Genomic DNA, 57,671 nt, shown 5'->3' with positions numbered 1-57,671 from the left:
CAGCGATCAATGCGCCGTTGTCGACGCCCTTGAGTGCCGCAGCCTGCTCGCCGGTACGCCGTACGCCCAGGCCGCTGTCCAGTATCCGTTGAGCAAAAGCGATTCCGGCGGCGCGGGGATCACCGTCAAACAGCTCATCGACAATCTGATGTTCCCGGGCTTGAAGGGCATTGATGGGCTGGCCTGAGACAATCATCTCCAGCGCCTTGGCCACCCCCGCCAAACGAGGCAAGCGCTGCGTGCCACCCGCCCCCGGCAGCAACCCAAGCTTGACCTCCGGCAGGCCGACCTTGGCATCGCGGCGCGCGATTCGATAGTGACAACCCAGGGCCATTTCCAGACCGCCGCCCAGGGCCGTGCCATGGATCACCGCAACGCAGGGCTTGTCGCTTTGTTCGTAGGCGTTGACCACTTCCGGCAGGCTCGGCGCCTGAGGTGGTTTGCCGAACTCCTTGATATCCGCCCCGGCAATGAACGTGCGACCGCTGCACAGCAACACCAGCACCTTGGCCTGCGTGTCGATCTGGGCCTGGTGCAAGGCCCGCAGCAAGCCTTCACGCTGGGCCTGGCCAAGGGCGTTGACCGGCGGGTTGTTGAGGGTGATCAGTGCAACCTCGCCTTGACGCTCGTAGTTGACGCTGGAATTCATCTGAGCCTCGACACATTGTTTTTATTGGAATCATATTCCGCGCTGCGGAACACACGAATCGATATTATCAAAGAGACATGTTTTGGCAAACGGTTTATGGAAAGATCTCCGATTAAAAAAAAGCTGACACCTTGGAGGGTGTCAGCTTGGTCAGCGGGAGAACTTGAAGGCTCAGGCGTCAGCCGCTGGCACCTGCCGGCCAGGCACCACCACGGCAGGATCCTTGGGTGCCCAGCTTTTCAGGCGCTCCAGGCTCTCGCGGTAGGAGCGCAGGCCGGCCATCAAAATCACCACCGCCAGCACCAGGGAGATGCCGGTAACCACGGCCAACGAGTAACCCAGCGCCGAATCACTGCCAAACACGTAATCCGTACCCAAGGCTACGGCGGTCGGGCCGATACCCAGGCCGATCAGGGTCACGGCAAACTGATAGAGCGCCGATGCCTGCCCGCGCATCGGGCTGGGCACGACTTCCTGGACCGCCAGGGGGCCGACACCGAACGGCATGCTCACGGTAAACACGTGAAATGCCATCAGCACCAAGGCCAGGTTCTTGTCGTCAACCAGGTAGCCCAGGTTCGACGGCAATGTCAGCACTGCGGCAAGGATCGCGATGCGCAGTGGGGCGTCCCGATGACCGCGTTTGACCAGCCAGTCACACAGGCGCCCACCCAGCAGCAGGCCAAGGGAGCCGCAGATCGCCAGCATGCTGCCGTAAATCACCCCGACTTGCGGCACGCTCATATCGAATGAACGCACAAAGAAAGTCGGGATCCAGGCACTGCTGCCGTAGGCCGTGAAGGTCAGGCAGGCAAACCCGAGGTTGTGGCAGAGCATGGTCCGACGGTTTTTACGCAGGTAGTCGACAAACTCCGAGAACGGCAATTGCAGCCCCGCACCGACTCCTTGACGCACCGGCTCACGCAGCAACAGCAGGCACAATGAGAAGACCACGCCAATGGCGCCAAGAATCAAAAACACCATCTGCCACGGGCGCACGATGCCAATCAGCGGCAACGTCATATCGCCCTGGCTGGTTGCGAAATGCACCGCGACGCCGCCGAGCAACAGCGCCACGCCCGACCCCAGGTAAATCGCCGTCGAGTACACGCTGAAGGCCGTGCCGCGACGCTCGGGAGTGAAGCTGTCGGAAATCATCGAGTAGGCACAAGGCGCCAACGATGCCTCGCCCGCCGCCACACCGATGCGGCAAAAGAGAAACTGCCAGTAACCCTTGGCCATCCCGCACGCGGCGGTCATGCCACTCCACACTAGAATCCCGCACATCAGCAGATTGCGCCGGCTCTTGCTGTCGGCAATCCGCCCCAGGGGAATGCCACAGAAGGTATAAAAGATCGCAAACGACAGGCCCATCAGCAGGCTCATCTGGGTATCGCTGATGTCCATGTCCTGACGAATGGGCCCCACCAGCAGATTGAGAATCTGCCGGTCCACGAACGATAAAACGTAGGCCAGCATCAGCACACTGACGGTGAACCAGGCGCGTACACGTGATGGATAAAGTGTGTTCTTCATAGCCGCTACGACCTCATTGTTGTTATGGACCCGCCCGGAAGGCTGTCATCGACTCGACTACAGGAGTGGCAAGGTGTAACTGACGATCAGGCGGTTATCGTCCAGGTCACTGCCAAAGTGATTCATGCGCAGGGACGAGTTACGCCACTTCACCCCCAGGTTTTTCAACGTGCCGCTCTGGAATACGTAGGCGATATCGGTATCGCGCTCCCATTCCGAACCGGTCGGCTTGCCAGCACCCAGTTCAATCCCGCTGCCATAGATGTAGCGGGTCATGAAGGTCAGGCCCGGGATACCGATAGCGGTGAAGTTGAAGTCGTAGCGCGCCTGCCAGGACTGCTCGTCCCGATTGGCAAAGTCGTTATTGGAAACAAAGTTGGGCAGGAAGGCATCGGCGCCATGGATATAGGCGTAGCCGGTGTCGCCACTCATTTTCTGATAGGCCAGGCCAAAGGCATGACCGCCCAGGGTGTAGGTGAACATCGCCGCCAGGGCCGTGTTGTCGATATTGCTGTTGCCCTGGTTAGTCGACCTTGCGTAGCGCACGTCACTCTTGAGCGACTGCCCTTCGCCCAGTGGCAATAGATGCAACAGGCTGAAATTGTGCTGGCGATAAAAACTGTCGAGCTCACCGTAGAAGTAATTGCCGCTTAACTGGTTGCTCCACTTGTAACCGACACCGGCAAAGTTGAACTCATCGGTGGTCGCGCCCTTGGTCACACGAATGCCCTTGGCGTTGGCCACTGACGGCGTCAGGTCTTCCCGGTTGGTCGAATCGCGCTGGGTCACCTGGCGGATCTGGCCCGCATCGACGGTCACATTGGCGAACTCCTGGGAATTCAAATGCACACCCTCGAACGTTTGCGGCAACAAACGCGTGTCATTGAATTGCACCACCGGCAAACGCGGATGCAGCGTACCGATCCTGAGCAGGCTCTTGGACGCTCGCACCTTGGCAGTCAGGCCAAGGGCGCCACTTTCATCGACTGAACGGCCATCTCGTTGACGAGGCAACAAACCGGAACCGGCGCGATCATGGCTGGAGTCGAGCTTCAAACCGGCCAAACCGATCGCATCCAGCCCAAAGCCGACAGAGCCTGCAGTGAACCCTGATGCGTAGCGCAGCAAAAAGCCCTGAGCCCACTCTTCTTGCTTGGACTGAGTGGTGCTGGCCTGGCTGTAGTCGCGATTGATGTAGAAATTGCGCAGCTCAACGCTGGCCTTGCTGTCCTCGAAAAAACCAGCCTGCGCCGATGCTGACAGGCCAATTTGCCCAATGGAAAACAGCAGACACGTGGCAATAACGCGGGAATGGCGCTCCATGATGCAGCCCTATTTTTGTTGTTATGTGTGAAGCTCCTGCGGCGCCTTGCCAGGGGCAAAGGCACGCTACAGCTTTTATAATTCAATCGGTTTCGCTGTGCGAAATCCTATTTTGAATTAACAACAAAATATAAGCATTTCGCGAAATTGAAGTAAAGCGCTGCCAGGAAAACAAAATCGCTTAATGGGTAAGTGATTGTTTTATATTTATTATTTTTAATAAAAGCCTGGTCGTCATTTGATCGAGCATTTCGCCAGGCAAAACACTCACCGAAAATCATCAGAACACGGCAGCCAAACCTGGAAAGAAGGCTTTAGAAGATGGCGGCTGCCTTGGACGTCTTTCTAAGCGTCAAGTGGAGATCGTGCTTTGATTGATGGTCAGGTTTCGACTTTGGATGATGTCGGTGCCCCAAACTTTGTTGGGTTCTACGACATCGAACGGGCGTTTCAGCAGGCTGGGTAAGGTGACCGCTGGCTACCGCTGTACATTTCAGGGCGTCGTCGACACCCAGCAGACAGGCAATCTGCTCCTGAACCTCTTTAGTATCTGATGCGGCCACTCGATCATGGCATAATGATATCTATGGCGACTTGGAGTCGCCTGAAACCTGATAAAGCCCAGACCGATAAAGGACTTACGATGCACTCTCGCATTAAGATGTTTGTAGCTAGTATTGGCTTCGCTTTCCTCACCGGCTGCGCATCCGTGCCAATGGGCGCCCCTGATGCGGACGCCAAGCTCAAGACCTTCTCAGCCCCCCCACAGGACCAAGCCGGACTGTACATTTACCGGGATAGCTTCGCAGGACAGGGCTTGAAGAAGACTGTGACTGTGGATGGCAAGGCGATTGGAGAGACAGCTAACCGCGTTTACTTCTACCGACTTGTAAACGCTGGTAGTCATACGATTGGTACAGAATCAGAGTTCAGCGATAACCTGATCAACCTAGTCGCTGTAGGTGGAAAGAACTACTACATACGTCAGTCAATAAAGATGGGGGTGTTCGTAGGTGGTGCCAGCCTCACTGTCGTCCCTGAAGCTGTAGGTCAAGCACACCTGCAAAAATGCGAGCTGGCAGCTTCGCAGTAACGTCGCGAGATAATCCTGTGGGCACATTCGCAGAGCTCACAGGACGCCTTACCTCTGATTCACAGCCTGTATAGCTGATGCTTTCAAACTATGTCCCCATTGAATAGGTCGCCAGACAACTTGGCCATGACGATACGACGATGGTGAGAAAGCACTATGGGCAGTGGCCCCCCAATGATACGAAGATCATGGCGGGGATCATGTCGAACATGTTGGGATTTCGAAACTAGACTTCGCTGTGCAGCCACAATCTCTCTAATTCGTCATTTCATGAGAGCAACGACCCTGCTTCTTTACATGACGATACGCCCCCATTCCCAAAGAGTATTTCATGTCTCGCAACTTTGTTTCAGAAGCAGATGCTGCGATTGCGCTGGACCTTGCGCTACGCGTAGAAAGCGGTCACTTACGACGCGCCGCTGCATTCAATCTCCTAACGACTACGTACCAGTTCGCACCACACACCGCCAACGCTTACTTGAATTGCTACCCACATCTACGTCGCGGTACACCTTGGAAAGCAACGGTATCTGTGAACGCTGTCCGAGTGATGCTCGAAACTATCGCTACTGGTGGAGCAAATGATTTGCTCACTGCCCTTCAGTCCGTAAAAGGTCACTTGGAATACTTTGCTGGTCGTGGCAAAACACTTATCGCTCTACAAGCCCTACTCCAAGAGTTCCAGTTGCAGCTCGCACATACGGCTCAAGTTCTTCAGTCCGAACTTGATCTTGAGAGTCGAGTACGTGCATCGTCTTTGGATGATCCCGCACTTCGACGCCAGCGGTTGGCGCTCGCCACAAAAAAACCAAAACGTTCCGTACGTATCGTCCACGACTACTATCGCAACGCTGACGTCGTCGTAGAGGTTCTTGACCGAGCTCAAGGTGTTTGTGAAGACTGCGGTGAGCCAGCGCCCTTTCACCGGCGATCAAATGGCACCGCATACCTTGAGGTGCATCATTTAATTCGCTTGGCAGATAACGGTGATGACTCGGTAGAGAACGCAATGGCCCTCTGTCCGAACTGTCACAGGCGCATGCATTTTGGATGATCAGAACGTTGAGAGCGAACAGGTGTTTGATCGAAGTGCAGGGAGTATTTAATCGGCGCCTGCCCTAAAAATGCCCTAACTTGAACGCCAGAAACGAAAAAGCCCCCGTAATCAATAACAATTACGGGGGCTTTGTCTTGTTCAATAATGGCGGAGAGATAGGGACTTTCCGAATCGCCCCCTCAAGCCCTTTAAAATCAATGACCACAAGGATTTCAGGCCATTTTGCTACAAATTTTTGCTACAAATCCAGACCAAAACCAGCTACCTTTTCGCCATCAAACCTCACCCGGTCAGGGAAGAAAATGGCAAGCGAAAACCTCGTTTTACGGTCAGGCACTTGGCACGTCCGCCTAAGCGTTCCCAAGGACGTTCGGCACGTCTTGAACCAAAGCGAGTTCACCGAATCGCTCAAAACCGGCAGCAAGCCAGAAGCCCAGATGAAGAAATTGGCGTTTCTACACATGTGGAAGCAAGCCATCACTAACGCTCGGCAACTCGTTGCGGGACCACCCCCCGCTCAATTGCCCGAAACGTCGTACAGCATCTCCAAGATGATTGCGACGAACCAAGAACACGGGCTACTCAGCCTTGTCATGCCAAAAAACGCCAACGATGTTGACCCGAGGTTCAGTCAGAGCGTCTTGGACGAACTCGGAAGCTACATCATAGACATCATTTTACAGGGTCAAAAATGGACCAGTCCCAAAGAAGCACACGAAGCTAACTTTGACCTATACGGCCAAAGACCTTTCCGCGAATACCAAGCTTTCAAAGAAAAATGGTATGAATTGGGTGAAAATATCCCGCTCGAACGAAAGATTGAGCGATTTAATGACTACATCCGCCTACAAAAAACCGTAGAGCATTACGAGATTACCGCAGGGCAAACCATCAGCGTCACCAGCATCGAAGAAATTAGGTCAATTCTCGACAACCCAAGCAACTACAAAATAAAGTCACCTATCACGACTAACAGAATAGCCTCATTTGAAGCGTATCAGACTAACACCAAGGGCATTATACAAAAGACGATAGATACGCAGGCAAATCGCTTGAAATTGATGAATGCTTGGCTTGAGGCAGAGCAACGCGACCTCAACCACGAAAGCATTGCCAGCTATCTTGATACGCTCGACCTTTCCATTAAGACTAAAAAGCAATACCTATTCGCCGGGTCAAGTTTTTGGAAATGGGCTATTAAGCACGACGAAAATTTTAAAAAGTTGCACCGCGACCAGCAATCCCCCTTTGAAAAGCACGATTTCCCAGTCAACCGCAGCAAAAGGAACGATGGATCAATGGAAAGGAAGGCATTCACACCGGAAGACGTTACAAAGCTCTATGAAGCCGCACAAGCCACCAAAAACCGCGACACCCTCACCGACCTTATCCTATTAGGTGCATACACCGGGGCACGCATTGAAGAGCTTTGCCAGCTTCAAGCACAAGATATCGTGAGCGAAGAAGGGATTAAATGCTTCTACTTCTACGATGGAAAGACTGCCGCCAGCGAGCGACACACGCCAATACATCCGGCGATACAGGAAACCGTAGAAAGGTTGATCCGTAGTTCAAAAGACGGTTTCTTGATTAGCTCCCCTGCAGGAAATAAATACGGAAACCGCTCCGATGCACTCAGTAAACAGTTTGGCAGATTAAAAACCACTCTTGAATATAACGGCCAATACGTTTTCCATAGCTTCCGCAAGACCGTTATCACGCAATTACAACGTGCAGACGTGCCCGGAATACTCATTGCCTCAATCGTCGGACATGAGACAGGAACAGTCACATTTGACGTATACAGTGCAGGGCCAAGCCCAAAGCAAAAACACGACGCACTATCAAAACTAAAATACAAGCTAAAAATCTAAAACCAAAAGCGTTACACATTAAAATTCACAGCAACAATTAAAGGTTCCTAAGCTCTTACCTACCAGAAGAGCTTTTGACCTTTCTAAATGACCATCTTTTTTACAAATCGCCTCGCATAACGCACTCCCCTGCACCCGCCTCATGTATACGCACGAACACATACACAACTAACACACATCGACAAAAACAATCAACACTATCATGCTTGCTATACACAACTTATATGGTTCAATGTATGCATATAGTCCAGTTTTCCAAAGAGCCCCTTAGAAACATACCTGCTATGTTAACCATCCCACTTTTGCTACGCAAAAGATGTGACGGTTAACGCAGGTGCCTAGTCGGCAGGACAGAAGCAAAAGCCAAGAGCAAAAACAAACCCACCACTGAGGATAAAATGAATGACACCAATTTGCAGACAATCACACTGACCAAAAGAGACAGGAACTATTCCAACCTCAAGGGGCTGGACAGTTCGCTGAAACACTCGCTTAGACTGGACCAAAACGAGTATGACGACTTTGAATTCAACCCCAATCCAGACCACCCAAATATCGCCATTGTAGGTGGCGTTGAACAGGTATTAACAAGGGAATTGGCCGAGCAATTGCTGGCCGACTTCAACGACCAACTACAAACCAAACTCAAAGCAACAGAAGCGACTGACGAGATAGCAGCAGAGAAAGAAAAGCTCCGAAAACTAAAATCGAAGCTGGTCAAATTCATCAACGCAACCGAACCGACTGAGATAAAAGAATACGTCACATCGGTAATGGAAGGAGAAAGGCCGTTAGTAGTCCAAGACTACGCCGCCCTACTCAATCAGCACAAAATCAGCCGTATATCCCAGCGAATCGACCTCTTAGAGAACTACACCACAAAGAAACAAGAGATCGAGCAAAACGCACCAGAACGAGCCGTATCAAAGACGGTCAACAGGGTTAAAGAAATCATCCTTGTGATCCCCGAACCCAATAAATTGGCAATCACAAAGGGATACACAGACCTTTTGCAGAAAGCCATGCACCAGTTCTACCAAAAGAACTTCCCCAACAACGACATTCTATTTTCGTTCAGTCACTTGGACGAAACCACAAACCATGTCCACGCCTTCCTTGACCTTCAAAATACAAAAACTGGGAAATATGATTTTTCTGCCCAAGAATTTGAATTCGCATCACAATACTATGCGAGGAATAAAGCTCACCTTGACAAAATATCTGAGCCACCAATATTAGAAGACTTCAAACTTCCCAACCGTAGCGAAGAAAAGCAAAACCATAGGTTTATCCGAGAACGCGAGTCATGGAAGTCAAAAGTAATGCAGGCAGCCTTTTATGAACACTTTAACGGATTAGCCGCTGCATATGGATTACAAGCAAAATTCCTACCTAAAACCAAGGAAAAACAAGAATTTCTAAGCAAGATTGAGCAGGAAGCCAAGAAGCCCAAGAGCGAGCGAAGCCATAACTATTACACCAGACAAGTAGAAAAACTTGAGCAGGAGCTTACACAGAAGAAAGAAGAGCTGACCGAGCAAAAGACGACTGCCGTCAGACTTAATACCACGATAAGCAACCTTCAAAATACTATTTCAACATACCAGAATACAATCCAAAATTTAGAGATGCACGCCACGGAGCAGCAGAAAGAAAATGCGAAGCTCGACCACGATAGGCAAATACTGTCCGAGGACATAACCAAGAAGACAAACAAAACCGAAGAGCTTAGGGTAAATTTCAAAACCGCCAAAGAAAAAATGACCAAGGAACTACGCGAGCTAAGGAAGAAAATAGAAGAGGATACCGAAAGAAAATCAGTGTTAGAAAGAGCAATTAAGGTCTACGAGGTAGAGTTAGAACCATTAATCAAGAAATTTGACATTCTCGTTGACAGAATACTTGAAGCTAAGAGGCTCGATGAAAATCCAGAGCAATATTACCAAAGGCTTAGAGAAAACACCTATAAAATGGCAAGCCGGTTGGGTTCCGAGAAGCGAAAGGATTACCTATTTAATGTCGGAGAACAACTAAAAGAGCAAGGATTAGACCATGTTAAAGTGGAGCTTGGATTGACAGAAAAAGTAAAACTTTGGGCATCCGACACCTTCACAAAAAAACAAGTGGTTGAATTTGATAAAGAGGAAGCCCTGCAGGCAAAAGAAGCCAGAAGGCGAAGATTGCTAAAGCTCAAACCGCCAAGCCCATTCCAAGACCCTTACGACCCCTATCAATAGCCGCAATATAGCGGCTTTATAGCCTCTATCCCCTTCAACGCCATTCTTGGATTGATGGCATCTCAATGGTAGAATGCCAGCATTGAACGCAACGGATATGCCAATGAAAATCCGCACCCATTACGATAACTTAAAAGTTTCACGGGACGCCCCTCCAGAGGTTATACGTGCAGCTTACAAGTCGTTAACACAGAAATACCACCCTGATCGTAACCCCGATCCGCAAGCAGCTAAAATTATGCTGCATCTCAATGAAGCATATGAGGTTCTCTCTGATCCAGAAAAACGAGATAACCATGATAAATGGATAAGATTTGAAGAATGGAAAGCTGCTCATAGAGTTGATCCAAAAAAAGAACAGCCACAGCCACAGCCACAGCCACAGCCACAGCCACAGCCACAGCCACAGCCACAAGCATCGGCCTCTTCAGATAAATGGCGGGAAAAAAAGCCGGTAGAACCCATCAGTTCAAAAAAAAAACCGTTTCAATGGTCAAGGACAATACTACCTTTATTGATACTTCTAGGTTGGGGGTACACGCTTACTCCAACAGATATGAAAAATAAGATTGCCGGATACTGGGATCACTTTTTAGATTATAACAATTCTAAAGCAACAACAGAAAATAGTGAAACTACGAAAACATCGCCATTTCAGCAAGCATATAATTTAACACCGGAAGAAAGTAAAAAGCTTTTAACACAAACTAATATCAAACCAACGGGCACTACAGGCACTCAAGCACCGACTGTTAAAGCTCCTACAAAGCCAACAGTTCCTACCATGTGCTCTCCTGAAATGACAAAAGCCCCTAATGGACAGGCTTGGCCCGCTCGTGCTGCCTATGTAGGGCCGATTACTAGAGCCAATGGTTATTCGACTATTACGATTGACAATGGTAAGGGCAACTCAAACATTTACATTAAGCTTGCTCGCCCTACTGATGGAAAATCTTCTGGAATCCGAGAGGCGTACATTCCAGCAGGGAGCACATTCAAAATGAATAAAATTGAACCGGGCAACTATGTAATTAAATACAAAGACATTAAGAATGGGTGCAATTCAAAGTCAGACCCTTTTGACGTTGAGCAAATCCAAACAGCTCAAGGCATTCAATATAGCGATATATCCCTGACAATCTACACAATGCTCAACGGAAATATGGACTTCGAGAGGCTACCAGAAAATGCGTTTTGAGTTCTCAAATACCAGTTTGAGAAATGCTATTATATTCACTCTAACGATTTTTATCTTGGCAATCTCCTACAACCTATTCATAACTCCGAGAAATTTTGAGGATTGTGTTTTATATAACGCAAAAAATGGAGGCAGCAAATTTCACGCCCAAATAGCCTACAACATGTGCAAAAGAAAATTCCTCAAAGAATAAAATAGAAAAGCCCGCAAGCAAGCGGGCTTTTTTACCAACCAAGTTTGACAAACCTTGAAAGTGTGGCAACTTGAAGGAAGCAGAAAAAGAAAACCACCCTGCAAGGTGGCGAAGGATACTACAATAAAATTTTAAAAAACCTCAATCAACACAACCATTTAATCATCATAAAAATTATTGTCAAGTTATCTCCCAAGGTTTTCTTTTTCTAATTAAATAACTAGAAGAGGATAACAATGGGATGCATAAAACTATTTGAGGACTACTTACCAAAGAGGCCTTACCACACCGATGATTTAACCAGCGGTTTAAAAATAAACAAAAAAGAAAAAGCAAAGCTTGCAAGACTTGTTCAGCCCAATGGGCCTACGCATAGATATTGGATGGTTTTTGACTTAGACCGTACCGATGCTGGTATGCACTGGGATAACGTAGGGGCACCAGCTCCAAATCTAATCGCTCGAAATCCGGCCAATGGGCACGCTCATTTGCTCTACCTGCTACAAACCCCTGTAAGGACTGCTATGGACGGCAAAACAGCCCCTTTACGCTACGCTGCGGCCATCGAGGCGGGATTGCGTAACCGTCTAGGAGCAGACAGAGGCTATTCCGGGTTGATCTGCAAGAACCCGATCAATTCCCACTGGATTGTTACCCAATGGAAGGCCGATCCATACACGTTGGACTACTTGGCCGACTACGTTGATTTAACGCCGGAAAAGGCTAAACAGACCGTTGTAGAGGAATACGGGTTGGGCCGTAACTGTATGCTTTTCGATGAACTCAGGGCGTGGGCCTACAAGGCAATCCGTCAGGGCTGGCCTGACTACAACCAATGGCTAAACGCTTGCCTAGACCGTGCCACTGGCTACAACGTTAATTTTACTACGCCATTGGACATTTCCGAAGTAAAACACACGGCCAAAAGCGTAGCGAAGTGGACGCATAGAAACTTTACCCGTGGAACCTTTGACGATTATGTCGCCCGAACTCACACAAGCAGAATACAGGCAATAAGAGGTAAGAAAGGCGGAAAAGCAAAAGGTAAAACCAAGAGAGAACGAGGCATTATCTTGCTTGAAGCCGGGGCGTCTATTCAGCAAGTCATGAAGGAGTTAAATGTAAGCAGAGCGACAGCATACAACTGGAGAGAGACTCCGTAACATTATAATCTGTCTAAATAGCCTATATCAGATAATAGCACCCGGCGAGGGTGTTTCTTCGTCCTTTCCCGCCCAACCCCTCCCTTCCTCCCCGCATCCCCCACATATACATACACCGCACCACCGATAGAGATATAACGCACGGAATTGGTCAAAATCGGCCTTCTTCCACTCCGTTGATACAACGACACCAAGCCACCCCACTACACGCCTAAAATAGCCGAATGCGTTACACCTCACAAAGTGCAAAAGCCTATATCAAAACTAGACCCAAATAGCGTTAACCACCCACCCCCTCACTTCCATAGGTTTGGAGATATATCCCCCAACCTATATGTATGTATACATACATATCAAATTCAAAATTCCATCCTGACGATAAGTTCACACTTTTTCAAATTCATCGAAAACGGTGAAAACCATTCACTCGGCTGATGAACGTAAATATCCCGAAAGCGATTTGGGGCAGTAACCGAAAATCGACTTTATACAAAAACTAATTTCTTGAAAAAACGACCATGAAAATTAAACATTTTTATCGGAATTTTTAGATATTTGATTTTTCCAACCACTGAATTATGTCTTATTTATGGCAAAAAAATCCTGTCAATAGCAAAACGAAAATAAATATAAGGTCGAACCTTAACGAGTGAATAGGGTTCAACTATAATCAAATTACTTAGTTGGTTTTTGCAACAAAGCACATCAAAAAATCACCCTCATAAAATCTAAAAATCGCTCCCAGTTTTATTTCACAAAAAAACATGGGTATTGGTCACGTTAAATTTTCAAAAAAACGAAAGTAGCCAATTTCCTACAAGATATATCCCCGAAGCAAAACCTGAAATAGCTGAAGGTTTGGAGATATAACCTTGAAGCATTGACATATCTAAACCCTATGGTATTGGTATTGTATCAACATAGGAATCCTAATTATGAACAAGATGGAATACGCAGGAAAAATAGGCGGTATGATTGGAGGTTTTAAAAGACGTGAGCGTCAAAAGTTTTTAATTATGTTTGTGAAGATAATAGAGATGGACGAGCTTAATGAAGTCCGAATGACCTCCAACCTAGCCAAAAAGCTAATAGTGGCTCTTTCAGGCTACCAATCAATATCTAACGATGCTCTTATCAAAGAGTTTGCTAGAAGCGGGAACAGTGTCAAACAACAGAACCTTGACATGATTGTCCATTCACTAGTAAGACGATGGGAAGATTTTTATAAAGAACAATGGAGAGAAGCAAAAGTAAAAATAGACATTGAAGCAGATGAATACAAGCAATCCATTGTCGAAAAGCTGGACATTAAACTATAAAAACATATAAAACCCCACCTTACATACTTATACCCGTGAAGCTATTTTATTGCTTTGCGGACATAATCATTCCTACACGGTAGGAATTTCCAACCGATATGTATCCTGCCACGATACATACTTATATTTTTGAACCAAAAAATCACCTTCAGGGACATATACCCTACTCCCACAGAGTAAAAAAATCCGCCTGCCATATCACTCAATCTAAAAATCATAACCTTCAAGGAGATATCCCCAAACCTTTAGTCATCACCGGTGATATACTTTAAGCTCGCTTACGGAATTTTTACTTTACCAGAGGTATTTTGGGGCATGAACCTAGCCATGTTATCAGTTCAGGATTTACTCAAGCTCCAAGCAGCCGCTATAGGTGAGCTTAAAGACAGAGGAATTCTTAGAACGCGAAATAACCCCGTTGGCGACTACGCAGAATGGTTAGTTTCTTCAGCCTTAAATTTGAAACTCGCTAGAAATTCAGCAGCAGGTCATGACGCAGAATCCGATGCAGGTCGAAAAATTCAAATAAAAGCCCGACGAGTATCTGCCGATAATAAATCTAGGCAGTTAGGCGTAATACGTAATCTAGAAAAAATGGATTTTCACGAACTTGTAGCTGTGATTTTTAATGAAGCTTATGAGGTCGTTGAAGCCATATCAATTCCTCACTCTGTAATCGCGGAATACAGTACATATAAGCCGCATGTAAATGGCCACATCCTGCATATTCGCGGACCACTACTGTCCGACAAACGTATTCAAAACATCCGTACAGAGTTACAGGCTTCTAACAACAATTACCTCCAAACTAAACAACCATAGGTTTGGAGATATATCTTTAAACCTTTGCTAGCTAACCGTTTCGCTCTCGCAAAATTGACTTTGCTATATCTTGCTCTTCCGTCGTCGCAGAGAAGCTACTTTTTACGATCCTTTGAAGTTCATGGTCATCTTTATCTTCGAATCGCTCCCGTATTTCCTCCCTACGGATCTGCCCTTTTTCTATAATATCGGGCAGTTCTTTAATAAATGCTACGCCTAACCTTCCTGCATAAAGCCCAGTATTGAAGAGTGTTTTCCCTAAAAGTTTTGCTGTCGCGGCTACTTTGTCTTGACCCGACCCCGATGAGAAATCCGACTTCACTTCGTTCCAAGCTTCATCAAGATCATAATACCTTTCGGTATCTGGCTTTTCTTCATCCTCGACCATATTACATATCCTTATGACTAATTACTTCTGCAAAAAATAAAAAGCCACCAAAGTGGCTTAAGCACAAATCAAGACTACCAGAGCGTTAGCCTTTCTTAGCTTGGTTCTCTTTCATTTTCTCAATTGTTTCAGGCAGCTTTTGGACAAATTTAACCCCCAAAAATAAAGCCCCCTTTCCAAGCAATTTTGCTGTCGAGGCGGTTTTATCCAGCGTGCTGCCATGGGAAAAGTCGCCTTTTACTTCTACCCAAGCATCACCCATCATTTTATTCAAGGCAGAATTAAAAGTTGGCTTTGATCCGTTGCTCATAATTTTAGTCCTTCCCAGTGCCGTCACAGGAGGGGCACGGAGCTAGCTTCTGGGAACCCCCACAGGAAGGACAGCTATCAGGGTGACGCCCACCATATTCCAGTGGACACGAAGCTACCCCCTTGCCTTCACACATGTAGCATTGATCTTCCTCGTCATCATCATATCGAGCCATAACAGTTTCCTTCTGCATGCGGTCAGTGATGGCAAAAAAATATCACTTGCCTACCCCGGATGTAAACTCAAAGCACAGGCCGCCAATCAGGAGGATGCGAAGCCTCCACCCGCTTGGCGACCTCGATCAACGTGAAGCAGGAAAACAGATCAGCCCCGCTATCAGGCGTATTTTGCACCACACCCACGACACGCATTATTAAAGACTTTCAGCTCACTGCAGTTTGAGCATTTACGACCCCGACCACCTTTGCCACCGTTTGCAGGTAATGTCATTGTGTGGTGACACTTTGTACATTCCCGACCAGTTGAGGTTTCAAAAAAGGTCTGCTCTTCACAGTTAGGGCATTTTTTACCTGCCATTTCAAGCTCCGCATGTATGTATATATATGTGTGTGTATGTGCTTCGAAGATATCCACATTGGTGGCGATAAGCAACTATATTGCCACTACACCTCCGCAGAGATCTTTTTGCCCCCGCACCTTTGGCGACCCTGATCCAGAACCAAGCAAGGAAGCAGCTCAGAGCCTCATAGAGCCCCCAGAACGTCAGCGATAGGCAAAGGTAGCAGCGGAGGCAAAAACGCTCAGAACGAGCAAGGTAGGCTCAAACGACAGACGAAAAAAATGACGATCTGCAGGTTAGGTTTTTGCTACAAAACCCTGCTACAAATCGTCATTTCTTGATCCTTTTAAATCGTTGATTTATAAGGACTTTTTAATAATGGCGGAGAGATAGGGATTCGAACCCTAGGTACCGGTGAAGGTACAACGGATTTCGAATCCGTCCCATTCGGCCACTCTGGCATCTCTCCAACGGCGCGCATCATAACAGCCTGTTTCGTGGAAGCAAAGCGCCGAAGCAATTTTTTTCCGTGCTATCAGATGCTTGCGTCGATTACAGCGGTACGCCGAGACGGTTGGCGACTTCTTCGTAGGCTTCGATAACGTCACCGAGGCCCTGGCGGAAGCGGTCTTTGTCCATCTTCTTGCGGGTGTCTTTGTCCCACAGGCGGCAGCCGTCCGGGCTGAATTCGTCGCCCAGGACGATGGAGCCGTCGTGGAATACGCCGAATTCCAGTTTGAAGTCCACCAGCAGCAAGCCGGCGTCGTCGAACAGTTTGCTCAGGACGTCGTTGACCTTGAGCGACAGTTCTTTCATGCGTGCCAGTTGCTCAGCGGTGCCCCAGCCGAATGCCACGACGTGGGATTCGTTGATGAACGGGTCGCCCTTGGCGTCGTCCTTGAGGAACAGTTCGAACGTGTAAGGGTTGAGCTTGAGGCCCTCTTCCACGCCCAGGCGCTTGACCAGGCTGCCGGCGGCGTAGTTACGCACGACGCACTCGACCGGGATCATGTCGAGTTTTTTCACCAGGCATTCGTTGTCGCCCAGCAGTTTGTCGAATTGGGTCGGGATGCCGGCCGCTTCGAGTTTCTGCATGATGAAGGCGTTGAACTTGTTGTTCACCATGCCCTTGCGGTCGAGTTGTTCGATGCGCTTGCCGTCGAACGCCGAGGTGTCGTTGCGAAACAGCAGGATCAAGCGGTTGGCGTCGTCGGTCTTGTACACCGACTTGGCTTTGCCGCGGTAGAGTTCTTCACGTTTTTCCATGATGGGCTCCGCTTGGTAAGTAGATGGGCTAGGCGATATGTCGCCAGTCGAGCCCTGAATCTTGATCGGCCAGTTGCAGCCAGTCCGGGTCGCACCCGAGGGTGTCGACAAAACATTGCCGGGCAAGCTGCGGCAGGTTGTTCTTGCTGCTCAGGTGGGCCAGGACCAGGTGTTGCAGGTCTTGCCAGCCCAACTCATACACCAGGTACGCCGCCTGGTGGTTGTTCAAATGTCCCAGTTCGCCGCCGACCCGCTGCTTGAGAAAGTACGGGTAGTGACCGCGCGCCAGCAGGTCACGGCAATGGTTGGACTCGATCATCAACGCATCGAGGTCACGATAGCCTTCGAGCACCTTGGCGCAGTAGGAACCCAGGTCGGTAAGCAGGCCAAAGCGGCGCTCGCCATCACTGAATACATATTGCGTGGGCTCGTGGGCATCATGCGCCACGGCAATCACGTCGATGCTCAAGGCTACGATCTGCAGTTGCTCGCCACCGGCCAGGAAACCTGCGGGTTCAATGGGTTTGCGCATCCCGCGCAAGGTACCGCGACTCAGGTACACCGGAAGATTGTAGCGCCGAGACAGCAAACCCACGCCATGCACGTGGTCGGCATGTTCGTGGGTCACTAGAATCGCGCTCAACTGCGCGGGGTGAACCCCCAGGCGCAGCAGGCGTCGCTCGGTTTCCCGCAGGGAGAAACCACAATCCACCAGGACGTACGTATCGTCGTGGGCTACAAGCGTGCCGTTCCCTTGGCTACCGCTGCCGAGAACAGCAAAACGCATCGGGTCAGCCCAGGTTGTCCTGAATCACGCCCAACACTTTGCGCGCCGTTTCTGCTGGCGCCACGGTGTTGATGTTTTTCTCGACGGTGACTTGCACGTTGTCGCCGACCTTGCTCAAGCGCACTTGATAACGCTCGGCGCGGGTCTCGATCTCTTCCTTGGTCGGCTCGCTGCCGAACAACTTGCTGAAGAAACCACGCTCGTCGTCTTTCTTCTCGGCCTTTTCAGCCACGTTGATGTAGTACAGGCCCAGGCTGCGGTTGATGTCTTCGACACGCCATGGCCCTTGCTCCAGGGCGCGGCCGACGCTGGCCCAGGCACGGTCCAGGTCTTCACCCAGGTTGAGCACAACGTTGCCGCTGCCGTCTTCGGTGAGGCTGACACGGCTAGGGGTGTCGTAGTCACGGGCGGCGAGCAGGGAAACGGAACCGCCCTTCTCGGAGATGCGGCTCATGCTGGCAAGCATCTCGTCGACCAGCGCAGCATCAACACCGCTGTTGACCGAGCGATTGGTGAACTCAACGTTGGCGGTGCTGCCGGCAGGACGCTCGGCGCTGACCACGTAGACTTCACTGGTATTGCGCTGCACGCCTGGCTCGATGCGCACACGGATGCGGCTTTCGCTACCGGCGGCGACACCACCGGACTGCAGGCGCTTGGCCATGTTGGCCGACAATTCGTTCGGCTGCTGCCACGCAGTGGTGAACTCACCGGTCTGCGGACGTTGCTCGTCGATACGGAAGCCATTGTCCTGGAAGAACTGCACCGCCACCGGCCAGACTTCGGCTGGTGGGCGCTGGGCCATGATCCAGCGCGAATCGCCGCTTTTCTGCAGGCTGTAGTCGCTGGCATCGGCCAGGGCCGAAATCGGCTGTGGACGCGGCACTTCGTACTCGCCCTTGACGGTGTCGTCAGCCACGTTGCGCGGGATCGGCAGCAGCGGGTCAAGGCGCTTGGCGACGTTGACGTCCGGCGGCAACTGCATCGGTGCGGTTTGTTGTGCTTCCAGGTAATCGCTGCCGCGGTCACGGAAGTAGCCTTCCGGGCCCCAGATCCAACCGCAGCCACTGGTGCTGGAGATAATCAAGGCAAGTGCGGAAAGTCCGGCCAATCGCTTCATGCGTAATGCTTCCTCAATTAAACCAGGACGCCGGACTGGCGCAGGGCCTGTCGCAGCGGTTCGTGACAGGCTGGGCTGAGCTGGGTGAGCGGCAGACGGATACCGTCCGGCATCAGGCCCATTTCATGCAGCGCCCATTTCACGGGAATAGGGTTGGATTCGATAAACAGGGTCTTGTTGAGCGGCATCAGCTTCTCGTGAATCGCGCGAGCGGTCACGGCGTCACCGGCGATGGCGGCGGCGCACAGCTCGCTCATGGCACGCGGGGCCACATTGGCGGTCACCGAGATATTGCCCTTGCCACCCAGCAGGATCAGCTCCACCGCCGTGGCGTCGTCGCCGGAGTACAGCAGGAAGTCGCTGCTCACGCCGGCCAGGATGTCCTTGGCGCGCTGCAGGTCGCCCGTGGCTTCCTTGATACCGATGATGTTCGGCACGGTTGACAGGCGGATCACAGTCGCGGCCTGCATGTCGCACGCCGTGCGACCTGGCACGTTGTAGAGGATCTGCGGGATGTCGACGGCTTCGGCGATGGTCTTGAAGTGCAGGTACAAGCCTTCCTGGGTCGGCTTGTTGTAGTACGGCGTCACCAGCAGGCAGGCATCGGCACCGGCTTTCTTGGCGTTCTTGGTCAGCTCGATCGCTTCGCGCGTCGAGTTGGCGCCCGTACCGGCAATGACCGCGATACGCCCTGCAACGCGCTTGACCACAAACTCGATCACCTCGATGTGTTCTTCCACATCAAGCGTGGCCGATTCACCCGTGGTGCCGACGGCCACAATGGCGTTGGTGCCTTCTTGCAGGTGAAAGTCCACCAGTTTGCCCAGGCTGTCCCAGTCGAGATTACCTTGTGCATCCATGGGTGTGACCAGTGCCACCATACTGCCCGCAATCATGCAACCGCTCCTGCCGGAAAAAGAGAGCCGTAATGGTACTGGCGCCAAGATGCTTGCACAAGCGAAGTACCCTCTGAGGATGCGTTCTGGATCAACTTAGTTGCCGACAATGCCATCATTGGGCCAAAGCACGGCCAACGGCCACTGAATATGCAATGAAAACGCCACGTCCTAGCCCTTGGCGGCGCTTTTCGCTACCCTTGATCCTTTGATCGGTACCGCACGTTCGTATCGACCGCTCATCGCTTTAGGAATGCTGCATGTCCACCCCCACAGTCCGCGAACAATTCCTTGTTATCAGTGCCCTTGGCGCCAACCCCATGGAGCTGACTAACGTCCTGTGCCGCGCCAGCCATGAGAATCGCTGCGCCGTCGTGACCTCACGCCTGACTCGCCATGGCGAGTGCAGTGCGCTGGTCCTGCAGATTTCCGGCAGCTGGGACGCCCTGGCGCGCCTGGAAGCCGGTTTGCCGACCCTGGCCAAGAAGCACGACTTCACCGTCAATGTGGTGCGCAGTGCGGCCCTGGAGAACCGTCCCCAGGCGCTGCCGTACGTGGCCTATGTCAGTTCGGCCTACCGCTCGGACATCGTCAATGAACTGTGCCAGTTCTTTATCGACCATAACGTCGAGCTGGAAAACCTGACCTGCGATACCTACCAGGCGCCACAGACCGGCGGCACCATGCTCAATGCCACCTTTACCGTGACGTTGCCGGCCGGTGTGCAGATCAGTTGGTTGCGTGACCAGTTCCTGGATTTCGCCGATGCGCTGAACCTGGACGCACTGATTGAACCGTGGCGCCCACAGAACCCAATGTAAGGAAGTTTTCATGGCTGTAGCCATCGACACACCGATCGCCGACTTCGAAGCCCAGGCGACCAGCGGGCAGACATTCAGCCTCGCGGGACTCAAGGGCAAGCAAGTGGTGATCTACTTCTACCCCAAAGACAGCACGCCAGGCTGCACCACTGAAGGCCAGGGTTTTCGTGACCAGTACGCAGCCTTCCAGGCGGCCAACACCGAGGTGTTTGGTGTTTCTCGGGACGGCGTGAAGTCCCATGAGAACTTCAAGGCCAAGCAGGCCTTCCCCTTCGAGCTGATCAGCGACAAGGATGAGGCAGTTTGCCAGCTGTTTGATGTGATCAAGCTGAAAAAACTGTACGGCAAGGAATACCTGGGGGTGGATCGCAGCACCTTCCTGATCGACAAGCATGGCGTGCTGCGCCAGGAATGGCGCGGCGTGAAGGTGCCGGGGCATGTTGATGCTGTTTTAGCGGCAGCGCAGGCCCTGGACAAGGCCTAAATAGCTATCGCAGGCAAGCCAGCTCCCACATTGGATCGGTGCTCGGCAAGACAACCCGGTCAATGTGGGAGCCGGGCTTGCCCGCGATGGGCCCCTTGGCAACCCCCACAATCAAAGCAAACAGCACCCTCCTCCAAGCCTGCTCAGGCCTTGCGCAACCAGTAACGATACACGCCGTTATCGGCCTCTTCGTGCAACAGCGCATGCCCCGCCAACTTGGCAAACGTGCGGAAGTCGCGCTGGGAACCCGCATCCGTGGCGATCACCTTGAGCACCGCACCGCTGGCCAGTCGATTGAGCTCCATCTTGGCCTTGAGCAGTGGCAACGGGCAGTTGAGGCCGCTGGCATCAAGCTCGGCGTCGTGGTTTACAGCATCGGTCATGGTTTTGCTCCAGGCGGCTTCAGAGGGTGCTTAGAATATCTGGTCCCAGGCTCAGTGTCCGGCTACAGTAAGGTCTTTGTCGAAAGGCTTTGTGCATGACTTTTTTGCGCCCTACCCTGCTGACGCTAGCTTGCCTGCTTGCCTCTCCAGGCTTCGCCGACGATCTGCCGTCACTTGGCGACGCCAGTTCTGCCATTGTCTCGCCACAACAGGAACACCAACTGGGCCGGGCCTGGCTGGCGTTCCTGCGCGGCCAGGTCTCGGTTCTCAATGACCCGCAACTCAAGGATTACGTCGAGACCAGCGTCTACAAGCTGGTGGAGACCAGCCAGGTCAACGACCGGCGCCTGGAGTTCATCCTGATCAACAGCCCGCAACTCAACGCGTTTGCCGCGCCAGGCGGGATTGTCGGGGTCAACGGCGGCCTGTTCCTCAATGCCCAGACCGAAGGCGAATACGCCTCGGTCATGGCCCACGAATTGGCGCACCTGTCGCAACGCCACTTCGCCCGTGGCGTGGAGGCCCAGCAACGGATGCAGATTCCGATGATGGCCGCGCTGCTCGGCGGGATTATCGCGGCGGCCGCCGGCGCCGGGGATGCCGGGATTGCCGCAATTGCCGGCAGCCAGGCCGCCGCCATCCAGGAGCAGCGGCGCTTCTCCCGGCAGAACGAGCAAGAGGCCGACCGCATCGGCATCCTCAACATGGTCAAGGCCGGCTACGACCCGCGCTCGATGCCGACCATGTTCGAGCGCTTGATGCGTCAGTACCGCTTCGATGCCAAGCCACCAGAATTCCTGCTGACGCACCCGGTCACCGAATCGCGGATTGCCGACACCCGCAACCGCGCCGAACAGGCCAAGGTCGGCGGTACGGAAGACAGCCTGCGCTATCAACTGATACGCGCCCTGGTACAGCTGTATTACGAAGACACACCCGGACTGGCCGCCAAGCGCTTCCGCGCCCAACTGGATGAGAACCCGAAAAGCGATGTGGCGCGCTACGGCCTGGCCATCGCCCAGATCAAGGGCACCCAGCTCAATGAAGCGCGGGAAACCCTCAAGCCGCTGCTGGCCAAGGCACCAAACGACATCACCTACAACCTGGCGCAGATCGAGTTGGATATCACCAACAATCGCATGCCCGACGCACAGCAACGCACCGACCGCATGCTGGCCCAGTACCCCAGCAACTACCCGTTGAACCAGGTGCGCGTGGATCTGCTACTCAAGCAGAACCGCACCGCAGACGCGGAAAAAGCCCTGGAAGGTCTGCTCAAGTCACGCTCCGACGATCCGGATGTGTGGTATCAGGTCGCCGAGACCCGTGGCCTGTCAGGCAATATCATCGGTTTGCATCAAGCCCGCGCCGAGTACTTCGCGCTGGTTGGCGACTTCCAGCAGGCAATCCAGCAACTGGACTTTGCCAAGCGCCGAGCCGGCAGCAACTTCCCACTGTCGTCACGCATCGATGCGCGCCAGCGTGAGTTGATCGAACAGGAACGCATCGTCAAAGGCATGATGAGCTAAAGTCGGCGCCCACAAAAAAGCCCCGCTCTCGACTCTCGAAAGCGGGGCTTTTTATTGACCAACCGCTAGCGGATTACTCAGCCAGCTTGAAGGTGATGAAGCTGGCACGCCCTTGACGCAGGACCCGCATCGACACCGAGCGATTCTTCGGCAGCGCCTTGGCGATGTCGGTGAATTCCTTGGTGGAATTGATGGCCTGGTTGTTCAAGTGGGTAATCACGTCGCCGGGTTGCAGGCCGATCAGGGCGGCTGGGCCGTCCTGGACTTCCTTGATCACCACACCGCTCTTGAGGTCGAAGCTTTTCTTCTGCTCATCGGTCAACTCGACCACGGCGATACCCAGGCGGTTGCTGCTACGCTCGGCGCCGGATTTACCACCCAGAGCGAGCTCCTGGCCTTCTTCCGGAATCGCTCCGACGGTCAGTTCAACGTTCTGGCGCTTGCCTTCACGGATCACTTCAAGCTTGGCCTTGCCACCCGCCTTGAGTGCGCCCACCAGATGCGGCAGGTCAGCGGACATGACAATCGGCTGGCCATTCATGCTCAGAATCACATCACCAACCTTCAAGCCGCCTTTGGCAGCCGGGCCATCATCCTGAATCTGCGCGACCAGGGCCCCGGCCGGCTTGTCCAGGCCAAAGGACTCAGCCAGGTCTTTGTTCACTTCCTGGATCACCACGCCCAACCAGCCACGGCTGACCTTGCCACCGTCCTTGAGTTGGTTGGAAACGTCCAGGGCCACATCAATCGGGATAGCGAAGGAGACGCCCATGAATCCACCGGAACGGGTGTAGATCTGCGAGTTGATCCCCACCACTTCGCCCGCCAGGTTGAACAGCGGGCCACCGGAGTTACCCGGGTTGATCGGCACGTCGGTCTGGATGAACGGTACATAGTTCTCGTTCGGCAGGCTGCGGCCGATAGCGCTGACGATGCCTTGGGTCACCGTATGGTCAAAGCCAAACGGCGAACCGATGGCCACCACCCATTGCCCGGCCTTGAGGTCCTGGGATTTGCCCAGCTTCAACACCGGCAGGTCTTTGCCTTCGATCTTCAGCAAGGCAACGTCCGAACGCGGATCGGTGCCGACCAGCTTGGCCTTGAGTTCACTGCGGTCAGCCAGGCGCACGAGGATTTCGTCAGCGTCGGCAATCACGTGATTGTTGGTCAGGATGTAGCCGTCTGGCGAAATGATAAAACCCGAGCCCAGGGATTGGGCCTCACGCTGACCACCGCCGCCGCCGCGTGGCGAACGCGGCTGGGGCATGCCGCGCTCGAAGAATTCGCGCAGCATTGGCGGCAAGCCTTCAAGGTCGGGCATCTGCTGGTTCGAGACTTTACGATCCGGCAGCTTCTGGGTGGTACTGATGTTCACCACGGCAGGCGAGGCCTGCTCCACCAGCTGGGTGAAGTCAGGCAACTCCGCCGCTTGAGCGGAAACGGCCTGACCCAGCACCAGCACCGTGGCGACTATGGATAGGTAAGATTTCAAACGTGGTATCGACATACAGCTCCCGTTACGACGAGCAGGGTTGGGCGACAGGGTTCAATAAACGCCGAAGACTACTACTACCGACGTCAATATTGCGTGAACAACGCAAGGCCAGAGCCGAGGAGTTCTGACCTATAAAAAACATAAGGAGATTTTGCAAGTGAAAATACTCTCCAGACATTTCATGTTGTCGGCAGAAGAACAAGGCAGCCATCGCCTGTCTCCTGCCGCACTGTGAACGATCTGGATGAGCACAGGATTAACGGTTCACGGCTTTTCGGGCGCCGAACCACTGCGAACAGAGAGGGCGATCCGTTCAGCGGTACCCATCGGGATTTCACCGACAACCGTCGCGACAATATCGCCTTGAGGTGTACTCATGCGGCGGGACACTGCAACCGTAGGCCCAAGCTGAACCCGGCTTTCGGCTGCGACCTCGCCTGTTACCGGCTCAAGGAACAGTGAAAATCGCGCAAGCCCGTCCTCATACATCAGACTGTTTACAACTACCTGGGTCTTGGGATCCTTGCGCGCGTCACTGCGGGTCAACTCGAACCCTGGCGGCAACCATTGCGGATGCCAAGCCTGGGCCTGGCCCGTCACCGCTGAAGCCTTGACGCTGGACGGCGTCAATGGCTTGCAGTCGCTGCCAGGCTGCAGGTCACGCTCATCAGGGAGTGTTGTCTCAAGTTGGGTGAACTGGAACCGCTCCAGCAATTGCCCCTTGTCGTTAATCAACAGCGACTTGAGAGGCAGTGCGGTTTCACGGTCCAGGTGCAGCTCAAACCCATAGCGGTACTGGTCACGCGGGGTCAACGATACGATCACCGCTTTACGCCCGGCCACAAGCGATTTTCCGCTGACGGCAATCTCGTAAAAAGTATTGAGCTTTTGTGGATCGAATACGTGGGCGGGAGCGCCCGGGGAGTTATCGACGCCGGCCACCAAGCTGCCGGTAACGCATTGGATGCGCCCATCGATACGGACAAGTTCCTGAGCCGATCCATCGAGCTGCAACAAGCGCTCATGAACCTGGCCATTCTGGACGCGATGCCAGATCTCATGGGTAGAAAAACTACCGTTACGCTCGTAGATGAACGTGCCCTGATAGTTTTGCTGCCCTGCCCGCCCAAGGCGTTTCAGCCAATCCTGGCCTTCATCGGCTTGGGCAGGAGCTGCAAACCAGCCACTGAGCAAAAGCGCAAGGAGCGGTATGGCACGCATAAGGCCCCTTAGCGGTCTAGCGGTTTTCCAGGTTTGCAGCGCGAGCGTAAGGCAATGCGCTTTCAGTGCCTTTTACTGCCGATTCCTGAGCGTGCTGACGCAGGTAACCTGGCAGACGCTGGTCCTGCCAGCCGGATTGCCCTTGAAGCACGCCATTGGCCATCGGGCCAGGTGTTTCAGCGCTTTCCTTGTAGCCGGCCAGTACGGCTGGACCCTTGACCTGCGGACCGGCCATGACCGGCTGCTGGGTTTGCTGGGCCAGTTCGGCACCGGCGATCTCGTCCTGGTTGTACAGGCGCACACCGGCCAGTACGGCCACAGTTACCGAGGCAGCGACTGCCAGGCGACCCAGGCTACGCCAAGGACCACGCGCAACTTTTGCCGGAACGGCTTCATCGGCCAGCGCAGCAGAAACGGCCGCAGCAATATCCAGACGAGGGATTAGTAGATCCTTGTGCATCACCGCCCGAGCGACTTGGTAACGAGACCAGGTATCACGGGTTTCGGCGTCATCAAATGCATTGAGCACTCGACGAAGTTCCAATTCATCCGCTTCGTTATCCATCACTGCGGACAGCGATTCCTGCAGGGCATCACGACTCATGGCGGTTCCTCTCTTGGCTGTCGCCGCTGTCTTTAGTTTTCCTGCAACAACGGTTGCAGGGCTTTATCGATGGCTTCCCGAGCCCGGAAAATCCGGGAGCGTACGGTCCCCACCGGACATTGCATGACGCTCGCAATGTCCTCGTAACTCAGACCATCGAATTCACGTAAAGTTAACGCCGTACGCAAATCTTCTGGCAGTTGCTGAATAGTGCGATGGACGGTGCCTTCAATCTCGTCGCGCAGCAATGCACGCTCCGGCGACTCCAAATCCTTGAGGCCGTGATCACCATCGTAAAATTCTGCATCTTCCGAACTCACATCACTATCTGGCGGGCGGCGTCCGCGAGACACCAGATAGTTCTTCGCCGTGTTGATGGCGATGCGGTACAGCCACGTGTAGAACGCACTGTCACCGCGAAAATTACCGAGTGCACGGTAAGCCTTGATAAAGGCTTCCTGTGCAACGTCCTGCGCTTCATGGGTGTCGTGCACAAACCGCACGATCAACCCGAGAATTTTGTGCTGGTATTTCAGCACTAGCAGATCAAATGCGCGCTTGTCGCCGCGTTGAACGCGCTCAACAAGCTGCTGATCCTCTTCCTGGGTTAGCATGAACACTCCTCGTTGTACTTGAAGGAGGCTTGCATAACTAAACGATCAGGCTTGCAAACATAGACTAGGACTTTTCGCAAAAGTTCTCCCCCTTCAAGCAAGTTTCCGGTGGGCTCTGTTTTGGCACACACGAAAAACGCAGCGCGGGCATAGCCGGCTGCGCGAATAATCTTGTCGCCGGTTTTCTGACGCTCCCATGCTCCAGGCCAATCAGTAAAACCAACGTTTTCCCAGCTTTCGGGCATCCTGTAATGGAGTCGGGAGGGATACAAAAGTTCCCATCTCCCTACCGGACCGCCTCATCAAAGCCGTGCAGTTCGTTCACCGTAGTCTCACAATGCCACGAATGCCCGGCTATTGTGCCGATAGCCCCCTCTATATACTAGTGGGCCGTGTGACCCTTTGATTCGCCGATCCAGGCGTCCTGTTTGCGCCACCCCTTCGGATCGCTTTTTGCGGAATCCCATAAATGAGCCAACAGTTTCAACACGATGTCCTGGTGATTGGTAGCGGCGCCGCAGGCTTGAGCCTTGCACTGACCCTGCCGAGCCATCTGCGCGTAGCTGTATTGAGCAAGGGCGACCTGGCCAACGGTTCGACGTTCTGGGCCCAGGGCGGAGTTGCTGCCGTGCTGGATGACACCGACACGGTGCAATCCCACGTTGAAGACACCCTCAACGCCGGCGGCGGCCTGTGCAATGAAGACGCGGTGCGTTTCACCGTCGAGCACAGCCGCGAAGCCATCCAGTGGCTGATCGACCAGGGTGTGCCGTTTACCCGCGACGAGCATGCCGGCAGTGATGACGGTGGCTTCGAGTTCCACCTGACCCGCGAAGGCGGCCACAGCCACCGACGCATCATTCATGCCGCCGATGCGACCGGCGCCGCGATCTTCAAGACCCTGCTCGCCCAGGCTCGGCTGCGACCGAATATCGAACTGCTGGAGCAACGGGTCGCCGTCGACCTGATCACCGAAAAACGCCTGGGCCTGGCCGGCGAGCGCTGCCTGGGGGCCTACGTCCTCAACCGCGCCAGTGGTGAAGTCGATACCTACGGCGCGCGTTTCACCATCCTCGCGTCAGGTGGCGCCGCCAAGGTCTACCTCTATACCAGCAACCCCGATGGCGCCTGCGGGGATGGCATCGCCATGGCCTGGCGCTCCGGCTGCCGGGTGGCGAACCTGGAGTTCAACCAGTTTCACCCCACCTGCCTGTATCACCCCCAGGCCAAGAGTTTCCTGATCACCGAAGCCCTGCGGGGCGAAGGCGCCCACCTGAAGCTACCCAACGGCGAGCGCTTCATGCAGCGCTTTGACCCGCGTGCCGAACTGGCACCACGGGATATCGTGGCCCGCGCCATCGACCACGAGATGAAGCGCCTGGGCATCGATTGCGTCTACCTGGACATCAGCCACAAGCCCGCCGACTTCATCAAGACCCACTTCCCGACGGTCTACGAACGCTGCCTGGCCTTCAATATCGATATCACCAAGGGGCCGATCCCGGTGGTCCCGGCGGCGCACTACACCTGTGGCGGCGTGATGGTCGACCAGCAAGGCCGCACCGACGTCCCCGGCCTGTATGCGATTGGCGAAACCAGCTTCACCGGCCTGCACGGCGCCAACCGCATGGCCAGCAACTCGCTGCTCGAATGCTTCGTCTACGCCCGCTCCGCTGCTGCCGATATCCTCGAACAACTGCCGCGCATCCCGGTGCCGGCCGCCCTGCCCCGCTGGGACGCCAGCCAGGTCACCGACTCGGACGAGGACGTGATCATCGCCCACAACTGGGACGAGCTGCGGCGCTTCATGTGGGACTACGTGGGAATCGTGCGCACCAACAAGCGCTTGGCGCGGGCACAGCATCGGGTGCGGTTGCTGCTCGATGAGATCGATGAGTTCTACAGTAACTACAAGGTCAGCCGCGACCTGATCGAGTTGCGCAACCTGGCCCAGGTCGCCGAGCTGATGATCCGCTCGGCCATGGCGCGCAAGGAAAGCCGGGGCCTGCATTACACCCTCGACTATCCGCAGATGCTGCCAGAGGCCCTCGACACTATCCTGGTGCCAACCACCTACGGCGACTGAACTTCAAGCGCACCCGCAGGTGCCGATGCACATCGGCGACCTGCGAATCGCGCGGCACACAGATCGAGCGCACTCGCCCATCACCCGGCAACCGGTAGCGCAGCACTACGATCAGCGACAATGCCAGGCTGTCGGGACGCAACTGCACACGGTGCCAGCCCCGTGCCACGCTCCACAACTGCCAGCCGTCAGCAGTACGGCGCAGGCCACGAATCGACGAAGGGTGAGTCAAGCGAATAGAGCGCGGCAGCGTCCACACGGCATGAGCCAGGCACGCCACGGCACCGAGGGCGGCAATCAGCAGAGGTACATCGAGAAAGCACAGCGCAAGCAGCCCAAGGCACTGGGCAAGGAGATACGCCGCCAGCAACAGCCCCGAGGCCTGCCAGCGGCATTCGAAGGCATTACTTGGGCTGGACACGGTCCAGGATCATCCGGACCATGCGTTGCAGCTCCGGGTCTTCTGACTCGGCACGTTCCATGAACCAACCGAACATGTCCTGGTCTTCGCAGGTCAGCAGCCTGACGTAGAGGTCGCGGTCTACCTTATCGAGGGTCGCGTACACCTCTTTGGTGAACGGCACCAACAACACATCCAACTCCAGCATGCCGCGACGGCTGTGCCAGTACAGGCGATTGATTTCTACATCTTCGACCATGGAGCGCTCCTCAAATAGGGCGCAAGTATACAGGCCCACGCCCCTCGGAACAGTCGGCTTTGGTCGGGCTGATGAAACTACCCATTTGCCGGGCGCCCCTCTATGATGCACCCATGACTTTCCAACTGCGATGACCCATGGCTGACTCTGCTTTCTTCTGCCCCCTGTCCCACGAAGGCGTCCTCGCCGTTCGCGGCGCTGACGCGGCCAAGTTCCTCCAGGGGCAACTGACCTGCAACCTCAACTACCTCAACGACACCCACGCCAGCCTCGGCGCGCGTTGCACCCAAAAGGGGCGCATGCAGTCGAGCTTTCGTATCGTGCTGCAAGGTGACGGCGTGCTGCTGGCCATGGCCAGCGAACTGCTGGAGCCACAACTGGCAGACCTGAAGAAGTACGCGGTGTTTTCCAAGTCCAAGCTGACTGACGAAAGCGCTGCCTGGGCACGCTTTGGCCTGGTGAACGCCGATCAGGCACTCATCGGCCTGGGCCTGGAACTGCCAGCCGACACCGACAGCGTGGCCCGTACCGATGATCTGATCGCCATTCGCGTGTCCCCTGGCCGCGCCGAACTCTGGGCACCTGCGGCACAAGCCGACACCCTGCGCAGCCAACTGGCCGCACAAATGGCCGCAGGCGATCTCAATGCCTGGCTGCTGGGGCAGGTCCGCGCCGGCATCGGCCAAGTCATGGCCCAGACCCGCGAACTGTTCATCCCGCAGATGCTCAACCTGCAAGCGGTCGGTGGCGTGAGCTTCAAGAAAGGCTGCTACACCGGCCAGGAAATCGTCGCCCGCATGCAATACCTGGGCAAACTCAAGCGGCGCCTGTACCGCCTGAGCCTGGAGGGCACCGAACTGCCCGAGCCTGGCACACCCCTGTTTGCCCCCAGCCATAACAGTGCCATCGGCGAGGTGGTGATTGCCGCCCAGGCCGACGAAGGGATTGAACTTCTGGCGGTGCTGCAAGCCGAAGCAGCCGACAGTGGCGACGTGCATTTAGGTGCGTTGGAAGGTCCAGGCCTCAAGTTGCTCGACCTGCCCTACCAACTGGACCGTGATCGCGAGATCCAGCGCTAATCGCCGTACCCTTTTGCAGCACCCTAGAGAGCATGAATGAACAAACTGGCGGAAAAAGTCCAACAGGCGTTGGTGATGGCCATCGATAACGATGACCTGGTTCTGCCCACGTTACCGGAAGTGGCCCTGAAAATTCGTCAGGCCGCCGAAGACCCAGAAATCAGCATCAGCCACCTGAGCAAAGTCATCGGCCGCGATACCGCCCTGACGGCGCGGCTGATCAAGGTAGTCAACAGCCCACTGTTGCGGGCGTCCCAGGAAGTCACCGACCTGCACACCGCCATCACCCGCCTGGGCACCAACTACAGCAGCAACCTGGCGATTGGCCTGGTGATGGAACAGATATTCCATGCCCGCTCCGACGTCGTCGAACAAAAGATGCGCGACGTCTGGCGTCGCAGCCTCGAAGTCGCGGGCGTGTGTTATGCCTTGTGCCGCAACCACAGCCAGCTCAAGCCGGACCAGGCGGCACTCGGCGGGCTGGTGCATCAGATCGGCGTGCTGCCGATCCTCACCTACGCCGAAGACCACTACGAGTTGCTATCCGACCCGGTCAGCCTCAACCATGTGATTGATAACATTCACCCGTTGCTGGGGGACAAGCTGCTGCGGGGTTGGGACTTTCCGGAAATGCTGGTGAATGTGCCCGGCCATTATCAGGACCTGGAGCGCGACTCGGCCAGCCTGGACTATATCGACCTGGTACAGGTGGCCGTGCTGTATTGCCACAAAAACACTGATCACCCGCTGGCCAACGCTGCGCTGTCGAACCTACCGGCGCTCAAGAAGCTGCGTATCGACCCGCTCAATGAAGCGGTGCGCAGCGAGTTGGACGAAGCACGTTCGATGTTCTACTGACCCAGCGCCAACGCTGTTAACCGGCAATAAAGCTTACTCGCACCTTGAGCCCTTTCAGTTCACCATCATGCAGACTGATCTGAGCCAGGTGCGCACGGCAGATTTCCCCGACAATCGCCAACCCCAGCCCCGAACCCGCGCCCTGCTGGTTACGCCGATAGAAGCGCTCGAACACCCGGTCGCGCTCGTCCAGCGGGATGCCCGGGCCATCATCTTCCACTTCCAGTACCGCCGGCGCCGTGACCCGCAGGATCACATTGCCACCTGATGGCGTGTGCGCCAGGGCATTATCCACCAGGTTGCTCAACAGCTCGTTCAGCAGGGTCGGCTCACCGCGCAACCACACCGGCTGATCCGCCTCCAACGCCAGCGCCACACCCCGCGCATGTGCCAGGGGCGCCATGGCCATGCCCAGTTCACGGGCCAATTGACTGAGATCGAGCAGCTGCGCGCCCCCCTCGGCAATTGCCCGCGCGCCGTTTTCAATACGTGCCAGGGACAGCAACTGATTGGCCAGGTGGGTCAAGCGATCCGTACCTTGCGCCGCCGTTTCCAGGGTGCTGCGCCAGATCGCCGGCTCTTCGGCGCGCAGGCCCAGTTCCAGGCGGGCCTTGAGCGCCGCCAGCGGGGTGCGCAACTCGTGGGATGCATCGGCAATAAACTGGGCCTGGCGCTCGAACTGCCCGCGCAGGCGTTCGGTAAAGTGGTTCAACGCCCGTACCAACGGCCCGAGTTCGTGCTGCACTTCAACCAGCGGCAGCGGCCGCAAATCGTCCGGCTGGCGCTCTTCCACCGCCGTGCGCAAACGTTCCAGCGGACGCAGCGCCGCGCTCACCGCAAACCACACCAGCAGCAAGGCGCCGATGGCCAGCATGCCCAGACGCAACAGGGTGTCGGCCATCAGGCTGCGGGCCATGCTGACACGGGCCTCGTCGGTCTCTGCGACGCGGATTTCTGCCATGCCATTCATGTTCGGCTCCGACACCGCCTTGAGCAGGCTCACCACCCGCACATTCTGCCCCTGGTACTTGGCGTTATAAAAACGCGCCAGGGCCGGGTAATCGTCGGTGCGCGGCGTGCCCGGCGGCGGGCCTGGCAGGTGTTCGTAGCCAGAAATCAGCTTCTGGTGAATGTCATTGACCTGGTAGTAGATCCGCCCGGCACTGTCATAGGCGAATGTGTCCAAGGCCACGTAGGGCACATCGGCGCTCAAGGTGCCGTCGCGCTGGGACAGCCCGGCGGCGATGGTCCGCGCCGAAGCCAGCAAGGTGCGATCGTAGGCGGTGTCTGCCGCCTCGCGTCCATTCCAGTACGCGCTCAGGCCGCTGGCCAGCATCAGCACCACCAACAGCAGCGCCAGGTTCCACAGCAGGCGCCAACGCAGGCTGCTGTGCTTACGCATCGCGGGCTTCCAGCAGGTAACCAAGGCCGCGGAAGGTAACGATGGCGACCGGCTGGCCATCGAGTTTCTTGCGCAAGCGGTGCACATAGATTTCGATGGCATCGGGGCTGGCTTCTTCATCCAGGCCAAACACCTGGGACGCCAGTTGCTCCTTGCTCATGACCCGGCCAGGCCGGGCGATCAGCGCCTCGAGCACCGCCTGCTCGCGAGAGGTCAGCGTCAGCAGCTCACCGCCAAGGGTGAAGCGCCGGGTTTCCACGTCATACACCAGCACGCCACAGGTCTGCTGGCGCTCACCGCCCAGCACGCTGCGCCGCAGCAGGGCCTTGACCCTGGCCTCCAGCTCGGTCAATTCAAAGGGTTTGGCCAGGTAGTCATCGGCGCCCAGGTTCAGGCCATGTACCCGATCCTTTACATCACTGCGGGCAGTGAGCATCAACACCGGAAGATTTTTCCCACGGGCCCGCAAGCGCGCCAGCACCTCGAAGCCATCCATGCGCGGCAAGCCCACATCGAGGATCGCCACGGCGTACTCCTCGCTGCTCAAGGCCAGGTCCGCAGCCACGCCATCGTGCAACACATCGACCGTCAACCCGGTGCTCTTGAGCGCCTGGGCAACACTTTCGGCCAGTTGCAGATGGTCTTCGACGAGCAGGACACGCATGGTTTTGTACCTCGTTAAGGGGTGGTCGATACCGCCCTGTGTTTACCAACTCGCGGCGCAGTTTACAGCCGCTGCCTGTGCTGTGAAGCCCGAAAACATTGAAAGGCCGCTGAAAGGTTAGTGAAAGGTTCGCCGATTAGCATCCAGATACGGATGGTTACACCCTCCGAGCTATTTCACCGATAGCGCCCGAAAAACGCCTCGATGCGTTTTCGCCAAATAAGAACAATAACGGAGTGCACCACGATGCTGTCGACACAGCCCCACGCTTGCCCGCCTGTTCGTTTTTCCCGCCTGACCCAGACCGCCCTCGCCAGTGCCGCAGCCCTTGCCGGCTTTTCGCCGCTTAGCCAGGCTGCCTTCTTTGAAGACAGTAGCGCGACCCTGGAAACCCGCAACATGTACTTCAACCGCGACTTTCGCGACGGCACCAGCGCCCAGCAATCCAAGCGCGACGAATGGGCCCAGGGCTTCATGCTCAATCTGCAATCGGGTTATACCGACGGCACCGTCGGCTTTGGCGTTGACGCGCTGGGCATGCTCGGGGTCAAGCTCGATTCCAGCCCAGACCGCACCGGCAGTGGCCTGCTGCCGACCCACGATGACGGGCGCGCCGCCGACGAGTACTCCAAGCTGGGCCTGACCGGCAAAGTGAAAATCTCTGCCACCGAGCTGAAAATCGGTTCGCTGATCCCTGAATTGCCAATCCTCAAGGCCAACGACGGGCGCATCCTGCCGCAGACGTTCAACGGTGGCCTGCTGACCTCCAAGGAATTCAAGAACCTAACGTTCACCGGCGGTCGCCTGGACCAGGCCAAGGACCGCGACGACAGCAACTACGAGGACATCGCCCTCAACAACAAAAATGGTCGCTTCGTCGGCGGGGCCACCGGTAAGCACTTCAACTTCGGTGGCGTGGACTACAAGTTTGCCGACAAGATCACCGGCAGCTACCACTTCGCCCAACTTGACGATGTGTATCGCCAGCACTTCCTTGGCCTGGTCGCCTCCCGTCCGATGGGCCCTGGTACCTTCGCCACCGACCTGCGCCTGGCGATCAGCGATGACACCGGCAGCGCGCGCGGCGGCAGCATTGATAACAAATCCCTCAACGGCATTTTCAGCTACGCCCTCAACGGCCATAAACTGAGCGCCGGCTACCAGCACATGTCCGGCGACAGCGCGTTCCCGTATGTGGATGGCAGCGACCCGTACCTGGTCAACTTCGTACAGATCAATGACTTTGCCGGCGCCGAAGAACGCTCCTGGCAGGCCCGCTACGATTACGACTTCGCCAAACTGGGGATTCCCGGCCTGAGTTTCATGAGCCGCTACCTGTCCGGCGACAACATCAAACTCAAGAACGGCGACACCGGCAAAGAGTGGGAACGCAACACTGAAATCAAGTACGTAGTGCAAAGCGGTACGCTCAAGGACGTGGCCGTGCGCCTGCGTAACGCCACCTACCGCTCCAATTACTCGGCCCGGGACGCAGACGAAGTACGCGTGCTGGTCAGCTACAGCGTCGCACTTTGGTAAACCTGAGCGTCACTTCCCCAATAACAACAATGACGGAGTACCCCATGTCCTCATCACTGCGTAAATTTGCCCTGGCCGCCGGCTGCATGCTGTTTGCCGGCCAATTGCTGGCCGCCGGCGAACCCAAGCGCCCGGAATGCATTGCCCCCGCCTCCCCTGGCGGCGGTTTTGACCTGACTTGCAAGCTGGCGCAAAGCGCGCTGGTCAACGAAAAACTTTTGACCAAGCCCATGCGTGTGACCTACATGCCGGGCGGCGTGGGCGCGGTGGCCTACAACGCAGTGGTGGCCCAGCGCCCGGCGGATGCCGGCACGTTGGTGGCCTGGTCCAGCGGCTCACTGCTGAACCTGGCCCAAGGCAAATTCGGTCGTTTCGATGAAACCAACGTGCGCTGGCTGGCGGCGGTTGGCACCAGCTATGGCGCCATCGCGGTGAAAACCGATTCGCCCTACAAGACCCTCGACGATCTGGTCCAGGCACTGAAGAAAGATCCGAGCAAGGTCGTGATTGGTTCCGGCGGCACAGTTGGCAGCCAGGACTGGATGCAAACCGCGCTGATCGCCAAGGCCGCCGGGATCAACCCGCGTGACCTGCGTTATGTGGCGCTCGAAGGTGGCGGCGAAATCGCCACGGCACTGCTCGGCGGCCACATCCAGGTGGGCAGTACCGACATCTCCGACTCCATGCCGCACATCCAGAGCGGCGATATGCGCCTGCTGGCCGTGTTCGCGGAAAATCGCCTCGACGAGCCGGAAATGAAAGACATTCCGACCGCCAAGGAACAAGGCTACGACATCGTGTGGCCAGTGGTGCGCGGTTTCTACCTCGGGCCAAAGGTCAGCGATGAAGACTACGCCTGGTGGAAAGCCGCCTTCGACAAACTGCTGGCCTCCGAAGAGTTCGCCAAGCTGCGTGACCAGCGCGAGCTGTTTCCGTTTGCCATGACCGGCCAGGAGCTGGACACCTACGTGAAAAAACAGGTGGCTGACTACAAAGTGCTGGCCAAAGAGTTCGGCCTGATCCAGTAATCGCCCCCTGTCATGTAATGCCGCTGTAGGAGCGAGCTTGCTCGCAAAGAACGTGAGAGCGCCGCGTCAAACCAGATGAGCCGCGTTTTCGTTGACGCTTTTCGCGAGCAAGCTCGCTCCTACAAAGGTGGCCTTGGAGTTTTCCATGCTCTTACAACGCATTTTCGCTGCCGTGATGTTGCTGGCCTGTATCGGCCTGGCGCTGATGGCCTGGCCGTATCAGGCGGCCTTTTCCTACGAGCCCGTAGGGCCTCGGGCCTTCCCGCTGTTGTTGATCGGGCTGATGGGGCTGGCACTGCTCTACATGCTGATTCGCCCACAACCGACCAAACACACCGACGATGAGCCGGCGCTGGACCGCCCGACCCTGATCAAGATCGGGATCTGCGTGGCCCTGCTGCTGGTGTTTGCCGGCACTTTCGAACCCCTGGGCTTCATTCTCAGCAGCATTCTGATCGGTATACCGATGGCTCGGCTGTATGGCGGCCGCTGGTTGCCCAGCGCGGTGATCATCACCTTGATGAGCATCGGTCTTTATCTGCTGTTCGATAAAACCATGGACGTGCCACTGCCCCTCGGTCTGCTCGACGTTCTGGAGAACTGATATGGATACTTTTGGCTATTTGGGCCAGGGTTTCGGCGTCGCGCTGAGCCCCTATAACCTGGTGACCGCGCTGTGCGGCACCCTGATCGGCACCGTGGTCGGCCTGCTGCCGGGCCTGGGCCCGATCAACGGCGTGGCCCTGTTGATCCCCATTGCATTTGCCCTGGGCCTGCCGCCGGAATCGGCGCTGATCCTGCTGGCAGCCGTGTACCTGGGCTGCGAATACGGCGGCCGGATCAGCTCGATCCTGCTGAACATCCCGGGCGAAGCCTCCACCGTAATGACCACCCTCGACGGCTACCCGATGGCCCGCAAAGGCATGGCCGGCGTGGCGTTGTCGCTGTCTGCCTGGAGCTCTTTCATCGGTGCGTTTATCGCCACCTGCGGCATGGTGCTGTTCGCCCCACTGCTGGCCAAATGGGCAATTGCCTTCGGCCCGGCGGAGTATTTCGTACTGATGGTGTTTGCGATTGTCTGCCTGGGCGGCATGGCCGGTGACAAGCCGCTGAAAACCTTTGTCTCGGCGCTGATCGGCCTGTTCCTTGCCTGCGTGGGCATCGATGCCAACAGCGGTGTATACCGTTTTACCGGCGACAATATTCACCTGACCGACGGCATCCAGTTCGTGGTCCTGGTGCTGGGCCTGTTCTCCATCAGCGAGATCCTCCTGCTCCTGGAAAAAACCCACCGTGGCCAGGAAGCCGTGAAAGCCACCGGGCGCATGATGTTCAACGTCAAGGAAGCCCTGTCGGTGTTGACCGTGAACCTGCGTTGCGGTGTGTCGGGCTTCATCATCGGCGTACTGCCAGGTGCCGGTGCGACCATGGCCTCGGCCGTGGCCTACATGACCGAGAAACGTATCGCCGGCACCAGCGGCAAATTCGGCCAGGGTGACATGCGCGGCCTGGCCGCCCCGGAAACCGCCATCGGCGCTTCCGTCTGCGGCGCCATGGTGCCGATGCTGACCCTCGGCGTTCCAGGTTCGGGCACCACGGCGGTGATGATCGGCGCCCTGTCGCTGTACAACATCACGCCAGGCCCGCTGCTGTTCCAACAGCAACCTGACATCGTCTGGGGCCTGATCGCTTCGTTGTTTATCGCCAACATCATGCTGGTGATCCTCAACATCCCGATGATCCGCATCTTCACCCGCATCCTTGCCGTGCCGAACTGGGCACTGGTGCCGGTGATCGCGATCATCACCGCGATTGGCGTCTACGCCGTGCACGCCACTACCTTCGACCTGTTCCTGATGATCGCCATCGGTATCTTCGGCTACATCCTGCGCAAGTTGGACTTCCCGCTGTCGCCACTGCTGCTGGGCTTTATCCTCGGCGGCCTGATGGAGCAGAACCTGCGTCGTGCGTTGTCGATTTCCGATGGTGCACTGGAAATCCTGTGGTCCAGCCCGATCACCTTCAGCATCTGGGTACTGACCGCCATCATGCTGCTCGTGCCATTGCTGCGCATCTGGCGCAAACGCTCCCTGCAGCGTCGTGCCGTAGCCGATGTCTGAGGTCACCCTTAGACATTGGTGGGCAACACCGCTGGTCGGCCTGGCCGGCGGTTACCTGGCCAGCCTCGTCGGCTGGCCTTTGCCGTATATGGTCGGCTCGTTGCTGGCGATCATCCTGGTGCGCTGTCTAACGCCCTGGCAGTTGGCCGAGATTCCCGGCGGGCGCAAATGCGGCCAGTGGGTAGTGGGCATCGGCATTGGCCTGCACTTCACCCCGGTGGTGATCGAACAGGTGATGAGCCACTTTGGCCTGATCTTCTTTGGCGCGCTGGTGACCAGCCTGTCGAGCATTGTCGGTGTGTGGTTGATGCGCCGCAGCGGTGAAGACCGCGCCACCGCGTTTTTCTCAAGCATGCCGGGCGGGTCCGGGGAGATGGTCAACCTGGGCGCGCGCAATGGCGCGGTGCTCAGCCGCGTGGCGGCGGGCCAGAGTCTGCGGGTGTTGCTGGTGGTGCTGTGCGTGCCAGCGATCTTCAAGTACTTGCTGGGCGGTGGCGCACCGCAGTTTCATCCGGCACCCGTCAATTGGGCCTGGCTGGCCTTGTTGTTTCCCGTCGGCGCGCTAGTCGCCTGGGGCTGGCAGCGCCTGCGTCAACCCAACCCCTGGCTGTTCGGGCCGCTGCTGGTCAGTGCCATTGCCAGCATCACCTGGGACTTGCACATCGGTTTGCCTGACGGCGGCAGCCAGATTGGCCAGTGGCTGATCGGCAGTGGCCTGGGTTGCCACTTCAACCGGCAGTTCTTCCGCCGGGCGCCAGCCTTCATGGCCCGCACCTTGGTCGGCACAGTGCTGACCATGTTGATCGCCACCCTGGCGGCGGTGGGCTTGAGTGCGTTGACGCAGTTGGATCTGCGTTCGCTGACGCTGGGCATGATGCCCGGAGGGATTGCCGAGATGAGTTTGACGGCGGAGACCCTGCAACTGTCGGTACCGTTGGTGACGGCGATGCAGGTGATGCGGTTGTTGTTTGTGCTGTTCCTGGCGGAGCCGTTGTTTCGCCACTGGAACCGCCAGCCGGATACCGTCTAAAACCTGGCACAACGCTAATGTGGGAGCGGGCTTGCTCCCACATTTTTTTGTGTTGGGCCTTAGATGGGCGGCAACCGCCACTCGATCGGCGTCTCGCCATTCTGCTCAAGAAACTTGTTGGTCCGGCTGAAGTGCCCGCAGCCCAAAAACCCGCGATACGCCGACAATGGCGACGGATGCACCGATGTCAGCACCAGGTGCTTGGTCGCGTCGATCAGCTTCTGCTTGCCCTGGGCATGGGCGCCCCACAGCAGGAACACCAGGTGCGGCTGATGCTCGCTGACCACCTCGATCACCCGGTCAGTGAAGAACTGCCAGCCCTTGCCCGCATGGGCATTGGCATTGGCGCGCTCCACAGTCATGGTGGTGTTGAGCATCAACACGCCCTGGTCAGCCCAGCTTTGCAGGCAACCGTGGCTGGGGATGTCGATATTGAGGTCGCGCTTGAGCTCTTTATAGATGTTGACCAACGACGGCGGCGCCGGCACGCCCGGCTGCACCGAGAAACACAGGCCGTGGGCCTGGCCCGGGCCGTGGTAGGGGTCCTGGCCGAGGATCACCACCTTGACCTTGTCCAGCGGCGTGGAGTTGAGCGCATTGAAGATCAACGGGCCCGGCGGGTAGATTTCCTTGCCCGCCGCATGCTCCTGGCGCAGGAACTCGCGCAGCTCGGTCATATACGGCTGCTCGAACTCCTCGCGCAGGGCGTGTTTCCAGCTCGGTTCGAGTTTGATACGGTCGTCGGAAGTCATCAGAAACACATCATGTAAAAAGAATGGGCGAACCCTAGGAAAGCCCACCCCACTTGTCAATTGATCTGACGCATAACCGGCACTTTCCCACGAAGGGATCATACTCAACGTTCAATTCACCGATTGAGGTCATGATGAATCTGCACTTCGAAGAGCTCACTGGCACAGACGGCGCCCGTATCGGCATCGCCAGCCTGGACGCGGAAAAGTCCCTCAATGCCCTCTCTCTCCCGATGATCCTGGCCCTGAGCGAACGCCTGGATAGTTGGGCCAGGGATCCGCAAATCGTCTGCGTGCTGCTGCGTGGCAACGGCGCCAAGGCGTTTTGCGCCGGCGGTGAAGTGCGCAGCCTGGCCCAGGCGTGCCGTGAGCACCCGGGCGAAGTGCCCGCCCTGGCCGCGCAGTTTTTTGCCGCCGAGTACCGCCTGGACTACCACCTGCACACCTACCCCAAGCCGCTGATTTGCTGGGGTCATGGCTATGTGCTGGGCGGTGGCATGGGGTTGCTGCAGAGCGCCGCCATCCGCATCGTCACACCGAGCAGCCGCCTGGCCATGCCGGAAATCAGCATCGGCTTGTACCCGGATGTCGGCGCCAGTTGGTTCCTCTCGCGCCTGCCCGGCAAGCTCGGCCTGTTCCTCGGCCTTACCGGCGCCCATATGAATGGTCGCGACGCCTTGGACCTGGGCCTGGCCGACCGTTTCCTGCTGGATGAACAACAGGACGAAATGCTCGAAGGCCTGCTGCAACTCAATTGGCAGGAACAGACGGCGATGCAGCTCAACAGTCTGTTCAAGGCCCTGGCCCAGGAAGCCGCCAGCCAGCAGCCCGAAGCACAATGGCTACCGCGACGCCAACCAATCGACGAATGGCTGGATGTGGGCGATGTGCGCTGCGCCTGGCGCGCCTTGAGCCAACTGCGTGAGCATAGCGACCCGCTGTTCAGCCGGGCTGGCAGAACCATGAGCGAGGGCTGCCCGCTGACCGCGCACCTTGTTTGGGAACAGATCCGACGGGCACGGCACCTGTCTCTGTCACAGGTTTTCCAGATGGAGTACACCTTGAGCCTCAATTGCTGTCGGCATCCGGAGTTCAGCGAAGGGGTTCGGGCCCGCCTGATCGACAAGGATCAGCAGCCGCACTGGCATTGGCCGGATATCAACCGCATTCCCGAAGCCGTGGTCGAGGCGCACTTTCACAAGGCCTGGGAAGGACGACATCCGCTGGCAGATCTCTCTGATTTATGACAGACGTGAGTCAACCGGCGGGCCAGGATTTTGGGGGGACGAGGGTGAACGAACAGTTGTCGGGCTGGCTGTCCGTACACACGTAGATTTCCTGGTCAAAAGGCCCGTGGGCCAGCACCCAATGGGTGGAGTCGGTCAGTGACATGCTGGCCAGGGGCTCGGGTGCCTGGAACCTGAGGTTGACCCACTGGTTGTTGGCTGCCTTGTAGGTGCAGTACTCCAAATGGCCTCGCTTGCGCTCCCCGTCCTCGGCAGGGATGAAGACCGCGCCGACAAACGTGTCCAAAAAGCCTGGAAACTCGACCTTGGGGCTTTTCCAATAACCATTGTCACTTTGAAAATGGCCAGCCTTGCGCTTGATCGACGAGGGGTATGGGCAACCGAACTCTACGCTGGCGTGAGCGAGTGGGAAAAACCCGAAGATAAAAACGATAAGCATCCGGCTAATCATGTGTCATTCCGTTGAGCTACTGAGCAATTGCCACTCAGTAGAGTCCTAGAAAGACACTTAAGATAGCTGTTAAATATGACAGCCTGGACAGACGGTCACCCACAAAAAAACGGCGCATTACGCGCCGTTTCAAGGAAAAGCTGATTTAACGGTGGCCGCCACGACCTGAGCCATGACCGCCACCCCGGCCATCTCCCCGGCCATGCCCCCCATAACCCCGGTGATCACCCCAACCCTGATTGGGATATGGCCGGTAGCCTGCCCTTGGCCCGGCCTGATAGTAACGGGGGGCCGGCTGGTAATAACGCGGCGCCGGGTAATACCGTGGTGGCGGTGCGTAATAGCCGCGCCGGTACTGGTAAGACGGGCCGCCACCGTAATAATAGACCGGCGCGGGCGTGGTATAGATTTCGGATCGATAGTAGCTGGAGCCTCCACCGTAATAAGGCACGCAGGCAGAAAGGGTCAAGCCGAGCACAGCTGTGATGAGCAATCGACGATACATGGCGGCCTCCTGGACCGCGGAAGAGCACACACCAGCGACGCTGGGAGGCGCCAGACAGCTTTCACTGACTGACAAAGGATCAGACCTCAAAAACCGAATCTGGTGCGATTCGGACATGGCTTGATACATGTACATCAAACAACCTTTCGCGCCATCACAGTGCAGTCGCGCACCACGACCATGCACAACAACGCCCTGACACCCCTCTCCCCCGCCACGCGCCCCTTTAAAACGGCCCTTGCCTGACTTGGCACGACTCTCGCTTTACCTCTTCCCGTGCAGGAGTCATCACAGGTTCGCGGCACCACAATTTGCAATGGCTGACTAGGGTTCCGGCTCGCATAGGCGAGTGGCTGGTCCGAGAGTTGGCGACCTCCAGTTGAGGTTACACGGCGGGATAAAAGCCCGGGAGACAAGCCACCGTTCACGGTGCCGCGTTGCTCCTGTCCGCCCTTGATCAACTGGAGAAGCATTCATGCCTTCGATACGTCTACCCGCCTTGCTCGCCGCTGCCTTCACTGTCCTGGTGAGTGTGCAGGCCCCGGCTGCGCCCAAAGACCACTTCAGCGTGTGCTGGACCCTTTACGCCGGCTGGATGCCCTGGGAGTACGCCGGCAGCCAAGGCATCCTCGACAAGTGGGCGAAGAAATACGCCATCAAGATCGACATGGTGCAACTCAACGACTACGTCGAATCCATCAACCAATACACCGCCGGCCAGTTCGATGGTTGCACCATGACCAACATGGATGCCCTGACCATCCCCGCTGCCGGCGGTGTCGAAAGCACCGCGCTGGTGGTCAGCGACTTCTCCAACGGCAACGATGGCGTGGTGATCAAGGGCCAAGGCAAAACCGTCGCCGACCTCAAGGGCATGCACGTCAACCTGGTGGAACTCTCCGTCTCCCACTACCTGCTGGCACGGGCCCTGGACTCGGCCGGCCTGAGCGAAAAAGAGCTGAAAGTGGTGAATACCTCCGACGCTGATATTGCCGCGGCCTTCAACACCGATCAGGTACAAGCCGTCACCACCTGGAACCCGATGTTGTCTGAGATCAAGGCCAAGCCCGGGACCAGCCAAGTCTTCGACTCCAGCAAAGTGCCTGGCGAAATCATGGACATGATGGTGGTCAACACCCAGGTCCTCAAGGACAACCCGGCCCTGGGCAAGGCTCTGACCGGTGCCTGGTTCGAAGTGGTGGCGCTGATGAACGCCCAGACCGCCGCCGGTACCAGCGCCCTTGAACACATGGCCAAGGCGTCCGGTACCGACCTCAAGGGGTTCCAGGCGCAGTTGGGCACTACCAAGCTGTTCGCCACCCCCAGGGAAGCGCTCGACTTCGCCACCAGTGCGCAGTTGCCAGCGACCATGGGCAAAGTCGCCGAGTTCTCTTTTGCACACGGCCTGCTCGGCGAAGGCGCCCGGGACACCAATGCCGTGGGCATGACCTTCGCCAACGGCGTGACCCGCGGCGACACCGCCAACCTCAAGCTGCATTTCGACCCCGGCTACGTGCAGATGGCTGCCGACGGCACGCTGTAAGAGGACACGCCCATGCGCCTGATCAATCGCCATCCGGATCGTTCCAGTCGCCTGTTGTTGGTGCTGCTGCCATTCGCCCTGCTGTTGCTTGCCTATTTCGTGGGTTCGGCCGAACGCCTGGCCGAAAACCCCAACGACAAGCTGCTGCCCAGTGCCGGGCAAATGAGTGAGGCGGTGAAACGCCTGGCCTTCACCGCTGACACCCGCACCGGCGAATACCTGCTGTGGCAAGACAGCGCTGCAAGCCTGCGCCGCCTGGCCATCGGCCTGGGCATCAGCGCCCTCGCCGGCCTGTGCCTGGGCATGGCCGCCGGCACCTTGCCGTTGTTCGGGGCGCCGCTGTCCCCCTTGCTGACGGTGCTGTCGATGGTACCGCCACTGGCGATCCTGCCGATTCTGTTCATCGTGTTTGGCCTCGGGGAGCTGTCGAAAGTGATGCTGATCGTGATCGGCATTACCCCCTGCCTGGCCCGTGACCTGGAGCAACGGGCGCGGGAAATACCCGTCGAGTTGCTGGTCAAGGCACAAACCCTCGGCGCCTCGACCTGGACCCTGATGCTGCGAGTGGTGCTGCCGCAACTGCTGCCTCGCCTGCTGATTTCCTTGCGCCTGATGCTGGGTTCGGCGTGGCTGTTCCTGATCGCCGCCGAGGCCATCGCTTCCACCGACGGCCTGGGCTATCGGATCTTCCTCGTACGCCGCTATCTGGCCATGGATGTGATTCTGCCGTACGTGGTGTGGATCACCCTGCTGGCGTGGCTGATGGACTGGGGTCTCAAGGCCCTGACCCGGCGTGCGTTCCCCTGGTATGAAGGAGCGCGGGCATGAGTTTTATCAGCGTCAACAATGTGTGGCAGCGCTACGGCGAGCAGGTGGTGCTCGAAGGCCTCAATCTGCAGGTTGCCGAAGGGGAGTTCTGCACCTTGGTCGGCACTTCGGGCTGCGGCAAATCAACCTTTCTGCGCTTGTTGCTCGGGCAGGAAACCGCCAGCCGAGGCGAGATCCTGTTGGACGGCCAAGCCCTCGCCGCCGAGCCCGATGCCAGCCGTGGCGTGGTGTTTCAACGCTACTCGGTGTTTGCTCATTTGAGCGTGCTCGACAATGTCACCCTGGGCCTCGAACTACCGCAGTCCGCCTTGCTGGGGCGGCTGTTTGGCAACGCCAAAAAAGCTGCGCGCGAACAGGCCGCCGCGTTGCTGCACAAAGTCGGTCTCGGCCACGCCCTGGACAAGTACCCGGCACAGCTGTCCGGCGGCATGCAACAACGTCTCGCCATTGCCCAGGCGCTGATCATGAAGCCCCGTGTGTTGCTGCTGGATGAACCCTTCGGCGCTCTCGACCCCGGCATTCGCAAAGACATGCATCAGTTGCTGCTGGAGCTGTGGCATGAAACCCGGCTGACGGTGTTCATGGTCACCCACGACCTCAGCGAAGGCTTCAGCCTCGGTACACGCCTTCTGGTCTTCGACAAGGTGCGTGTCGACCCCCACGCCCCCGGCGCCTATGGCGCCCGTATCACCTATGACATTCCCTTGAACAGCGAGCGTCGCAAGGCACTCGCCGCCGAACTTGGAGCGACTTGCCAATGAACGATGCCACTCAACTGTTCCCACCGTTCGCCGAAGAAATGCTGCCCGGCGGCGGCCACCGTTCCTTTGTGCTCAAGCGTGGCCAACTGCTGCGCCTGACCGATATTCGCGGTGGCGCCAATGTCAGCCTGACCCTGCTTAATGCCAATGAAAAAACCGAACGGCTGAACCTGCCCGACAGTCTCAAATGCCAACACACCGCCAAGCTCACTGCCGGCCACTGCCTGTACTCGGACATGGGCCGCGTATTGGCCGCCATCACCGCCGACACCTGCGGCTGGAGCGACAGCATCGGCGGCGTGCTCTGCGCCTCGGAGGTGGCCGAAAAGTATGGCCAGGGCCGCTTCCAGGAACTGCGTAACGGCTTCTTGCGCAACGGCACCGACAACCTGCTGGTGGAACTGGGCAAATGGGGCCTGGGGCTTTGCGACCTGTTGATGACCCTCAACCTGTTCAGCAGAGTCCGCGTGGACGGCGACGGTGGCCTGCACTTTGTACCGGGCAACTCCAAGGCAGGCGACTACATCGAACTCTACGCGCCGATGGACACCCTGGTGGTGCTCACCGCCCTGCAACATCCGATGGACCCCAACCCTGACTACGCACCACAACCTTTGAAACTGAGCTGGATGAACGCCGACAAAAGTGTCGCCGAGCACTGCCGCACTTCGCGCCCGGAAAACGAGCGCGGCTTTATCAACACTGACCGTCTGTTCGCCTGAGGCCTTGCCATGTCTATTGCACTTGCCAAACAACCGGACACCGCGATCTACCGTGCAACCATTCCCGCCGGCGAACCCTGGCTGATGGAGGTCAAGGCCGGACAGACCTTGCGCATCCTTGATCTGGAGGGCAACCAGGCGGTCGACACCCTGTTCTACAGCCTGAAAAACCCCAGGGAGCGCTACGACGTACAACGCACCCTGCGCCGGCAAAACAGCGTCTACCTGGGCACCGGCAGCGTGCTGTATTCCAACCTCGGCCAGCCAATGCTGACCATCGTCGATGACACCTGCGGGCGCCACGACACCCTCGGTGGAGCCTGCGCCCAGGAGAGCAACACCGTGCGCTACGCCCTGGAAAAACGCTACATGCACAGTTGTCGCGACAACTACCTGCGGGCCTGTGCCCATGACGGGCGCCTGGGCAAAAAAGACATTGGGCCGAACATCAATTTCTTCATGAATGTGCCGGTTACCGCCGACGGCGGCCTGACCTTCGAAGACGGCATCAGCGCCCCCGGCAAGTACGTCGACCTGCGCGCAGAAATGGACGTGATTGTGCTGATTTCCAACTGCCCACAACTGAATAACCCCTGCAACGCCTACAACCCCACCCCTGCGGAGCTACTGGTATGGAACTGAAATTCAAGCGCCTGCGTAAATGGTTGTTTGCCCTGTGCCAGTCCCGAAGCGGACAGTGCCTGCAAAAACACTGAAGCCCTGGAATCTGCGCCATGGACGACCCTGGCGCCACGCCCATTGTGCGGGACGGCCCGCATCCCAGGACAAGGCTGAGCCGTTGTCAGTCTGTGGGGTTTTGCCATGTTCAAAAAACTCTTGATCGCCAACCGTGGCGCTATCGCCTGCCGTATCCTGCGCACCTTGCGTGACCTGCAGGTCGAAGGCATCGCCGTCTATTCCCAGGCCGATGCCGCCAGCCTGCATATCCAGCAGGCTGATCAAGCCTATAGCCTGGGCGACGGTGCGGCGCCAGGCACCTACCTGTCGGTGGAAAAGATTCTCGCCGCCGCCAAGGCCAGTGGGGCCACCGCGATTCATCCGGGCTATGGCTTTCTTGCAGAAAATGCCGCCTTTGCCGAGGCCTGCGAAAACGCTGGCATTGCCTTTGTCGGACCGACCCCGCAACAACTGCGTGTGTTCGGTCTCAAACACACGGCCCGCGCCCTGGCCAAGCAGCACAGGATCCCGCTGCTGGAAGGCACTGAGCTGCTCGACAGCCTGGAGGCCGCACTGCTGGCCGGTGAGCGCGTGGGCTATCCGGTCATGCTCAAGAGCACTGCCGGTGGTGGTGGCATCGGCATGCGGGTATGCCGCGACGCCGCTGAGTTGAACGAATCCTTTGAAGCGGTCAAACGACTGGGGCAGAACAACTTCAGCGACGCCGGCGTGTTTATCGAGAAGTACATCCAGCAGGCTCGCCATCTGGAAGTGCAGGTATTTGGTGACGGTGCGGGTGAGGTTATCGCCCTTGGCGTGCGCGACTGCTCCGTACAACGGCGCAACCAGAAAGTGCTCGAAGAAACCCCGGCGCCGAACCTGCCCGAGGGCATGGCCGACGCCTTGTGTTCGGCGGCCATCAGCCTGGCCAAAGCCGTGAACTACCGCAGCGCCGGAACTGTGGAATTTATCTTTGACCGCGCCGACGGGCGTTTCTACTTCCTGGAAGTGAACACCCGCTTGCAGGTAGAGCATGGCGTCACCGAACAGGTGTGGGGCGTGGACCTGGTGCGCTGGATGGTGCAATTGGCGGCGGGTGAATTACCACCACTGCATACACTGGTGCTCAAACCCCAGGGGCATGCGATTCAGGCCCGCCTGTACGCTGAAGATCCTGGTCGGGATTTCCAACCGAGCCCGGGGCTCTTGACCCAAGTCGATTTCCCCTGCGCCGAAGGTCTGCGGATCGACACCTGGGTCGAAGCCGGTTGTGAGATCCCGCCTTATTTCGACCCCATGATCGCCAAGCTCATTGCCTGGGCGCCGACCCGTGAACAGGCACGCCTGGATCTGCACCAGGCCCTGGGCGACAGCCAACTGTACGGCGTGGAAACCAACCGCGATTACCTGCGCCAGATTCTCTTGGCCGCCCCTTTTGTCAGCGGCCAGCCATGGACCCGCTGCCTGGAAGACCTGGTCTACCACGCCGACACCTTTGAGGTGCTGAGCCCCGGTACGCAAACCAGTGTCCAGGACTATCCCGGCCGCCTCGGCTACTGGGCCGTCGGTGTACCACCGTCAGGCCCGATGGACAGCCGCGCACTGCGCCTGGGCAATCGCTTGCTGGGCAACGAAGACGGGGCCGCCGCGCTGGAAATCACCATGAGCGGGCCTCTGTTGCGCTTTAACTGCGCGGCGGTGGTGGCCGTGACCGGGGCTCCTATCACGCTGTTGCTGAACGATCAAAACGTGCCGATGAACACTGCATTGTTGATCCCCGCAGGTGCCACCCTGAGCCTGGGCATGCTCACTGGCGCAGGTGCCCGCAGCTATCTGTGCCTGCGTGGTGGCCTGCAAGTGCCCGACTACCTGGGCAGTAAAAGCACGTTCACCCTTGGGCAGTTTGGCGGCCATGGCGGGCGGGCGTTACGCGCCGGCGATGTATTGCATCTGCCACCGCTGCTCGATGCCAGTGCCGGCCAGACCTTGCAGCCACAACCACTGGCCCCAGTCCGCACACTGCGGGTGATCTACGGCCCCCATGGTGCGCCGCAATACTTCAAGCCGGAGTACATCGACACCTTCTTCGCCACCCGCTGGGAGGTGCACTTCAACTCCAGCCGCACCGGCGTGCGGCTGATCGGGCCCAAGCCGCTGTGGGCGCGCACGGATGGCGGTGAAGCGGGTTTGCATCCCTCCAATATCCACGACAATCCCTACGCCATCGGGGCAGTGGACTTTACGGGTGACATGCCTGTGATCCTGGGTCCGGATGGCCCGAGCCTGGGTGGGTTCGTATGCCCGGTGACTGTGATCGAAGCAGACCTTTGGCAATTGGGCCAGCTCAAGGCCGGTGACAAACTCCAGTTCACCCCAGTCGATCTCAAGACCGCCCGCGACCTCGCCCGGGAATGGGATCAACTGGGGGAACCGAACGTACTCCCACACTTGATCGCATCACCTGTGGTCTTGGAGATTGGCGAAGACGATACCCGCCTCGTCGCCCGTCTCGCCGGCGACACGCACCTGCTCCTGGAAATCGGCGCGCCCGAGCTCGACCTGGTCCTGCGCTTTCGTGCCCACGCACTGATGCAAGCGCTGCAAGCGCTATCCCTGCCCGGTGTGATCGACCTGACACCGGGCATTCGCTCCCTGCAGATCCACTACCAGCCCGAGCAACTGCCTCTGGCCGACCTGCTACCCCTGATCACCCGCCAATGGCATGCCGTGTGCGCCACACCCAACCTGCAAGTCCCCTCGCGCATCGTTCACCTGCCCTTGTCGTGGGACGATCCGGCCTGCCAACTGGCCATCGAGAAATACATGACCACCGTGCGCAAGGACGCGCCCTGGTGCCCAAGCAACCTTGAGTTCATCCGCCGTATCAACGACCTGGCCAACCTTGATGAAGTGCGCCGCACCGTGTTCGACGCCAGCTATCTGGTGATGGGCCTGGGCGACGTTTACCTCGGCGCTCCGGTCGCCACTCCACTGGATCCGCGCCATCGCCTGGTGACCACCAAATACAACCCGGCGCGTACCTGGACCGCCGAAAACAGTGTGGGCATCGGCGGCGCCTATCTGTGCGTCTACGGTATGGAAGGCCCCGGTGGTTATCAGTTTGTCGGGCGCACCTTGCAGATGTGGAACCGCTACCGCGAAGTGGCGGCGTTCGACGGCAAGCCCTGGTTGCTGCGTTTCTTCGATCAGATCCGCTTTTATCCGGTCAGCGGCGAAGAACTGCTGAGAATTCGTCGGGACTTCCCGCTGGGGCGTTTTGAACTGAACATCGAACACAGCCAGTTGAACCTGGCGGATTACCAGGCCTTTCTGGCGCAGCAGGCCCAGAGCATTGGTGCGTTTCGTGAACAACAACAGCATGCCTTCAACGCCGAGCGCGAGCGCTGGATCGCCAGTGGCCAGGCGCATTTCGACAGCGAGGAACTCCCCTCCCCCCTGACAGAAGACACGCCGCTTGAGGCCAACCAAGCGAGTATCGACAGCCCTATCGCCGGCAACCTCTGGCAGGTCCAGGTGACGGCGGGCGAGCACGTCGCGGCCGGTGCGGTGCTGGTTGTGCTGGAATCAATGAAGATGGAAATCCCCGTGCTCGCGCCATTCGCCGGCACAGTGCGGGAAATCCCCGTGCAACCTGGCAGTGGTATCGGCGCCGGGCAACGCGTGGTGGTGCTGGAGCGTGACTGATCTCTACTTTTCTACAGGCGGACAAGCCATGAATCTGCAACTCGATAACCTGCGCAGCGCTTACCTGAGTGGCGACATCACCCCGCGCCAACTGCTGCTGCAACTGCGGGAAAAAGCCGCACAGTTGAACCCGGACTATCACCTGTTTATCCACCTGCTCAGCGTTGCAGAACTCGAACCTTATCTGCAAACACTGGAGAGCCAGGCGATAGCTGACCTGCCGCTGTTCGGCGTGCCCTTTGCGATCAAGGACAATATCGACCTGGCGGGTGTGCCCACCACGGCGGCGTGCCCGGCATTCGCCTATACACCGTCGCGCTCGGCGACTATCGTCGAGCAGTTGATCGCCCTCGGTGCGGTGCCACTGGGCAAGACCAATCTTGATCAATTCGCCACGGGGCTCAACGGCAGCCGCTCACCGTATGGCGCCTGCCCCAACAGTGTGCTGGCGCAGTATCCGTCGGGCGGCTCCAGTGCCGGCTCTTCGCTGGCCGTCGCGCTGGGCGTGGCAAGTTTCGCCTTGGGCACCGACACTGCCGGCTCCGGTCGTGTACCGGCAGCCTTGAACAATCTGCTGGGGCTCAAAGCCACCAAAGGGCTGATCTCCACAGCGGGGGTAGTGCCGGCATGTCGCACGCTGGATTGCGTCACTACGTTTACCCACACGGCGCAGGAAGCCAGCCACCTGTTGGCGCTGACCGCAAGGCTTGACCCCCTGGACGCCTACAGTCGCCGTAACCCTGCCTGGAATGATGCTTCGGCATTTGGGGCGCCACGGCCCTTTCGTTTCGGTGTACCACGGGATCAGGACCTTGAGTTCTTCGGCTGCGAGCAAGGCCCGCGCCTGTTTCGCCAGGCCATCTCCCGCCTGATCGCCCTGGGCGGCGAGCCGGTCAGCCTCGACCTGTCACCCTTCCTCGAAGCCGCCCGCCTGCTGTATGAAGGCCCGTGGGTCGCGGAACGCTACAGCGTCGCGGGCGATTTGATGGAGCGCCAGCCTGAGGCAGTCCTGCCGGTGATTCGCGCAGTATTGGCCAAGGCGCCTGCCGTCACGGGTGTCGACACCTTCCGCGCCCAATACCGCCTGCAAACGCTCAAAACCCTGTGCGACCAGGCACTGCAAACCCTTGATTGCGTGTTGACGCCGACCATTGGCCGCCCCGTGACGCTCGACGAGTTGCACGAAGAACCCGTGCTGCGCAACGCCGAGCTGGGCTACTACACCAACTTCATGAACCTGCTGGATTACGCCGCCGTCGCCGTGCCCAGCGGTTTCATGGAAAACGGCTTGCCTTGGGGTGTGACACTGTTTGGTCGGGCGTTTACCGATCAGTACCTGCTCAGTGTGGCGCATGCGTTGCAGCGCCAGCAGGCCTTGGCTGCGCCAGCAACCGGTACCGCCAGCCATGACCGTACGCGCCTGGTGGTCTGTGGTGCGCACCTGGAGGGCCTGGCACTCAACGGTCAACTGACCCGGCGTGGCGCACGCCTGTTGGAGCGTACCCACAGTGCCGCCCACTACCAACTCTTTGCCCTCGCCGGCGGCCCGCCCTACCGGCCCGGCATGCTACGAGTGGCGCAAGGCGGCGTGGCGATTGCAGTCGAAGTCTGGGACCTGCCCAGCAGCGAACTGGGCTCCTTTGTCCACGGCATCCCCGCGCCCTTGGGCCTGGGCAAGGTGCAACTGGCCGACGGGCGCTGGGAGAGCGGCTTTATCTGCGAACCTTACGGACTCGCCGGTGCGCTCGACATCAGCCACTTCGGCGGCTGGCGCCAGTACCTGGGCAGTTTGCAATAGCGGGCCTTGGCTGTATCGTGCAAGGCACACCGGGTTCCACCGGGACTTGTCCGATACCGCCTGAACCGACCGATGACCACACCTGAACTTTGCCCTGCCTGTGGCGCCCGCAACGACTGCACCCTGGCCGACGCACGTACCGTCGACCAGGCCTGCTGGTGCTACAGCGTCAGTATCGACCCGGCGGTGCTTGAAGCGTTGCCCGAGGCACTGCGCAACAAGGCTTGCCTGTGCCCACGCTGTGCCCAGGTCGATGAGCAATTGCGCAGGGCCCAGCCGTAATGCGCGTCGACCGCTTCCTCAGCAACCTGCCCCGTTTCAATCGCCAGCAAGTGCGCCTGCTGCTGGTGGAGCGGCGGATCAAGGTCGACGGCCAAGTGGTCAGCGACCCGCATCATGAGGTGCGCGAGTTCAGCCACGTCATGGTGGACAACGACGTCCTGCAAGCGGGGAAACCGGCACGCTACTTTATGCTGCACAAGCCTCAGGGCTGTGTCAGTGCCACCTCGGACCCGCAGCACCGTACCGTCCTCGACCTGCTGGATGAGCCGGACAAGGGCGACCTGCATATCGCCGGCCGCCTGGACTTCAACACCACCGGCCTGCTGCTGATCACCAATGACGGCCAGTGGTCGCGGCGCCTGACCCAGCCCCTGACCAAACTGCCCAAGGTCTACTATGTCGAGACCGAGCAGGAGATCGGCCCGCAGTACGCGACAACTTTTGCGCAAGGTCTGTATTTCGCTTTCGAAAACCTCACCACGCAACCGGCAGAGCTAGTAGTCCTTGGCCCCAGAACGGCGCGCTTGGGCATCATTGAAGGGCGTTATCACCAGGTCAAGCGCATGTTCGGGCACTTCGATAACAAAGTGACGCGCCTGCATCGCGAACGCATGGGGCCGCTGGCGCTGGATGAACACCTGGCGCCCGGCCAATATCGGCCGCTGACCGAAGCTGAAATCCGCCAGATATGACCGTTCAGCCGATGACCAGCAAAACTTTTGGGTGAAACTTGCGACCTGGCCCGCCTCCTGCTTGAATCAAAACGCCAGCCGCCATCTGACTGGTGAGTCACCCAACCTTCCAAGAAACACATTGCCTGCCCGCACTGCTTGACGTGTGGGCCTTACAGGCAAGTTGCCCGCCATAACAACACCCGTCGGCCAGCTTCAACGGACCGACATGGGCCTCCCTTCCAGGCGTATGCCTACCTGTCACAAAGCTCGTGCAGAGTGATCTGCGCGCACCACCCGCTTGCCAGGAGTCTTATGACATGAGGCCAGAAATCGCTGTGCTGGATATACAGGGTCAGTATCGGGTTTACACGGAGTTCTATCGCGCGGACGCTGCTCAAAAGACCATCATCCTGGTCAACGGCTCCATGGCCACCACTGCGTCTTTCGCCCAGACCGTGAAAAGCCTGCACCCGCAATTCAATGTGGTTTTGTACGACCAGCCCTACGCCGGTCGCTCCAAAGCCCACAACCGCCATGAACAAATGCTGACGAAGGACATTGAAGGCCAGATTCTCCTGGAACTCATCGACCACTTCGCCGCCGAGCATGTGCTGTCCTTTTCCTGGGGCGGCGTCGCCACCCTCGTCGCCCTGTCCCAGCGGCCGCGGCGCGTGGAGAAAGCCGTGATCAGCTCATTCTCCCCGGTGATCAATACGCCCATGCGCGACTACCTGGAACGCGGTGTCGACTACCTCGGCAACCTCGACCGCCACAGCGTTGGGAATCTGGTCAACAGCACCATCGGCAAACACCTGCCGCCGCTGTTCAAGCGCTTCAACTATCGGCATGTCAGCACTCTGGCCGAACATGAATACGGGCAGATGCACTACCACATCAGCCAGGTCCTCAATAGCGACCGCCAGTGCTACCTCAAGGCCGCACGGCAGATCGCCATTCCAGTACTGTTCTTGAATGGCGAGTGGGACGAATACACCAGCGCCGAGGATGCCCGGATATTTGGGCAACATGTGGCAAACAGCAGCTTTGGCACCATCCAGGCCACCGGGCACTTCCTGGACATGGAGCACAAGGCCGCGTGCAATGACAGCCGGCAGGCATTGATGAGCTTTTTGAAACCGGAACAGTCAGTGAATCGACTGCGGTATCAGCAGGGGCAGGCCCTGCACGCACTTGCGATTTGAAAGCGAACCCTGGGTGGGCACGATGCACAAAGACTGCCCAGGGTTGCCTGAAAGATTCGGCTGACGCTCGCAACTTGCACATTTTCCAAAGAAAAACTTCAAATTGCCGCGCACATCTGGTACAAAGTCAGCCGCTCTGAGCGGGTATAGTTTAGTGGCAAAACGAAAGCTTCCCAAGCTTTAGTTGAGGGTTCGATTCCCTCTACCCGCTCCACTTCTTTTCCCTCGTTTTTCCGTATCATCCCCCACGTTTCAACATCAGCGACCAGCCCAGTAAAAACGGGGCTTTCAGCGATTCAACACGTTCCCTCGCATTCCGCCGTTTGTTTTTTCAGCCTGGAATTTCTTGTATAGCGGTTTGTAGAGTGGAGTTAGATCGAACCACGCTATACAAATGCCATGAAACGCTCCGATATCAAGTGCCTGCCCTTGGCCGATACGGTGCTGCGGTACAAGAAGCCCAATGGGAAATGGGGCAGTCTGCGGGTTTGGCGGTCAGTCGGGATGTTGCTACATCCGGGCTAACCGCTCTCCTTACATTTCGTACCCATCTCTCGAAGGTACAAATCCCACCACAGAAAAAATCCGAATCAGAATGAGTGTGGACACCGTACTGGCTAAAGGATAGCGTCCAGCTCCGATATTCAATCAGACCATCTGTGAGGGATCACATGGAGCTACTGCTCATCATTGCTGCCGCTTGCATCCTTGCGCTTTTGATTCTTCGATTCAAAGCCGCAAAGATTATTGCCAAGCTGACAGGAGACCTGCGTCAACGGGAAGAAGTGATCGCCCGGCAGCAGCATGAAAACCTCGATCTGCTAAGTCGAGTCGCAGCCCTGTCAAAGTATCAAACTATTATCGATGCCGAAGAATGGGCCAAGAAACTCATTTCCGAAGCAGAGCTCGAATTGGCAAAAGCCAAACAAGACGCCGCCCAGGAACGCCAAAGCGCCAATCTCTCTGCAAAAACCAGAATCGAGCAGTCCGAAGAAAAGCTGGAGCAAGCTAGGTTGGCTGCTGAACGTATTATCGAGTTGGCCAACAAGCGAGCCGAAGAAGTTGCAGGCGAAGCCTATGCAGCGATGAACCGTGCCAAGGAGTTTGCAGAAACCGCCAAAGCAATGAAAAACATCGTCGAGGGTTATGGTGATGCGTATATCGTACCGACCTATAACCTGCTGGATGACCTGGCTGAAGAGTTCGCCTTTACTGACGCCGGGAAAAGGCTTAAAGCTGCCCGCGATGCAACTCGCTCGATGGTCAAATCAGGCAGAGCTGCAACCTGTGATTATGCTGAAGCCAATCGAAAGGGAACCGCGATCCGTTTTGTTATCGATGCCTTCAACGGCAAAGTCGACTCGATCCTCTCAAGAAACAAAGCTGACAACCACGGCAAACTGGAACAGGAAATCCTGGATGCGTTCGCGCTGGTCAACCATAACGGTACAGCCTTCAGAAACGCTCGAATTACTGACGAATACCTTGCCTCCCGGCTTGAAGAACTCAAGTGGGCAGCCACTGCACAAGCACTGAAAGACCAGGAACGAGAAGAACAACGACAGCTGCGCGAACAAATTCGAGAAGAAGAAAAAGCGCGTCGAGAATTTGAACGCGCAATAAAAGACGCCGCGAAAGAAGAAGAAACCATCAAAAAGGCGATGGATAAAGTTCTCCAGCAAGTCGCTACCGCCAACGATGCTCAACGTGCCGAGTACGAGGTAAAACTTCGAGAACTTGAAGCCAAACTCCAAGTTGCCGAGGAAAAGAACCAGCGTGCGCTATCCATGGCTCAGCAGACGAGAGCAGGCCATGTGTATGTGATTTCTAATATTGGATCTTTCGGTGAGGAGGTGTTCAAAATTGGCATGACCCGACGCTTGGAACCCAAGGACCGCATCCGCGAACTCGGCGATGCCAGCGTACCGTTTGAGTTTGACGTGCATGCAATGATCTTCAGTGACGACGCTCCAGGCCTTGAAAAGACCTTACATCGCCACTTCCTGCGTCGCCAGATGAACAAGGTTAATCCACGGAAAGAGTTTTTCCGTTTGGAGCTGACAGAAATTCGCGCCGAATTGGAAAGCCTGGGTGTCGAAACCCATTGGACCATGGCAGCCGATGCACATGAGTTCCGGGAAACTATCCGACTTGAACAGCAGATTCTAGAAAACCCGGTCATTGCGCAGCAGTGGACGCGGCACCAGCTTGAGTTTGAACCTCAGGAAGAACTTGAGGAGGCACAAGAGGTGGTATAGCAACACTGTCAGACATGTCGCGGGCATAGCTTGTTGCTCGCACATAATGCTTAGCACCTTGAATTGCATAGCCGCCAGGTCATCGGAGTCGATTAGCCGAGCGAACTCCTGCTCGATCTCGACGAGGTGGATTTTCAACTGGATTTCGGCTTCGGACAGGGTATTGAATTTCAACGCCAGTTCATCGACGGTGGTCTTGGTTTGTTCGGATAATCCGCCAGCCTAGCGCGCTCCGTTCATGGCCTCCTCGGCCTGCTTGCTGAAGGCGCTGGAGGCATGCTCCAGCTCGGAGGAGACCTGTTTGAGTAGGTCGTGGGTGGGGTCGGACATGGGTTATCCTCCCTGTAGGGTGTAGAGTTCGATCGTCGCAAACACAAAAAACTTAAGGATGAGTTAAAAATGCCTATTTCTTAATGACTAAAGAGGCTAAAGAGCCAATAAAAACCTCCATTAGAATTAAACCAAGGATGACTTTGTGTCACAGCAAAACTTCAACGACAACATCGTAAACTGGACATTTGAAAACTACGCAACACTGGCAAGCTTGGTTAGCGGCATCGCTATCTGCTTGTTAGTTTTTTACATTTATTCACGCTCTGGCTCACTGATATTTCTACGCGATTTAATGTGGCGTTTTTTCGGCGGCTCCACAAAATTTGAAACCGAAGACTACGAAAACATACGAAAAAATCTGAGAGAAGTTGAATACTACCGATTCGAGTTCAACATACCTGCACAGAACTTGGCTGACACCAAACTCGCTGAGGAATGGATCAAGAAAAATGGCTTCTGTCATAGAGATGTTGCAAGGGTAAGAAAATATATAGACTGGAAAGACTTTAACTGTAGAAGTCTCGACTTAATCTGACACCCCTCTTGAAAAAGAGCGGGGCTACCG

Annotated in this window: 53 protein-coding genes, 2 tRNA genes, 1 pseudogene and 1 riboswitch (1 of these 57 running past the window's edge); of the genes and pseudogenes, 33 read left to right on the top strand and 23 right to left on the bottom strand. The window is 56.8% G+C overall.

The window, feature by feature from the left end; translation table 11 throughout:
* The 4 genes and pseudogenes from KL786_RS23200 to KL786_RS30160 all read right to left on the bottom strand — a co-directional run.
* On the bottom strand, positions 1-649 hold the 5' portion of the coding sequence (locus tag KL786_RS23200; RefSeq protein WP_215519095.1) for a 3-hydroxyacyl-CoA dehydrogenase NAD-binding domain-containing protein. The gene continues 1,457 nt to the left of window position 1, outside the view; 649 of the gene's 2,106 nt are visible here — the first part of the coding sequence; the start codon lies at positions 647-649; the stop codon falls past the left edge of the window.
* Positions 650-820: 171 nt separating this feature from the next.
* Positions 821-2,185, bottom strand: coding sequence for a spinster family MFS transporter (locus KL786_RS23195; protein WP_050593307.1), 1,365 nt, complete (start codon positions 2,183-2,185; stop codon positions 821-823).
* 57 nt (positions 2,186-2,242) lie between these two features.
* Positions 2,243-3,508, bottom strand: a complete 1,266-nt coding sequence (locus KL786_RS23190; protein WP_215519094.1) for an OprD family porin — start codon at positions 3,506-3,508, stop codon at positions 2,243-2,245.
* A 388-nt stretch (positions 3,509-3,896) separates the two neighbouring features.
* Positions 3,897-4,021 (bottom strand): annotated as a pseudogene (locus KL786_RS30160) (IS3 family transposase); the annotation flags it as partial.
* Between the two features lie 130 nt (positions 4,022-4,151).
* On the opposite strand from KL786_RS30160, the gene KL786_RS23185 reads away from it, so the two are divergent.
* The 8 genes from KL786_RS23185 (at position 4,152) to KL786_RS23150 (ending at position 14,464) form a co-directional block, all read left to right on the top strand.
* Positions 4,152-4,601: a DUF2846 domain-containing protein gene (locus KL786_RS23185; protein ID WP_154841255.1), complete on the top strand. Its 450-nt coding sequence runs from the start codon at positions 4,152-4,154 to the stop codon at positions 4,599-4,601.
* A 331-nt stretch (positions 4,602-4,932) separates the two neighbouring features.
* Entirely contained in the window at positions 4,933-5,655 is a 723-nt protein-coding gene (locus KL786_RS23180) for an HNH endonuclease (protein ID WP_252193831.1), read from the top strand.
* Positions 5,656-5,855: 200 nt separating this feature from the next.
* On the top strand, positions 5,856-7,532 hold the full coding sequence (locus KL786_RS23175; protein ID WP_353844683.1) for a tyrosine-type recombinase/integrase: 1,677 nt from the start codon (positions 5,856-5,858) through the stop codon (positions 7,530-7,532).
* A gap of 398 nt (positions 7,533-7,930) precedes the next feature.
* Positions 7,931-9,769 carry a hypothetical protein gene (locus tag KL786_RS23170; protein WP_215519092.1) on the top strand — a complete coding sequence of 613 codons (1,839 nt, stop codon included), beginning with the start codon at positions 7,931-7,933 and terminating at the stop codon, positions 9,767-9,769.
* A 103-nt stretch (positions 9,770-9,872) separates the two neighbouring features.
* Entirely contained in the window at positions 9,873-10,967 is a 1,095-nt protein-coding gene (locus KL786_RS23165; protein ID WP_215519091.1) for a J domain-containing protein, read from the top strand.
* A gap of 429 nt (positions 10,968-11,396) precedes the next feature.
* Complete coding sequence (locus KL786_RS23160) at positions 11,397-12,323, top strand: replication initiation protein (RefSeq protein ID WP_215519090.1); 927 nt, start codon at positions 11,397-11,399, stop codon at positions 12,321-12,323.
* Between the two features lie 935 nt (positions 12,324-13,258).
* On the top strand, positions 13,259-13,642 hold the full coding sequence (locus tag KL786_RS23155) for a hypothetical protein (RefSeq protein WP_215519089.1): 384 nt from the start codon (positions 13,259-13,261) through the stop codon (positions 13,640-13,642).
* Between the two features lie 327 nt (positions 13,643-13,969).
* Complete coding sequence (locus tag KL786_RS23150; protein ID WP_215519088.1) at positions 13,970-14,464, top strand: DUF6998 domain-containing protein; 495 nt, start codon at positions 13,970-13,972, stop codon at positions 14,462-14,464.
* 31 nt (positions 14,465-14,495) lie between these two features.
* On the opposite strand, the gene KL786_RS23145 is transcribed toward KL786_RS23150, so the two are convergent.
* From KL786_RS23145 to dapA, 7 genes are all read right to left on the bottom strand, one after another.
* Positions 14,496-14,852, bottom strand: coding sequence for a hypothetical protein (locus KL786_RS23145; RefSeq protein WP_131188561.1), 357 nt, complete (start codon positions 14,850-14,852; stop codon positions 14,496-14,498).
* An 85-nt stretch (positions 14,853-14,937) separates the two neighbouring features.
* Positions 14,938-15,162, bottom strand: coding sequence for a hypothetical protein (locus tag KL786_RS23140; RefSeq protein WP_131188560.1), 225 nt, complete (start codon positions 15,160-15,162; stop codon positions 14,938-14,940).
* An 899-nt stretch (positions 15,163-16,061) separates the two neighbouring features.
* Positions 16,062-16,151: transfer RNA gene (locus KL786_RS23135), tRNA-Ser, on the bottom strand.
* 83 nt (positions 16,152-16,234) lie between these two features.
* On the bottom strand, positions 16,235-16,948 hold the full coding sequence (gene purC / locus KL786_RS23130) for a phosphoribosylaminoimidazolesuccinocarboxamide synthase (RefSeq protein ID WP_003211975.1): 714 nt from the start codon (positions 16,946-16,948) through the stop codon (positions 16,235-16,237).
* A 28-nt stretch (positions 16,949-16,976) separates the two neighbouring features.
* Positions 16,977-17,735: an MBL fold metallo-hydrolase gene (locus KL786_RS23125; RefSeq protein ID WP_215519087.1), complete on the bottom strand. Its 759-nt coding sequence runs from the start codon at positions 17,733-17,735 to the stop codon at positions 16,977-16,979.
* A 4-nt stretch (positions 17,736-17,739) separates the two neighbouring features.
* Positions 17,740-18,855, bottom strand: coding sequence for an NlpB/DapX family lipoprotein (gene bamC, locus KL786_RS23120; protein WP_032857874.1), 1,116 nt, complete (start codon positions 18,853-18,855; stop codon positions 17,740-17,742).
* Positions 18,856-18,872: 17 nt separating this feature from the next.
* Positions 18,873-19,751, bottom strand: a complete 879-nt coding sequence (gene dapA / locus KL786_RS23115; protein WP_215519086.1) for a 4-hydroxy-tetrahydrodipicolinate synthase — start codon at positions 19,749-19,751, stop codon at positions 18,873-18,875.
* Between the two features lie 260 nt (positions 19,752-20,011).
* Here dapA and KL786_RS23110 point away from each other — a divergent pair, with 260 nt between their 5' ends.
* Positions 20,012-20,572 carry a glycine cleavage system transcriptional repressor gene (locus tag KL786_RS23110; RefSeq protein ID WP_032857877.1) on the top strand — a complete coding sequence of 187 codons (561 nt, stop codon included), beginning with the start codon at positions 20,012-20,014 and terminating at the stop codon, positions 20,570-20,572.
* 10 nt (positions 20,573-20,582) lie between these two features.
* Complete coding sequence (locus KL786_RS23105) at positions 20,583-21,056, top strand: peroxiredoxin (RefSeq protein ID WP_215519085.1); 474 nt, start codon at positions 20,583-20,585, stop codon at positions 21,054-21,056.
* A 143-nt stretch (positions 21,057-21,199) separates the two neighbouring features.
* On the opposite strand, the gene KL786_RS23100 is transcribed toward KL786_RS23105, so the two are convergent.
* Positions 21,200-21,439 carry a sulfurtransferase TusA family protein gene (locus tag KL786_RS23100; RefSeq protein ID WP_029299077.1) on the bottom strand — a complete coding sequence of 80 codons (240 nt, stop codon included), beginning with the start codon at positions 21,437-21,439 and terminating at the stop codon, positions 21,200-21,202.
* A 95-nt stretch (positions 21,440-21,534) separates the two neighbouring features.
* On the opposite strand from KL786_RS23100, the gene KL786_RS23095 reads away from it, so the two are divergent.
* A complete protein-coding gene (locus tag KL786_RS23095; RefSeq protein ID WP_215519084.1) occupies positions 21,535-22,968 on the top strand; it encodes a M48 family metalloprotease in 1,434 nt (477 codons plus the stop codon).
* A 73-nt stretch (positions 22,969-23,041) separates the two neighbouring features.
* Here the strand turns inward: KL786_RS23095 and KL786_RS23090 are convergent, their stop codons facing one another.
* The 4 genes from KL786_RS23090 to rpoE all read right to left on the bottom strand — a co-directional run bounded on the left by KL786_RS23090 (position 23,042) and on the right by rpoE (position 26,902).
* On the bottom strand, positions 23,042-24,475 hold the full coding sequence (locus KL786_RS23090; RefSeq protein WP_252193830.1) for a DegQ family serine endoprotease: 1,434 nt from the start codon (positions 24,473-24,475) through the stop codon (positions 23,042-23,044).
* Between the two features lie 252 nt (positions 24,476-24,727).
* Positions 24,728-25,684 carry a MucB/RseB C-terminal domain-containing protein gene (locus KL786_RS23085; RefSeq protein ID WP_215519083.1) on the bottom strand — a complete coding sequence of 319 codons (957 nt, stop codon included), beginning with the start codon at positions 25,682-25,684 and terminating at the stop codon, positions 24,728-24,730.
* Between the two features lie 16 nt (positions 25,685-25,700).
* Positions 25,701-26,288, bottom strand: coding sequence for a sigma-E factor negative regulatory protein (locus KL786_RS23080; RefSeq protein WP_032857888.1), 588 nt, complete (start codon positions 26,286-26,288; stop codon positions 25,701-25,703).
* A gap of 32 nt (positions 26,289-26,320) precedes the next feature.
* Positions 26,321-26,902 (bottom strand): RNA polymerase sigma factor RpoE/AlgU, encoded by a 582-nt coding sequence (rpoE, locus tag KL786_RS23075; protein WP_003172477.1) that lies wholly within the window; start codon positions 26,900-26,902, stop codon positions 26,321-26,323.
* Positions 26,903-27,371: 469 nt separating this feature from the next.
* Here rpoE and nadB point away from each other — a divergent pair, with 469 nt between their 5' ends.
* Positions 27,372-28,988 (top strand): L-aspartate oxidase, encoded by a 1,617-nt coding sequence (gene nadB / locus KL786_RS23070; RefSeq protein ID WP_215519082.1) that lies wholly within the window; start codon positions 27,372-27,374, stop codon positions 28,986-28,988.
* Here the strand turns inward: nadB and KL786_RS23065 are convergent.
* Both KL786_RS23065 and KL786_RS23060 read right to left on the bottom strand, forming a co-directional pair.
* Entirely contained in the window at positions 28,957-29,409 is a 453-nt protein-coding gene (locus tag KL786_RS23065; RefSeq protein WP_215519081.1) for a protein YgfX, read from the bottom strand. The genes nadB and KL786_RS23065 overlap by 32 nt on opposite strands.
* The gene (locus KL786_RS23060) at positions 29,393-29,647 is read right to left on the bottom strand and encodes an FAD assembly factor SdhE (protein WP_017736358.1); all 255 of its coding nucleotides are present in this window, start codon (positions 29,645-29,647) and stop codon (positions 29,393-29,395) included. The genes KL786_RS23065 and KL786_RS23060 overlap by 17 nt, the downstream gene beginning before the upstream one ends.
* Before the next feature lie 137 nt (positions 29,648-29,784).
* Here KL786_RS23060 and ygfZ point away from each other — a divergent pair, with 137 nt between their 5' ends.
* On the top strand, positions 29,785-30,726 hold the full coding sequence (ygfZ, locus tag KL786_RS23055) for a CAF17-like 4Fe-4S cluster assembly/insertion protein YgfZ (RefSeq protein WP_215519080.1): 942 nt from the start codon (positions 29,785-29,787) through the stop codon (positions 30,724-30,726).
* 36 nt (positions 30,727-30,762) lie between these two features.
* Entirely contained in the window at positions 30,763-31,584 is an 822-nt protein-coding gene (locus tag KL786_RS23050) for an HDOD domain-containing protein (protein ID WP_032857900.1), read from the top strand.
* Between the two features lie 16 nt (positions 31,585-31,600).
* Here KL786_RS23050 and tctE read toward each other — a convergent pair whose 3' ends face one another.
* Together tctE and tctD are read right to left on the bottom strand one after the other, a co-directional pair.
* Positions 31,601-32,986, bottom strand: a complete 1,386-nt coding sequence (tctE, locus tag KL786_RS23045) for a two-component system sensor histidine kinase TctE (protein ID WP_065943869.1) — start codon at positions 32,984-32,986, stop codon at positions 31,601-31,603.
* Positions 32,979-33,650 (bottom strand): two-component system response regulator TctD, encoded by a 672-nt coding sequence (tctD, locus tag KL786_RS23040; protein ID WP_029299087.1) that lies wholly within the window; start codon positions 33,648-33,650, stop codon positions 32,979-32,981. The genes tctE and tctD overlap by 8 nt, the downstream gene beginning before the upstream one ends.
* 246 nt (positions 33,651-33,896) lie before the next feature.
* Between tctD and KL786_RS23035 the strand changes: the two genes are divergently transcribed.
* The 5 genes from KL786_RS23035 (at position 33,897) to KL786_RS23015 (ending at position 39,367) form a co-directional block, all read left to right on the top strand.
* Positions 33,897-35,189, top strand: a complete 1,293-nt coding sequence (locus KL786_RS23035) for an OprD family porin (RefSeq protein WP_215519079.1) — start codon at positions 33,897-33,899, stop codon at positions 35,187-35,189.
* A 44-nt stretch (positions 35,190-35,233) separates the two neighbouring features.
* Positions 35,234-36,217: a Bug family tripartite tricarboxylate transporter substrate binding protein gene (locus KL786_RS23030; RefSeq protein WP_032857908.1), complete on the top strand. Its 984-nt coding sequence runs from the start codon at positions 35,234-35,236 to the stop codon at positions 36,215-36,217.
* 145 nt (positions 36,218-36,362) lie between these two features.
* Positions 36,363-36,821, top strand: a complete 459-nt coding sequence (locus KL786_RS23025) for a tripartite tricarboxylate transporter TctB family protein (protein WP_032857911.1) — start codon at positions 36,363-36,365, stop codon at positions 36,819-36,821.
* A gap of 1 nt (position 36,822) precedes the next feature.
* Positions 36,823-38,337 (top strand): tripartite tricarboxylate transporter permease, encoded by a 1,515-nt coding sequence (locus KL786_RS23020; RefSeq protein ID WP_215519078.1) that lies wholly within the window; start codon positions 36,823-36,825, stop codon positions 38,335-38,337.
* Positions 38,330-39,367: an AbrB family transcriptional regulator gene (locus KL786_RS23015; RefSeq protein ID WP_215519077.1), complete on the top strand. Its 1,038-nt coding sequence runs from the start codon at positions 38,330-38,332 to the stop codon at positions 39,365-39,367. Before KL786_RS23020 ends, KL786_RS23015 begins: the two co-directional genes overlap by 8 nt.
* Positions 39,368-39,426: 59 nt before the next feature.
* Here the strand turns inward: KL786_RS23015 and ung are convergent, their stop codons facing one another.
* Complete coding sequence (gene ung, locus KL786_RS23010) at positions 39,427-40,122, bottom strand: uracil-DNA glycosylase (protein ID WP_215519098.1); 696 nt, start codon at positions 40,120-40,122, stop codon at positions 39,427-39,429.
* 131 nt (positions 40,123-40,253) lie between these two features.
* Here ung and dspII point away from each other — a divergent pair, with 131 nt between their 5' ends.
* A complete protein-coding gene (gene dspII / locus KL786_RS23005; RefSeq protein WP_215519076.1) occupies positions 40,254-41,366 on the top strand; it encodes an enoyl-CoA hydratase/isomerase DspII in 1,113 nt (370 codons plus the stop codon).
* A gap of 10 nt (positions 41,367-41,376) precedes the next feature.
* On the opposite strand, the gene KL786_RS23000 is transcribed toward dspII, so the two are convergent.
* Positions 41,377-41,805 (bottom strand): DUF3757 domain-containing protein, encoded by a 429-nt coding sequence (locus KL786_RS23000; RefSeq protein WP_215519075.1) that lies wholly within the window; start codon positions 41,803-41,805, stop codon positions 41,377-41,379.
* A gap of 157 nt (positions 41,806-41,962) precedes the next feature.
* Positions 41,963-42,322, bottom strand: coding sequence for a hypothetical protein (locus KL786_RS29695; RefSeq protein WP_252193829.1), 360 nt, complete (start codon positions 42,320-42,322; stop codon positions 41,963-41,965).
* 313 nt (positions 42,323-42,635) lie between these two features.
* Positions 42,636-42,736, top strand: a riboswitch (guanidine-I (ykkC/yxkD leader).
* A gap of 61 nt (positions 42,737-42,797) precedes the next feature.
* Between KL786_RS29695 and KL786_RS22995 the strand changes: the two genes are divergently transcribed.
* From KL786_RS22995 to KL786_RS22935, 13 genes are all read left to right on the top strand, one after another.
* Positions 42,798-43,865 (top strand): putative urea ABC transporter substrate-binding protein, encoded by a 1,068-nt coding sequence (locus tag KL786_RS22995; protein ID WP_215519074.1) that lies wholly within the window; start codon positions 42,798-42,800, stop codon positions 43,863-43,865.
* A gap of 12 nt (positions 43,866-43,877) precedes the next feature.
* On the top strand, positions 43,878-44,693 hold the full coding sequence (locus KL786_RS22990) for an ABC transporter permease (protein ID WP_215519073.1): 816 nt from the start codon (positions 43,878-43,880) through the stop codon (positions 44,691-44,693).
* On the top strand, positions 44,690-45,454 hold the full coding sequence (locus tag KL786_RS22985; protein WP_215519072.1) for an ABC transporter ATP-binding protein: 765 nt from the start codon (positions 44,690-44,692) through the stop codon (positions 45,452-45,454). Before KL786_RS22990 ends, KL786_RS22985 begins: the two co-directional genes overlap by 4 nt.
* The gene (locus tag KL786_RS22980; RefSeq protein WP_215519071.1) at positions 45,451-46,176 is read left to right on the top strand and encodes an urea amidolyase associated protein UAAP1; all 726 of its coding nucleotides are present in this window, start codon (positions 45,451-45,453) and stop codon (positions 46,174-46,176) included. The genes KL786_RS22985 and KL786_RS22980 overlap by 4 nt, the downstream gene beginning before the upstream one ends.
* Positions 46,177-46,185: 9 nt before the next feature.
* Positions 46,186-46,818 carry an urea amidolyase associated protein UAAP2 gene (locus KL786_RS22975; protein WP_215519070.1) on the top strand — a complete coding sequence of 211 codons (633 nt, stop codon included), beginning with the start codon at positions 46,186-46,188 and terminating at the stop codon, positions 46,816-46,818.
* Positions 46,819-46,998: 180 nt separating this feature from the next.
* On the top strand, positions 46,999-50,559 hold the full coding sequence (gene uca, locus KL786_RS22970) for an urea carboxylase (protein WP_215519069.1): 3,561 nt from the start codon (positions 46,999-47,001) through the stop codon (positions 50,557-50,559).
* A 28-nt stretch (positions 50,560-50,587) separates the two neighbouring features.
* Complete coding sequence (atzF, locus tag KL786_RS22965) at positions 50,588-52,357, top strand: allophanate hydrolase (protein WP_215519068.1); 1,770 nt, start codon at positions 50,588-50,590, stop codon at positions 52,355-52,357.
* 72 nt (positions 52,358-52,429) lie between these two features.
* Positions 52,430-52,639, top strand: a complete 210-nt coding sequence (locus KL786_RS22960) for a cysteine-rich CWC family protein (RefSeq protein ID WP_215519067.1) — start codon at positions 52,430-52,432, stop codon at positions 52,637-52,639.
* Complete coding sequence (locus tag KL786_RS22955) at positions 52,639-53,331, top strand: 16S rRNA pseudouridine(516) synthase (protein ID WP_215519066.1); 693 nt, start codon at positions 52,639-52,641, stop codon at positions 53,329-53,331. Before KL786_RS22960 ends, KL786_RS22955 begins: the two co-directional genes overlap by 1 nt.
* A gap of 299 nt (positions 53,332-53,630) precedes the next feature.
* The gene (locus tag KL786_RS22950) at positions 53,631-54,515 is read left to right on the top strand and encodes an alpha/beta fold hydrolase (protein WP_215519065.1); all 885 of its coding nucleotides are present in this window, start codon (positions 53,631-53,633) and stop codon (positions 54,513-54,515) included.
* 140 nt (positions 54,516-54,655) lie between these two features.
* Positions 54,656-54,729, top strand: a tRNA-Gly gene (locus KL786_RS22945).
* 457 nt (positions 54,730-55,186) lie between these two features.
* Positions 55,187-56,773 carry an SNIPE associated domain-containing protein gene (locus tag KL786_RS22940; protein ID WP_215519064.1) on the top strand — a complete coding sequence of 529 codons (1,587 nt, stop codon included), beginning with the start codon at positions 55,187-55,189 and terminating at the stop codon, positions 56,771-56,773.
* Between the two features lie 475 nt (positions 56,774-57,248).
* Positions 57,249-57,641, top strand: a complete 393-nt coding sequence (locus tag KL786_RS22935; RefSeq protein WP_353844682.1) for a DUF6216 family protein — start codon at positions 57,249-57,251, stop codon at positions 57,639-57,641.
* Positions 57,642-57,671: the final 30 nt, after the last annotated feature.

Source organism: Pseudomonas sp. TAE6080 (assembly GCF_018732265.1).
Lineage (GTDB): Bacteria > Pseudomonadota > Gammaproteobacteria > Pseudomonadales > Pseudomonadaceae > Aquipseudomonas > Aquipseudomonas brenneri.
This window is presented reverse-complemented; position numbering and strand designations above follow the sequence as displayed.

Coding starts and splice junctions, on each gene's coding strand:
- KL786_RS22955 (WP_215519066.1), top strand. CDS start 52,639: ATGCGCGTCGACCGCTTCCTCAGCAACCTGCCCCGTTTCAATCGCCAG.
- dapA (WP_215519086.1), bottom strand. CDS start 19,751: ATGATTGCGGGCAGTATGGTGGCACTGGTCACACCCATGGATGCACAA.
- KL786_RS23150 (WP_215519088.1), top strand. CDS start 13,970: ATGTTATCAGTTCAGGATTTACTCAAGCTCCAAGCAGCCGCTATAGGT.
- KL786_RS23100 (WP_029299077.1), bottom strand. CDS start 21,439: ATGACCGATGCTGTAAACCACGACGCCGAGCTTGATGCCAGCGGCCTC.
- dspII (WP_215519076.1), top strand. CDS start 40,254: ATGAATCTGCACTTCGAAGAGCTCACTGGCACAGACGGCGCCCGTATC.
- atzF (WP_215519068.1), top strand. CDS start 50,588: ATGAATCTGCAACTCGATAACCTGCGCAGCGCTTACCTGAGTGGCGAC.
- KL786_RS23125 (WP_215519087.1), bottom strand. CDS start 17,735: ATGCGTTTTGCTGTTCTCGGCAGCGGTAGCCAAGGGAACGGCACGCTT.
- uca (WP_215519069.1), top strand. CDS start 46,999: ATGTTCAAAAAACTCTTGATCGCCAACCGTGGCGCTATCGCCTGCCGT.
- KL786_RS23025 (WP_032857911.1), top strand. CDS start 36,363: ATGCTCTTACAACGCATTTTCGCTGCCGTGATGTTGCTGGCCTGTATC.
- KL786_RS22980 (WP_215519071.1), top strand. CDS start 45,451: ATGAACGATGCCACTCAACTGTTCCCACCGTTCGCCGAAGAAATGCTG.
- KL786_RS23015 (WP_215519077.1), top strand. CDS start 38,330: ATGTCTGAGGTCACCCTTAGACATTGGTGGGCAACACCGCTGGTCGGC.
- KL786_RS22950 (WP_215519065.1), top strand. CDS start 53,631: ATGAGGCCAGAAATCGCTGTGCTGGATATACAGGGTCAGTATCGGGTT.
- KL786_RS23175 (WP_353844683.1), top strand. CDS start 5,856: ATGACCACAAGGATTTCAGGCCATTTTGCTACAAATTTTTGCTACAAA.
- KL786_RS23080 (WP_032857888.1), bottom strand. CDS start 26,288: ATGAGTCGTGATGCCCTGCAGGAATCGCTGTCCGCAGTGATGGATAAC.
- KL786_RS23020 (WP_215519078.1), top strand. CDS start 36,823: ATGGATACTTTTGGCTATTTGGGCCAGGGTTTCGGCGTCGCGCTGAGC.
- KL786_RS22990 (WP_215519073.1), top strand. CDS start 43,878: ATGCGCCTGATCAATCGCCATCCGGATCGTTCCAGTCGCCTGTTGTTG.
- tctE (WP_065943869.1), bottom strand. CDS start 32,986: ATGCGTAAGCACAGCAGCCTGCGTTGGCGCCTGCTGTGGAACCTGGCG.
- KL786_RS23095 (WP_215519084.1), top strand. CDS start 21,535: ATGACTTTTTTGCGCCCTACCCTGCTGACGCTAGCTTGCCTGCTTGCC.
- KL786_RS23160 (WP_215519090.1), top strand. CDS start 11,397: ATGGGATGCATAAAACTATTTGAGGACTACTTACCAAAGAGGCCTTAC.
- KL786_RS23110 (WP_032857877.1), top strand. CDS start 20,012: ATGTCCACCCCCACAGTCCGCGAACAATTCCTTGTTATCAGTGCCCTT.
- KL786_RS22940 (WP_215519064.1), top strand. CDS start 55,187: ATGGAGCTACTGCTCATCATTGCTGCCGCTTGCATCCTTGCGCTTTTG.
- KL786_RS23085 (WP_215519083.1), bottom strand. CDS start 25,684: ATGCGTGCCATACCGCTCCTTGCGCTTTTGCTCAGTGGCTGGTTTGCA.
- rpoE (WP_003172477.1), bottom strand. CDS start 26,902: ATGCTAACCCAGGAAGAGGATCAGCAGCTTGTTGAGCGCGTTCAACGC.
- purC (WP_003211975.1), bottom strand. CDS start 16,948: ATGGAAAAACGTGAAGAACTCTACCGCGGCAAAGCCAAGTCGGTGTAC.
- KL786_RS23050 (WP_032857900.1), top strand. CDS start 30,763: ATGAACAAACTGGCGGAAAAAGTCCAACAGGCGTTGGTGATGGCCATC.
- KL786_RS23155 (WP_215519089.1), top strand. CDS start 13,259: ATGAACAAGATGGAATACGCAGGAAAAATAGGCGGTATGATTGGAGGT.
- KL786_RS23170 (WP_215519092.1), top strand. CDS start 7,931: ATGAATGACACCAATTTGCAGACAATCACACTGACCAAAAGAGACAGG.
- ygfZ (WP_215519080.1), top strand. CDS start 29,785: ATGGCTGACTCTGCTTTCTTCTGCCCCCTGTCCCACGAAGGCGTCCTC.
- KL786_RS23105 (WP_215519085.1), top strand. CDS start 20,583: ATGGCTGTAGCCATCGACACACCGATCGCCGACTTCGAAGCCCAGGCG.
- KL786_RS23090 (WP_252193830.1), bottom strand. CDS start 24,475: ATGTCGATACCACGTTTGAAATCTTACCTATCCATAGTCGCCACGGTG.
- KL786_RS23035 (WP_215519079.1), top strand. CDS start 33,897: ATGCTGTCGACACAGCCCCACGCTTGCCCGCCTGTTCGTTTTTCCCGC.
- KL786_RS22985 (WP_215519072.1), top strand. CDS start 44,690: ATGAGTTTTATCAGCGTCAACAATGTGTGGCAGCGCTACGGCGAGCAG.
- KL786_RS23185 (WP_154841255.1), top strand. CDS start 4,152: ATGCACTCTCGCATTAAGATGTTTGTAGCTAGTATTGGCTTCGCTTTC.
- KL786_RS23180 (WP_252193831.1), top strand. CDS start 4,933: ATGTCTCGCAACTTTGTTTCAGAAGCAGATGCTGCGATTGCGCTGGAC.
- KL786_RS23195 (WP_050593307.1), bottom strand. CDS start 2,185: ATGAAGAACACACTTTATCCATCACGTGTACGCGCCTGGTTCACCGTC.
- KL786_RS22995 (WP_215519074.1), top strand. CDS start 42,798: ATGCCTTCGATACGTCTACCCGCCTTGCTCGCCGCTGCCTTCACTGTC.
- KL786_RS23030 (WP_032857908.1), top strand. CDS start 35,234: ATGTCCTCATCACTGCGTAAATTTGCCCTGGCCGCCGGCTGCATGCTG.
- KL786_RS23060 (WP_017736358.1), bottom strand. CDS start 29,647: ATGGTCGAAGATGTAGAAATCAATCGCCTGTACTGGCACAGCCGTCGC.
- KL786_RS23165 (WP_215519091.1), top strand. CDS start 9,873: ATGAAAATCCGCACCCATTACGATAACTTAAAAGTTTCACGGGACGCC.
- KL786_RS29695 (WP_252193829.1), bottom strand. CDS start 42,322: ATGTATCGTCGATTGCTCATCACAGCTGTGCTCGGCTTGACCCTTTCT.
- KL786_RS23140 (WP_131188560.1), bottom strand. CDS start 15,162: ATGAGCAACGGATCAAAGCCAACTTTTAATTCTGCCTTGAATAAAATG.
- bamC (WP_032857874.1), bottom strand. CDS start 18,855: ATGAAGCGATTGGCCGGACTTTCCGCACTTGCCTTGATTATCTCCAGC.
- KL786_RS23145 (WP_131188561.1), bottom strand. CDS start 14,852: ATGGTCGAGGATGAAGAAAAGCCAGATACCGAAAGGTATTATGATCTT.
- KL786_RS23190 (WP_215519094.1), bottom strand. CDS start 3,508: ATGGAGCGCCATTCCCGCGTTATTGCCACGTGTCTGCTGTTTTCCATT.
- nadB (WP_215519082.1), top strand. CDS start 27,372: ATGAGCCAACAGTTTCAACACGATGTCCTGGTGATTGGTAGCGGCGCC.
- KL786_RS22960 (WP_215519067.1), top strand. CDS start 52,430: ATGACCACACCTGAACTTTGCCCTGCCTGTGGCGCCCGCAACGACTGC.
- tctD (WP_029299087.1), bottom strand. CDS start 33,650: ATGCGTGTCCTGCTCGTCGAAGACCATCTGCAACTGGCCGAAAGTGTT.
- KL786_RS23000 (WP_215519075.1), bottom strand. CDS start 41,805: ATGCTTATCGTTTTTATCTTCGGGTTTTTCCCACTCGCTCACGCCAGC.
- KL786_RS22975 (WP_215519070.1), top strand. CDS start 46,186: ATGTCTATTGCACTTGCCAAACAACCGGACACCGCGATCTACCGTGCA.